Genomic DNA, 57,671 nt, shown 5'->3' with positions numbered 1-57,671 from the left:
TGTCACCTTCGGTAACCGTTACATTATCAACAGAAAGCGTCGGTATGGATGGAGACGTGCCAATGGATTCTCCATTCAGACTATAGCCAGTGGGTTCAAGACTGTCGCCACTACCGTTGAAACCGAAAGAGACAGTACCGTCAGCGGCTAGAGTGCTGTTATAGCTGAGGTTGCGAACTGTATAAAGGTTGCCTTCTTGACTAACAATTTCCGCACCCCAAATATTAGTAATTTCAAAGGGAGCTTCAAACTCCAGAGTCCAACCATTTACATTGCTGGAACTATTGTTGGCAATTTCTAGATTCGCGGTAAAGCCACTTCCCCAATCGTTGGCAATGTTAAAATCTACAGCAAAAGTCATTCTTTAACTCCTATTAGTGAGCGCATTGAGCAAGAACAAAAGCAAGGATTTGTTCTCAGAGCAGGAATTGGTAGCTACAATAATGTTTGCTCGGACATTTTTTGTGGTGCTATCCGCAGGTACCACTAATAGCTATTCTGGCAAGCAAAACATGAAATGTCATCATCTTTTAATAAAGTTATTTTAAAGATTAATAAAAGAAAAATAAAAGCAATATTTGGCTTTAAAAATAAAAATAAATATACTTTTTTCTCTGAAAAATATATTGATAATGACGAATGACGAATGACGACCTCCGCCTTTAACGTTTATTGTACCTACCTATTTATTTCCGTTCAGGATGGGTTGTTTCTGGGGATGCAGCCGCCATTTGACTAATTCGAGCGATCAGTTGATAGAGACGCCCAGAATCTTTACGATTAAAGTAAAAAATCAAGCGGGGCAAATCCGCTGTTTCATCCGGAAGTTCTTCTGGCAAAGCCTTACTTTTGTCAATTTGACCCTTGACAACAATATCGCTAAACTCAGCATTAAGCTGTGCAACCTCAGCATCAGACAACTCTGATTTAAGCCGCATTACGAACCGATCGCCGACATAACGACTAGAATGATAGACGCGGTAGAACCGATGAATCGCCTCGTAAGCCACATCCAGATTATCCGTCACCGTATACAGGCTCGTATCTTCTGGGCTAATCAACCCTCGTTGAATTAAATGCTTGCGAAGATAGGCATCCCAATCGTGCCAGTATGTACCACCAGGGCGATCAATCAAGACTAATGGCACTGGTTCAAGTCGCCCTGTCTGACATAAAGTTAAGCATTCAAACGCTTCATCTTGTGTACCAAAGCCACCAGGAAAAAGCGCGATCGCGTCACTTTCTTTAAGGAAGAATAGTTTACGAGTAAAGAAATATTTAAACCGAATCAGTTTCGGATCTCCCTGAATAAACGGATTCGTTTCCTCAAAGGGAAGCTGAATATTCAAACCAAAGGAATTTTTCGCACCAGCACCTAAATGCCCTGCCTCCATAATGCCACCCCCAGCGCCTGTCATCACCATAAAACCGTGCTGGGTTACATAGCGGGCAAACTCGGCAGCGATTTTATATTCAGGTGTTTGGGAGTCAATCCGGGCTGAACCGAATATCGTCACCTTGCGAACGTGACGATAGGGATAGAATACTTGAAAGGCAGATTCCATATCCTCTAACGTCGCCGTGAGGATTTTCCAGTCCAGGCGATCAATCTCCTCCTGAGTCAGCCGCACCAGTACGCCTAAAGCACGTTGAATCCATTTTTCATCAGTCAGATTTGGCAGTCGCTCGATAAGTGCCGCTAAATCGCCCTTAAGTAACTGCGGATCAGAGTACGAAGGAGATGGAGTCATGGCTACGTTCACTAACGGCTCTCTATTTTATCAATGATTTGTCATTGGTCATTGGTCATTGGTCATTTGTTGATTGTTCATGGTTCATGGTTCATGGTTCATTGGTAATCCTCTTCCCCAGCTTCCAGACGTAGCATGCTACGTCTCTACATTCTCCTGCACCCGGAACACTAAGACTCGACCTCTCGATAAACATAAATATCTCGCTCCCGCCCTACAGCAAATCTGAGGGAATGAGATAAGGTTTTGCTCGATTGAGTCGTGAAAATAATCACAGCTAAGACAATCAAACCCGCTGCACCCAGAAAAATGCTGGGATAGCCCAGAGGTTCAGCCATCGTACCCCAAACCGGACCTGCGATCGCAATCCCTAAATCAAACCCCGCAATACAAGCCGAGAACACGCGCCCACGTTCATGGGCACCGGAGCGATCGGAAATTAAGGCGATCATCAAGGGTAATAAAATCCCCGCCCCTGCTCCCTGAATCAGACCAATCACCAAAAAGGCTTGTGGGGTTTGCGCTTGAGAAAACAGGGTTAAGGCGAGTCCATAGCCAATCAGACTCCCGGTAATAAACACGCCTCGCCCGTACCGATCAGACGCCCGCCCCGCGATTAAACGCATCCCGAAACTCCCGATCGCCACCGCCATGAAAAACCAGCCCGGATTTAAATCGACATTTGTGGCTCGGATATACAACGCCGCAAATGTACTCACCCCACCAAACGCCAACCCAGCCAAAAGCAACACCACAGCCGGAATCCGCAACCGGGGACTCACCAATAGCTGCCAGAATCCTTTGAATGTCAGTTTAGCTGTTTTCGATTTTGCTCCCTGGATTCGCTCAGGTTCCCTCACCTGGCTAGCACAAACAAACGCGAATAAACCCAGTCCCCCAGAAAATAGAAAAAACGCGGTGTAACCCGCTTGAGCCTCCAGCAATCCCCCCAAGGCTGGACCTAATCCCATACCCAAGGGCGTCACCAGACTCATATAGCCAATTAACTCTCCTCGTTGACCGACGGGTGACAAATCGGTCACTAAGGCGATATAGCCTGTCGTAAATGCCGCTAAACCAATCCCGTGAAAGACCCGGATTGCCATTAACCAGGCAATCGAATCCGCCAACAAATACCCTAACGGTGCGATCGCCACCACAATCGTACCAATCAGGATCACCAGTTTACGGCTATGTTGATCGGCTAAATGTCCTAAACGTTGTCGAAACACCAATAACCCGATCGCAAAGCCGCCCATCACCATCCCGACTTGCTGCGTGGTTCCCCCCATGTCTTCAATGTAAGGGGGTAATGCTGGTAGCATCGAAGCTAAACTTGACCAAAACAGAAGACCCGCCGCAAAGAGAGCGAGTAGGTTCCTGCGTTGTTGCGCTTCCATGGTTATGAAGATTTTCATGCCTTGAGTTATCCTGGTTCTATTTACTATTCTTAACATTCGCCGAAACAACCTCCCTCGCCCGATAGATGGGTCTGTCTGAATCGGCAACGGTAGAATCCAATCGCCAAATGTAAAGATTAAATAAAGATTAAGTAAATCTTAAGAAAGCCAATTTCGGTTTAAATCTTTGCCATAATTTAATCATGGAAATTTAATTTAAGTTGTTACGTTCAATTCTTTTTTGTCATAAAATCAGTTACAAAATGCAGATTAAACAAGAAATACATTGTCCAAATTGTGGAAGTAAAGCGCAGCGAGAATACTGTTTTAAAACGAATTTATCTAAGACTCAATGTCCAGCCTGTGATTACTTGATGATTAATTGCTTCCGCACGGGCAAAGTGTTAGAAGCCTATGCACCAGGACTTTATGCTCATCGTTAAAACGTTATTAAGTTAGAACTTACCCATAGGTTCAGAGTAGGGACACGATATTGAGGTACACAGATAGATCCCCGACTTCTTAGAGAAGTCGGGGATCTTGCTTAAAGCTGTACCTCATCAACCACCAAATCTGCTATATCTGCTAAATTTCGGCAAATTCTCAATATCCCTCTAATTTACGCTGTCTGAGTCCTGTTGGCTGAACTTGACAGTTGTAGAAGAATCTGACTATACTGTTTATAGTACATTTGTACTAAACAAGAACTAGCCGATCGCGAGTCGAGTAAACCACCTGAGACGCCTAGATCACACCCGATTTCAATCCTGAGAGGCTAACCTAGGGAACATGCGATCGCGGATTAATGTAAGTTATCAAGAACAAGGAGACTAATTGTGGTTGCAACTAAAGACAGCAAAGACCAAATTTTTAAAGCCTTTGAGCAAATCCTGAACCAACGCAAAACCATTGACTCCAAAATCGCCACGAAGGAAGAAGAAGCTGAAAAACAGAAAAATCAACAGGTTCTAGACGTCGCCTCAACCTACACCGTTGATAGTATTGTCAAAGGATTAGCCGATTTACAATTAGACTTTGGCACAATTATTAATCAACTCTCGGAAAAATTAACCAGCGAATCGGAAAAAGGGGATCAACTCAAGTTAGCCATTCAGGTAGAAACGCAGCAATTACAATACTTGCAACAAATTCGTGTCGTCGCTGACGCTTTGCATATTCTCACCCAAGAACACCAAGAAAACCGGAAACGTCTTGAACAAACCACCACAGAACAGCGTCAATCAATTGAGAAAGATAAAGCAGATAAGCACAAATCCTGGTTAAAAGAACAGGCGGAATTTGAGCAGAAGGTTCAGGAAGAAGCTGAATCATTAGCCAAAGAGCGACAACAGCAAGAATCTGACTATACTTACCAAATAGAACGTCAGCGCAAAATTGAGGCTGATGAATACGAAACCTTAAAACGTAACCAAGAACGAGAACTGCGCGAAGCCAACCAAGAAAAAGAAAAACACTGGTCGGAACGGGAAAAGATTCTGCAAGAGCGCCAGCCCCTATTTAAAGAATATCAGCAAAAAGTTGATAACTTCCCCAAAGACTTAGAGGAATCAGTGAAGAAAGCCAGAGAAGAGGCGATTAAAGACGTTCACCAAGATGCAAAAGTTAAAGCCGAGTTACTGGATAAAGAATGGGAATCCAGCAAGCAAAGTTACGAGTTCAAAGTTCAGTCTCTGGAAGAAACAATTCAAAAGCAGACTGAACAAATCAATCAACTCTATGCTCAGTTGCAGGATAGTCTAAAGCAGTCTCAAGCGTTGGCAATGAGGGCTTTTGATAGTTCGACAAATGTTAATAATGCAGAAAAAAGCAAAGCCTAGATCCGTTCTGTAGGGGCGGGTTTTACCGATAACGTTTCGGACAAAACCGATAACGTAACTAAACCCGCCCATCTAGGGTAAGCAGGGTTGTAGGGGCGGGTTTTACCGATAACGTTTTGGACAAAACCGATAACGTAACTAAACCCGCCCTGACCCCACCGTTAACTGATCATCCATCACGACTCAAAATACCCCAGGTAAGAATTATGGCAAGCAAACCCAATAGCAAAAACACCAAAGCTGAAATCCTCGAATCTTATGAAGAATTATGGAAAGAGCGGAAAGAGTTAGAAGGTAAACTAAAACAACTTCAGAAAGAGGTCAAAAATAACGGCGCGTCCCCAAATGGTCAGCACTCTGGAATCGTGAGCAAAAAGCTGTCTACCGCTTCTGATAAAATGACAGCAACAATGGATTGTTTGGTTGAGTTACAAGTTGGATTTGGTGGTGCGGTGAGTGAGTTATCGGAAAAACTCACAACTGAAGCAGCGAGTTTACAAGAATTACGACAAGCGGTTTCCGAAGAAACACAACAGCTTGAAGCCTTATATGATTTAGACGACATTGAAGAAGATACGCTAGATGATTTAATTGAAACCTACGAAGAAAACTCGAAAACCTTTGAAGCTGAAATCAGTCAACAGCGAGAGGCATTAGAACAAGAAATTCAGGACTTGCGTCAAGCTTGGCAAAAAGAGCAGGCTGAACATCAACAGGCGATTAAGGAACGGAACGAAGACCATCAAAGAAGTCGTCAACGGGACGATCAAGAGTACAAGTATGATTTAGAACTACGTCGTAATTTAGACCAGGACACTTACGACCAGCAGCAGAAAACTCTGTACAAGGAATTGGAAGAAGCTCATCAAGCGCAACAACAGCAATGGGAGGAACGAGAAAAGGCGATCGCCCAACAGGAAAAGACCTTTGATGAGTTAAAATCTAAGGTAGACGCCTTTGACCAAGAGAAGGAAGCGGCGGTGAAGAAAGCCAAAGAACAAGGAAAGGCGATCGCGAATAGCCAAGTTAAAGTTAAGGCAGATTTACAACAGTTAGAAATCGACGGGCAAAAGCGCTTCTATAACCTACGGATTGAATCGCTGCAAGAAACCATTGAAAACCAAGAAGCCCGGATTGACAACCTCTCCAAACAACTGGATGCGGCGCTGAAACAGGTGCAGGATTTAGCAGTTAAGGCAATTGAAGGAACCTCAAATTCCAATTCTTACCAGGCGCTGAAAGAAATTGCCTTAGAACAGGCTAAAGGGCAAACCAAAACCAAGTAAACAAACGGGTAACAGCACATCTGGAATTTGTAGAGACGTTCCATGGAACGTCTCTCGCCTTGCTGAACCGACATAATTGGGCAATGGACACGAATATGGTCTAATCTGGGTTTGGCAATTTGTAAAAAATGTTGAGGAGAGAAACTTGGAGCGGACATTTTTGATGATTAAGCCAGATGGCGTTCAGCGTAATCTGGTGGGTGAAATTATCCAACGGCTGGAAACAAAAGGCTTTACCCTAGTGGGACTCAAGCTGATGAGTGTTAGCCGCGAACTAGCAGAACAACATTATGCGGTTCACAAAGACAAGGGGTTTTTTGCTGGACTGATTGAATTTATCACCTCTGGTCCTGTTGTCGCCATGGTTTGGGAAGGGGAGGGAATTATTGCTTCCGCCCGGAAAATCATTGGTGCAACCAATCCTCTCAGCGCTGAACCGGGAACAATTCGGGGTGATTTTGGCGTTACCGTTGGTCGCAACCTGATTCATGGTTCCGATGGACCAGATACGGCTAAAGAGGAAATTAAGCTTTGGTTTAAGGAAGAGGAACTGGTAAGCTGGCAACCGACTATCAATCCTTGGATTTACGAGTAAGGATTTGATCCGTTTATTGTTTGTCGGGGTACGATAGAGTTTACTCCAACAATAACAGTAATAGGATTGCAGAGTCTTATGTAGGGTGGGCAATGCCCACCCTACCCCTATAGTTTTACAGCGCTTTTCAAGTAAGTGAGGTACACAGACAGATCCCCGACTTCGTAGGAGTTGTCGGGGATCTTGCTTAAGGCTGTACTTCATCAACCACCAAATCTGCTGTAATCCTCAAATTGCGTAAATCCTAAGTGACAATAAAAAAGGGAGTGTTTCTCAAATGACAGTGAGTCCAAATTACGCCTATATCTCTCCAGAAGACTATTTAGAAGGAGAAAAAATATCCCCAATCAAGTGATGGGACTTTAAGTAGAGACGTTGCATGCAACGTCTCTACAAACCGCTATTACGCTTACCGCCGCTCTAGCGTCAGCCAATTCGGGATTATTTTGGATTTATCCTTTCTTTTGCCTTTTTGAATGCTCTCGTTTGAACAACGCTCCAAATCCCAGAGCTGTCGCTGAGCCAAGGAGAGTAAGGGGTTCGGGTACAGAAGAGATGCGGAAAGCAAAGTCCTGATTATCAAGTGAATCCCACGGACCAAAATGTGGACCTCCGTTTGGACCGACACCCGTCGATTCGACTGCGTTGAATTGTTGGGCGCCGACAGTTGGAGCAACGCCACCCGGATTCGCCCAAGTCCAGGCATTACCAGATGCATTAGCCACGCTGAACCAGTAGGTTGAACCTGCTTCGAGAAAGACGTCTTGGGGTTCCCAATCTATAAAATAGTGGTACACGTCGTCCCCGTCATTGTCCAGAGCTTGTACTGATGTAGTCCACTGGCTTATGCCACCAAAGTTCCCAGTTGCTGCTGGTTTACCGTTGTTGTCAGTATGAAAAGTGATTTCAAATTCATCCTGACTGGTGAATGGCGCACTACCCCACCACTCGACTTTGCTCACCCAGCCACTAGAAGCTGGTATAAAGTCATCAGCCAAGACTGGTCCTCCAGATCGGTGTAAAGATACAAACGGAGAATTCACTCCCTGCCCAGGTCCGCCTTCATCCCACTCGAAAGTCACATTAGCTGCCGAGGCGATAGACTGTTGTCCAGCCATACCAATGGCTACAGTAGCACTAATGATCGCCAAGCTGGAAGCGAGGCGTTTTGTCAACTTATTGTTCAACGTACAAATCATACTGACTCATCCTTGTTTCGTTACGTTTGGATCTGAGACAGGTCAGTACACATCAACAAAACTATGTCGCGAACTCTCTCAGCCTTGTTTAGGTTTGACGGCATTTTCTAACCCGGTGTAACACGGTAGGTAGATCTGGCAACGCCATGTTCTACTCTTCTTGTGATCTATGACATCGGCTCTAAAATTGCTATAGCCTTGGCTGATCATCCTAACAATACCGACCTGCTAACAAAAATGTCATGATAAACATCTATGTAAGTGATCATACTCTCTTTATTTTCTATATCAAGCGAATAAAACCTATCTTTATTGAATCTTTACATCGGTTTCTTTTCTTTGTAATTATTCATGTAAAAGCTCATGAAGCTTAAATCTAAGCTAGCTATGCAAATATCCAGACAAAACTTAAAAACATAAAAACAAGTATAAAATAATTTAAAATTTTACAAATATACATTGCACTAATGTTACACGAATCATTTAAATAATAAGGTAAATTTATAAGACTTGCTGGAAGAATAAAAATACTGACGTAAGCTTTAAAGAATTGAACGTAACTTCCATTACGCTTACTGACGATGCATCACATACTGGCGTCAAAGATGATGGCTGGATTTCTGTTCACCGATTAAGGCAAACTGCATATCTCCCTAATGGCTGAGAGATAGAATCAAGAAACGAGGCATCTTGATTGCCAATCGGCGATTCCTATCGATTATGACTCCCAACCGTTTTGTGTTCTATCTCAAAGTTCAGCGTGTCGAACAGGCTTGTCTGTTTGAGTTGTCCTGGGGGCGAGGACAACAAATTGGTGTCACCGTACCCTATCCAGAAACCCTAACCACACTGTATCAGGAGTGGAGTAAGGTTTATCTGAGTTTCTATAAGCAGGCGTTGCGAGGGCGGGTGTCTCAGATGGGGAACTTGAGCAAACCACCCATCGATTGGCACGCTAAACTGGTTCAAGCTGAGGCAAAATTACTCTACGAGTTTCATCAATGGTTGCGGCGAGGGGAGTTGTTTGAACTTCGTTCTCGTATCGTTCAGGCGGTTCGAGATCAGGGGATGAAAGATACTCAGCCGATTATCGAAATCTTTATCACCTGTAATCCCCTAGAACTCGCCCGATTACCCTGGGAAGCCTGGGAAATTGGTACCGAGTTTGCAGCACCCTCTCAAATTCATATCCTGCGGACACCTCTGACAATTCAAGGCACAACGGTGACACCGAGGCGGCGGCGACGGGCGCGGGTTTTAGTGATTTGGGGAGATGATACCGGATTAAATTTTAAGGCAGATCAAGAGGCGGTGCGATCGCTCTCTGGAATTGCTGAGGTTGTGTTTGTCGGTTGGCAACCGGGACAGGACACTGAATCATTAAAAACGGAAATTGTCAAGCAGATTACCGATGCACGGGGCTGGGATATCTTATTTTTTGCGGGTCATAGTAATGAAACCATCTTAACTGGCGGAGAGTTTGCGATCGCGCCGGGAGTGTCTCTGAATTTCAGTGAAATCGTCACCCCTCTGAAAATCGCCAAGGAACGCGGCTTACAGTTTGCCCTGTTTAACTCCTGTAATGGACTCAGTTTAGCCAATTCCCTGATTGATTTGGGCTTTCCTCAGGTGGCGGTAATGCGAGAACCGATTCACAATCAAGTCGCCCAAGAATTCCTGGTGCAGTTTCTGCAACGGTTAGCCCAGTTTCATGATGTGCAAGAATCTCTGCGGGAAGCCTGTCAGTATCTCAAATTAGAAAAGCATCTCACCTATCCTAGCGCCTATCTGGTTCCCTCCCTATTTCGCCATCCTGACGCCCCCCCGTTTCGCCTAGAACCCACAGGCTGGAAGCAACGGGTAAAGTGTTGGTTACCCACTAAACCTGAAGCGATCGCACTTTTGGTGCTTATGTTTCTTAGTTTACGCCCTGGGGTGCAAGATTTTCTACTGGAACGGCGGGTTTGGATGCAGTCGGTTTACCGGAACATTACTGAACAGCTTCCTACAGAGAAATCTCCCCCTGTTCTCTTAGTACATATTGACCGCGAGTCTCTCATCCATGCCAATATTGACGCACGACGCATTAATCCCATTGATCGCACCTATTTAGCCCGTCTTATTGATCAGCTTACCGCCTTAGATGCCAAAGTTATTGGGTTAGATTATCTCCTGGATAGTCCCACCGATGAAGATGACATTCTAGCGCAGTCTATTCAGCAATCCATTGACAAAAAACAAACCTGGTTAGTCTTTGCATCGGTAAAAACTGGGAACGAAGAACTAGGAATCATTGATAGTCTCGCTCACCCCAATTGGAGTTTAGAGGCTTATATTAATGCGCGACTGTGGTACGCTAAACTTCTCTCCGCCAATACCAATTGTGCGGATAGTTGTTCCTTTGCCTATTTATTAGCCCTCGCCCACGCCGCTAATCAAACACCTGCTCCAAATTTACCCCAACCGCAGCGATTAACCGAGACGGATTCATCGGCAAATTTCCGCACCCGATTCATTCACTATTTAGACAACAATCCCGCACCCAATCCCCTCACAGAATTTTTGCATCCGTTGCGCCTTCCGGCAATGACTAGCCTATCGCGAAATTTCCAACAACTTTGGTTATATCCAATTATTGATTTTTCCATTCCCCCCGATTATGCTTATCAAACAATTGCCGCTTGGGAGTTACTAGAAAATACTGATAACGCACCAACAGCGGCACAATTAAACCAGCAAGTTGTCCTGATTGCGGCGGGTGGATATGATCAAGCTGGGGTAACCGATGGAGGGAGTGATAACTTTCCCATTCCTATGGCTGTATCCTATTGGCGATCGCAAAATCCGCAACTGAATTATCCGCCTGTATATACAGGGGGTGAATCTCATGCCTATACTATGCACCATTTATTAAGCCAGCGATTAGTAATTCCAATACCAGATTTATGGATGGTTGGTATGGCGGCATTTCTCGGTAAAGGAATGGTGTTACTCATCAGTGAACGCCGACAAATTCGGACAGGACAATGGTTGCTACTATTAACCAGTACCACCGCTATTTATGGAATCATTAGCTTACAGGTTTATATTTCCGCCGCCCTATTGGTTCCCTTGGTTTTACCATCGGTTACAATTTGGATTTACGCACTACCTATTTTTTGGAGACGATTGAATAGTGAATCTTAGCAGAATACAGTGTTTATTTCTGACAACTTGTCTCGTTTTATCTGCGGCAAAACTAGCGCTAACTGCCCCGATTCATCCCGATGTATCCTGGAGAACAATTCGCCGTGACTTGTTAAATCGCAAAGAAGATCCACCCCTAGGTTCACGACCCGTTGACCTTTGCCTAATTACACCAGAATACCACAGAAATTCAGTCACACTTTGGCAGAATCGCCCATTATTTGTTTGGCAAGGAAAAATCGGTGGAATTGGCATTCGTCAGGCAAATAGTGAGCAGATAATCTGGCGTCAACCGATTGCTGCGAATGATAGGCAAAGGGTGAATCGTTTAAGTTATACAGGAGACCCCTTAGAACCTGGTCAAACCTATCATTGGGTCATTTTTGATCAGGCAGAAGATAGCCAACCTATACGATTTATACCCTTTACCATCCTCAATGGCAAACAGCGCGATCGCATTCGGGTGCGATTGATTATTTTAGCCGCACAATTGAAGGAAAAAGGGGCAACGACTGAAGAAATGGCATTAGAACGAGCCAATTATTTCAGTAAACAGCAACTTTGGTCAGATGCGTTGCAAGAAGTATATCGGGTAGATAATCCCTCTGCCGAACTTCGGGATATAATGGGGGAACTTTCCACTCAATTGTGTTCATAAGTTCCGTGAACAGATCAATAAGGAAACTCGTACTTAAACGCCTCTGAACCCTGATAGCCCGAAATATCTGCCAATCGTTCTAATGGTTGCACCCCGGAATAAAACTGTCCCTGAATTTCCCAGGTGGGAACCCCTTTAATATTAGCGGCTTTACAGCGTTCGGGTTGGGCATTTTCACCACGAGGATGACATTCAATGTAATCAATTTGATTAAATGCCGCTTGACCAAAAAGTTGTTTTTGTTCGTGACAATGAGGGCAAGTAAATGCACCATACATTCTTGCTCCTACGGTGTTTAAATGACGTGCCAACGTGAGTTCAGCCGCACCGGAGATATGGGTAATGGGTGGAGCGGATTCTCCTGTAGCAGCGCTAGCGCTAGGAATCTGAGTGTAGACTCCCACTATCCCCGTGAACGTCAGCAAACCAACCGCCAATCCTGTCAGCGTAACTTGCTTAATATTTTGCCAATCATGACCGATGGTAGTCCACAGAAATAGGGTTAAGGACAACAGCGCCGAGGCGATGCAATAGGGACAAATACCCTTGACAATAAACAGCATCACGACCATCAGATAGCTGCTACTCACCAGCATACAGGTGGTAATTGCCAGCATGACTAGCCAACTGGATTCCACCCACTCAGATGACAAGGATTTAATGGCAAAAGGTGCTAGAGTAACTCCTGCCAACGTGGTGTAGGCAAGAAATCCCAATAGGGGGAGAGGGAGTCCAAAAACCTGGGCATAAGGACTTTCTAGCACCGCCTGACAGCCATGAGTGGGACAAATCTCCGCTGCTTTTCCCAACCATTCAACCACGGTGAGAAATGCTGTCTCCAGCATTCCCAAAACCGCGATCGCTCCAATCCAATATCGGTTTGTTATTTGTCCTTTGTCATTCGTCATTTGTCAGGGAATGGGGAATAGGGAATGGGGAATAGGGAATAGGGAACAGGGAACAGGGAACAGGGAACAGGGAATAGGGAATTTAATCAATCAGAATATCTTCTTGTTGATTATCCTCTACTGGATGCTGCCATTCAATATTTGGCATGGATTCAAATGCCCGTCGTAACGAATCTTCCCACAATTTGCGAATCTTTGCCAGATAGGGATCACCTAAGCGCAGTTGCAGTTTCTGGCGAGCCATAAATGTGCCAGCTTCATACATGACCAAGTTAATCGGAGGTCCAACTGAAATATTCGATTTCATGGTTGAATCGATAGACAGCAGAGCGCACTTGGCAACAGCCTCTAGTGGCATATCATAAGTGAGCGTTCGGTCAAGGATGGGTTTGCCATACTTAGTTTCGCCAATTTGCAAAAACGGCGTTTCCAGCGTGGCTTGAATAAAATTCCCTTGGGTGTAAATCAGATAGAGTTGTGGTGCTTCGCCGCGAATTTGACCCCCGACTAACAAACTACAGTTAAAATCAATGCGATCGCGTTCTAACCAAGGACGGTCTTGATCTTGAATTTGTCGCAGTTTGCTGCCAATATAACGAGTCACCTCATACATATTCGGGAGGGAGTGGATATTCAGTTCTTCCTGACTTTGTAGATCCCCATGCAACCGATTGATCACCCCTTGGGTAATCGAAAGGTTTCCTGATGTACATATAACAATCGCTCGTTCTCCTGGCAGGGAAAAATCAAAAAGCTTATTGTAAGTAGAAATATAGTCTACCCCGGCATTGGTGCGAGAGTCTGCCGCTAAGACTATACCAAAACGGTTAATAATACCCAGACAGTAAGTCATTGCCAAATTACGTCCTCATGAATTCGACTGAGAACCCGATGTAAACACCAGGGTTCACCCGCATTCGCCAATTGATGGCACGGCGTAGACTGATGTTGCCTGGACTGGATTAGCGAATTGTCCCTTTGGTAAGGTTTTATACTACTCCTACGCATCTTCATTGGTATATTTACAAGTCCTCTAATTCCAGCGTAATCCTCCTGAGGGACTTCTGGGACAAAAAATTGGTCATTCGTCTTATGTCTTATGTCTTATGTAAAGTCAGGGCGGGTTTAGTTAAATCTGGGTGTAACCAAAAAGATAGTAGTGAAAACCGCCCCTACAGAATCTCCCTGATCTGACACCTATCTCCCAGACGTGCCATGGCACGTCTCTACATTGCTCCCTATCTCCTCAATTAGCAGGCTGAGAGGCTAACGCCGCTGACTGACAAGTACCTGGTACAGGGGATTGAGTATTGACCTCTACCTGTTTATATCCGGCGGTAGTCAACAACTGACTCACAACGAGTTCGGCGCGTTCGTTGGCTTTGTTTAATACCCCTTGCTCACAGGCATTGAAGACTATTTTCTTCAACGTCTCTTGTTGCGCCAACATCTGCAACTGGGGCGCTGTATCGGGTCCTAATCCCAAGAATCCGCGATTGTAGTCATACACCTGTGACCGATTCACGTCAATTTTGCTGTCTAAAATTTTGGGGGGTGGCAGTTGAAGTTGCAGCGTATCATTGACAGTTTGCACATTTTCTGGTTTTAGTTCCGCCAAATCGACACCAGCCCGCACCTCACCATAAGCAATATAAAGGAGTGTGGTTTCCGCGATCGGATACCCTGCCAACGTCCGAGCTTGACGAGTCGGAACCACCGCCTCCATCGTAAACACCGCCGTGGTTAAGTCGCTAGCCTCCCGCACTTGCTGGACAATCAAGGAGCGCACGTCAACTTCGGGTGCGGGTTGAGGGGTGCTAAACAGCGTCGTTACTTGTCCCAGAAAACGAGACCCGGTGCGCCATACCCCAATGCCAAAAATCAGGGCGACAACTACCGTAGCGCCTGTAGTCATTAGCATCAGGTTTCTCAGTATCCCGAACTTATGGGGACTAATCTGATATTTGTCAAATGGATTATTCATGGCATTACTCCTTAAACCGGGCTGTCTGGGTGTCTCTAAGTATAAGATTAGCGCTTTGGCAGAAGCAGAACTTTTTGATTAAATGTATATCAGGATACAAAAAACTGAGTCAAATCTCTCCTCCACTCCTCTAGAATACCGATGTAGCCATCCAATCATCGACTCAAATTCCTCAAACAGGTAACATAAGCCAGAGCTAATATCTTCACCTGTCGCACCAATCCAATCCTACAATTGAATCAGGGCGGGTTTTGTTGCTCCGTTATCGGTGAGCAAGGGCGGGTTTTGTTGCTCCGTTATCGGTGAGCAAGGGCGGGTTTTGTTTTTCCGTTATCGGTGAGCAAGGGCGGGTTTTGTTTTTCCGTTATCGGTGAGCAAGGGCGGGTTTTGTTTTTCCGTTGTTGGTGAGCAAGGGCGGGTTTTGTTTTTCCGTTGTTGGTGAGCAAGGGCGGGTTTTGTTGTTCCGTTATCGGTGAGCAAGGGCGGGTTTTGTTGTTCCGTTGTTGGTGAGCAAGGGCGGGTTTTGTTGTTCCGTTGTTGGTGATAAGCTAGCTTGAGTTCCTAAACCCGCCCCTACAGAGTTCCTAAACCCGCCCCTACGATTGACTTATTTAACTAAATGAGGGTTATCACCAATGGGTTTCAAATTCATCAAACCAGTTCAACGAGTCCTACTGAGTACAGCGTTACTTTCTCTGGGACTCTGGAGTTCCCCGGTATACGCTCAAGTCTCTGATGCCCAAGTCTCAGCGCTGGTGGAAGCCCTGCGACTAGCCGCACCGCAAACGGGAAGGGCAGATGATGGACTCTATAGCGACTGGCAAATTAAACCAGGTAATATTCCTCGATGGTCAAAGCAATGTATTGGACGAGAACTTTCACCTGCCGATTTTGAAGCTAGTCCGGTTACGGCGCGGACTATCTTGGTTTGCGTGATGCGGGATGTGTTGAATGAGCAGTTTCGTGCCAGTAATAATAATGAGTCCGTGGCAATACAACGGGCTGCGGCTTGGTGGATGACTGGGGATGGGAGTCAATATAATAGCATTCCTGAAAACTCTTACACCTACACTTACATTCAGAATGTGCTGAAAAATTACCAACAGCAACGCCGTAATCCCCAAACCCAACAACCTGCAACTCCCGCCCAACCCGCCACGACTCCCTCTGCGGCAAAACCAGCATCGTCCTCTCAACCGACGGAAAGTCAATCTTCAGCCGCTTCTCAGCCTCAAGCCACCGCCCGTTCCTCCGCCAATAACGCGATTTCTGATAGAAAAGTCGCTGCTTTAGTGGAAGCATTACGACGCGCCGCACCACAAACGGGAATCGAAAATGATGGACTTTACAGTGATTGGCAAATTAAACCAGAAAATATTCCCCGTTGGTCAAATCAATGTATTGGAGAGGAACTAACACCCGCCGATTTTGCAGCGAGTCCGGCGACTGCCCGTACTATTTTAGTTTGTGTGATGGGAGATGTGTTTAATGAACAGTATGAGGCGAGTGGTAACAATGAGACAGTAGCGGTACAGCGAGCGGCGGCTTGGTGGATGACGGGTGATCCCCAGCAATATAATCAGGGTTCCACGGCGGATTATACTCAACGAGTTTTAAATTTTTATCGGCAATCTTTTTTGAAGTTATTCCCCCATTTGTAAGTAATAAGTTGTTCAGCATTTAAACCGTCATGTCAATAATGACGAAATCCTTGTAATGCGTTAAGCGCTCTAGCGACCACGATGGTCGCACTACCCATAATGATTTCGCAATGCTTGACAATAAAGTTTAAATGCCGAACAGCTTAAGGCGCGATCGCCTTCCCAGCTACAATACACATGAAATGATTCGATGTTACTTGCGAACTCTAATTATTAGGTAGCGAACTCTAATTATTAGGTAGCGAACTCTAATTGTTAGGTAGCGAACTCTAATTGTTAGGTAGCGAACTCTAATTGTTAGGTAGTGAACTTTAATTATTAGGTAGCGAACTCTAATTGTTAGGTAGCGAACTCTAATTATTAGGTAGCGAACTCTAATTATTAGGTAGCGAACTCTAATTATTAGGTAGCGAACTCTAATTATTAGGTAGCGAACTCTAATTATTAGGTAGCGAACTCTAATTGTTAGGTAGCGAACTCTAATTGTTAGGTAGCGAACTCTAATTGTTAGGTAGTGAACTTTAATTATTAGGTAGCGAACTCTAATTATTAGGTAGCGAACTCTAATTATTAGGTAGCGAACTCTAATTATTAGGTAGCGAACTCTAATTGTTAGGTAGCGAGCAAGATGCTCGCACTACTTCAAAATATCTCCCAAAAGAAAGGATAATCCTCCGGAGTCTTTGACAATCCCGCCTTAACCGGATTTTGTCTAATATACTCCCATGCCTGATCGAATTCCTTTTCATCCCTCATCAGCTTATCATATCTTCCATCTTGCCAAACTTTCCCAATATGTTTCATGACTTTGGGAATTTGTTTGGCGCTATAACTTTTGATACTATGCAAAATACTGCCAATTGACCAAAACTCTGTTTCAGTTTTGAGGCAAGGTTGAATCAGTAGATGTACGTGATCTGGCATAATAACCCCAGTAAATATCTGATATCGTTGATTGTGGAAGAATTGGCAAGCCTCTAGCACAACCTGTTGAGCGTTTGGGGTTAGTTCTAGTCGTTCCCAGGTCACAAAAGTAATGAAGTATCTGCCTTTTGCTATTTCTAATCGGTGGATTGGTTTTTTGAATTTCATTGTATTTACCTGTTGTTATATTAGCCCGTAGTGCGAGCGTCTCGCTCGCTATGGGAATATAGGATTCTCGCTCGCTATGGGAATATAGGATAAATATGATTTAAAATTTTATTGTAACGGGATTAAAAGCTGTCACGCATTTAAATTGGGAATGATATCAATTTCGTTTGTATACTCATCCTAATATCACGTATTTAAATTGAAAATAAAACCTTACACTTTTACCTAAAAAGCAGCATCTCCCTCATCTCCCTCATTTCCTTCATCTCCCCCATCTTCCCCTAACCAATTATTCAGCAGACCCTACTTAGCGAGCAAGATGATCGCACTACAACAACAACGAACAATAACTGGAATTTCGTGAATTTCGCAACGGACTTTTGCCGCAAACAAGTCTACCGAAAGTACCCCTTTTTTCAAAAGGTCTCTTTATTTTTAGTCCGCACTCGCTGATACACCTGTTCCATTGCCTCAATAAACGAACTATCCTTATGCCAAAAGGGTGGAATATCTCCGGCTTTTTTAATCAAAATGGCGGGAATATTAGCAGTTGCATCCACCTCCACCCTTGAAGGTAATCGTTTTTCTCCTAACCAAAACTCCTTCTGACTCACAGATGATGGTGGTGGCATTTTTTCTGGCTGGGTATAGTAAGATTGGGCAGGTTCTATGGCGGCTTCTTGATCCTGTAAAGCTTGAGATAACACTTGACCTAATGGGGATTTAGCCAGTTCTTGCTGTAGCTTTTCTCGTGATAAACCTCTGAGTTCAAACAGTAAAAAGGGGTCAGCATCTAACGCCGTCGCGACTAAGTAATACACCCCGGCGATATGTTTACAGGGATTTGACCAGTCGGGACAAGAACAATGGGTGGTAAAGTCAGAACGGCTTTTGGGTAATAACTGAAGGTTGACATCAGCAAATGCCTCTTCAATATTATCTGGCATCTCATTCATTAACAGTTTAGAGACAAAACTTGCCTTAGATGACAAATTCGCGATCGCCTTTGACCAAGATGCTGCTGAAATGGGTTTTATTTCAATGGTTGTGGTGTACAATGGTTCTTTATAAACGCCAAAATAGGGATTAATTGAACCCCTAACTTTTGCGGTTATTTTCCCCTGAATAATTTGATACTCCTTAATCTTACCCCCACTGGCATAAGAACGCCCTCGTCCCAGTCTACCGGAGTCGGTAAAGGATTCTAAGGCATCAATAAAGCGCTTTCCCCACCATGTTCGGCTGAATCTAGACATTCTGCATAACTCCTAATTTTAATAGCACTTGTAGGGTGGGCATTGCCCACCAAAATCAACTCAAATTCCCACTCCTAACTTTATAAAATAGGACATTGCCCACCAAACTTAACTCAAAATCATCCTTCATAACTTTATAGAATAGCAGTTTTATTCAAAGCAATCAACTGTTTAAACCGTTCATTATCCAGTTCCGTTAACCACGACTCATCCGCCCCAACAATCGCCCCCGACAATTTTTTCTTCTCTTCAATCATCTTATCAATCCGTTCTTCTAACGTGCCTAATGCCACGAATTTATGCACAAAAACATTCTTCTTTTGACCAATCCGAAAGGCGCGGTCAGTGGCTTGATCTTCAACGGCGGGGTTCCACCAACGGTCAAAATGGAATACGTGATTGGCTTTGGTTAAGGTGATGCCGACTCCTCCAGCTTTCAGGGATAAAATAAACGCCGAGGGTTCAGTATCAGGGTCTTGAAACGCCGTAATCATTTGCTCTCGTTTTGCCCGACTAATGCCACCATGAATATAATAGGTGTTGTAATGCAAGGTCTGTTTCAGATAGTGTGTTAGGGCGCTACCAATGTCCGTAAATTGGGTGAAAATCAGCAAACTTTCTCCTTCTGCATTCACTTCTTCAATCATTTCTAGCAGGCGTTCTAATTTATGCGATCGCGTGGGCGAGAATTCACTGTTATCTTGGAGAAACTGGGCTGGATGATTGCAAACTTGTTTGAGTTTCATTAGGGTTGACAAAATTAACCCTTTGCGGTTTATTCCTTCAGCGTCTTCTAGTTTTGCCTCTACATCTTTGACCACGGCTTCATATAACGAGGCTTGTTCTTGAGTTAGCTGACAATACTGTTTATGTTCCAGTTTATCGGGTAAATCTTTAATAATCTGTTTGTCTGTCTTCACCCGTCGTAGAATCAACGGTTGGACTAACTGTTTTAATACTGTTGATTGTCGGCGGTTATTGTCTTTTTGAATCGGCAGTTCAAAGGCTTTACGAAACTGGGTTTGTTTGCCTAAATAGCCCGGATTGAGGAAGTTGAAGATTGACCAAAGGTCTAATAAACGGTTTTCTATTGGCGTTCCGGTTAACGCCACCCGATGATGGGCGGGTAATTTGAGAATGGCTTTGGTTTGGGCGGCTTTGGGATTTTTAATGTTTTGGGCTTCGTCGAGAACTAAACGGTGCCAGGTGACACGTTTAAGCAGTTTTTCGTCTTTGCGGGCGAGGGTGAATGAGGTAATAATGACATCAAGGGTTTGGCTAGCTGATTTAAACTCCTTTTCGGTTTTAATTCGGTTACTCCCATGATGAACTAAGGTACGCAAATGAGGGGCAAATTTTTCAATCTCTTTTTGCCAATTCCCCACCACCGAAGTTGGCGCAATTAATAGGGTGGGGGCTACCGAAGAGTCGGTTTCGCGTTCCTTGACTAACTGGGCAATAATCTGAATCGATTTACCCAAGCCCATATCATCGGCTAGACAGCCATTGAGTCCCAATTGTTCTAAATATTGTAGCCAAGATACACCGCGTTTTTGATACTCCCTTAAGGTTCCTTTTAATTGGGCGGGATTGTCAATCGGTTCCAGTCGGCTGGGGTTATTTAAGCACGCCATCATTTGACCTAAGATAGCATCATGTTCGACTTCTATCTCTGTGTCAGCTTCGCTGGTTTTCTTGAGTAACTCCAGGAGTGTCATTTCCGCTGTTTCTTCCTGGTGGGATTGCCAAAACTCCAGCATTTGCTGCATCTTAGTTTTATCCAGTTCAATCCACTGACCTCGAAACTGCACCAAGGGCGTTTTTGCCGCCACTAACTGTTGCCATTCCTGGGGGGTGACGACTTGACCGCCGATGGAGAGTTGGTAGTGATATTGAATAATTGTATCCAGGTTAAAATAACCCTTACTCGCGGCTTTTGTAGATTGAGAGGTTTTCGGGGAAGCCTTGAGGCGCAGCTTGGCACGTTGACGCCCGGAGGGAGTCCACCAGGCGGGAACAATGACTTTATATCCGGCATCTTCTAGCACCCACGCTTGTTCTTTGAGAAACGTGAATGCTTCCGCTAAGGTAAGGTTTAACCCCGTAGGTTGGTCAGTTTCCAAGCCGCGCCAAATTTGCGGGTAAATCCGGGCAGCATAACCGAGATTTAAGAGTAAGGTTTTCTCGAACTCTTGACCAAATTGTTGATAAACGGTGGCTTTCTTTTTTTTAGTTAGAGTCCAATAGTCGGCAACCGCTAGTTTCAGAGATGGGTCTTTTTTCGACGCGACGATAAACTGAATCTCCCAGGAGTTTTGCGACTCCTCCGCCGGGTTTTCTAATTGAAAACAAAGATGGAAATTTGAGGTGTCAGATCCTCCCCGAATCTGTTGTTTCCAACTTGACCATTGTTTATAGAGGTCTAAGGCAGATTCAGGGGCTTGCGCTAGGGGAGTTTGTGAGGAATAAAGGCAATCGGTAATCAGAGAATGATTAATTCTTTTATCCAAGACAGCCGGGATTGGTGTATTCGTGACAATCTCCGTCAGTAAACATTCAGAAAAATGGCGGAGTAAGGTTTCTTTGGCGTAAAATTCGATCGGATCAGGGGGACTGGCGTAACCGGATACACAAGCAAGGGGCATATAATCTTGATAATAGTCAATCGTCTCTTCATAGTGATCCGATATAATTTGCCAAGCTGGATAAAGTTCAAATAACTGAGGTTTGGCGCTGCGTTTACGTTTGCTTTTGGGTGGGGGAATTTCTCTGTATTTAAGCGATGGAATATATTGGTCTTTAAGGATAATCTGTTTAAAGGACTGGGTGTAGTGATACCAAAACAGTAAATCAGACCCCAGTTGCAGTTCGGCGGGATTGTAGAGGGCAATAAAATGCAGGTCATTTAAGCATTTAATCACGGGGGCGATTGTGCCAGATTTACGTCCAGATGTTTGGCGAACCGGGCTAATCTGATAACAATCAATTGTCCAGATATGCCACTCCACAGATTCTGGCAATTCGATTTCCAGATAGCGGCTTAATTCCAGTGACGGAAGTGGTTGTGCTTGAGTGGTGGGCAGAATAAAGTATTGGGGAGTAATCTGATCCTGAATCGCGCTAGATGAGGTTGGAGAAACGCCAAGTTCATTCACCAGAAGGTTGGCTAAATCCGCTTGGGTTAATTGAGCCGGATGCGTATTGCTGTGGGCAGTTTTCTGGGGAGAAGGAGTATCCGTTTCCACCCACAGATAAAACGCGCCAGTTTGGATGAATGCGTCAGAGGTTTGGGGAATCCAGGTGCCATGGAGAATTTTCATGACGAGATGCTGACTAGGTTAGGTTGAAGCGTAACGGTTGAGGGAATGATACCAAATTGGGAGGCGTATTATCAATCAACAGTATTCAGGATAACGGCACTGATAATAAGTATGAAGAAATTGCCTAAACCTTTAATATACCGTAGGGTGGGTTTCGACTTCGCTCAACCCACCAGCCTTATTCGCTCAACCCACCAGCTTTAAGTCGAATGTCGTTGACTTAAGCGAGTGTCGTACTAGGCACGAAGCGTGCCAGAAGTGAAGACAGCGCTGACTACAAACTCTAAAGTCAGTGCTACTAACCTTAAGGAATTAAAGTGAACGGTAGAGAGTGTCATTTGTTCTTTGTAAGGGTTTGAGGTCTATTGACAAAACTAAAGACAGTCCGATTAGTGAGTAGCGAGCAAGATGCAAAGCCTGCGGCATGGCTTCGCTAAACGCACTACCATGATTTCGCTATTCTTGATATTATTCACAGAGAGGCTCCTAGAGAGTGGCTCTGTAGACTCCCCCTAGAAGTCGAATTAATGGGAAATCAATTTTAAATTGTTTGTTGTCTTCAATATATTCAGTTAATGAAATGGATTAGTGGGATCACCCTCTTCTTAAGTATCTGGGGGTGGGGATGTGAAATGACTCAAGCGGCTGAACCCAGACTGGGCAGTCCGTTTAAACAGTGGTGTCTATGGCGTGAGAGCTTGTCAGATGAGGCTCAAAAAACAGTGGAGGTGCTGTTGGAAAAAGCAGGTACAAGTGATTGTGAACAAGCCTCAGTTAATCTGTCAAGTCGCACTGAGCTTAACCTCTACGGTAACCAAATAAAGGATGTAACTCCTCTCTCTGGACTTACCAATCTGACTGAGCTTAATCTCGGCGAAAACCAAATAAAAAATGTTAATCCTATTTCTGGACTTACCAATCTGAATAGCCTTTCCCTAAGCGAAAATCAAATAAAAGATATAAGTCCTCTCTCTGAACTTACCAATCTGAATAGCCTTTTCCTTGAAAATAATCCCATAGCACAGCAAACTTGCCCAGTCAGTCCTCCAAGTGTTTGCGATTACTGTTTGTGTTCAAGTTTATCGGGTAAATATTTAATAATCTGTTTGTCTGTCTTCACTCGTCGTAAAATCAAGGGTTGAACTAACTGCTTTAACACCGTCGATTGTCGGCGGTTATTGTCTTTTTGAATCGGAAGTTCAAAGGCTTTACGAAAGTGGGCTTGTTTGCCTAAATAGCCCGGATTGAGAAAGTTGAAGATTGACCAAAGGTCTAACTAACCGCGCTATCATATATAATCCGGTATAACCCGGGCAAAACGCAGTGATCATGAGCGGTTTCATAAACCCGCATTTTGGCATCCAGTTCATCGAATTTCATTGGTATTTCAATAGGAATCTGTCAAGACGTGCCACGGCAATGGTAGGGGCGGATTTAGGAACAATTGTATTGTAGGGGCGGGTTTAGCCACTCAAACTACTTGTCACCGATAAATGAACAACAAAACCCGCCCTATCTCACCGATAACTGCTCAACAAAACCCGCCCTGATTCATCAGCCTTCTGATTACGGTTTAATTAAATTCCGCTCAAATTTGCGATAACGGGCAATCCGTTTCGCTCGATCCAATGGTGGATATAAAATTAACGTAGCTAAAGGAAAACCTGTGCCTAAAATTGCCCCCAAAACCATCCCATTAACTACCCCTAACTTTAAAGCCATTCCTAAACTAATTCCCAAGGCGGCGGATAAGACAGAAACCCCAAACGCCAATCCTTGACTAAACCCCCGTTGCACACAACTTTGAGCCACACCTTCCCCTTCAAACGCCGCCATAAATACCACCGCATCCACCGCCGCAAATGCCGCAATTGCCATATCCGTCGCCCGGAATTGAGCGCCAAATCGTGCCACAAAGATTGCTGCGACACCCGCAAAAAAAACAGCGGCTACGGTATCTAGGGCTTTCACCTTAACCCCAAACCGCGATCGCACCTTTGCCATCCCCTGACTAATCCACCCCGACGTAATCGCCGCCACGAGTCCCAATCCCGCCACTAACATCGAAATGAAAACTGCGATCGCAACACCGACTGTGCCACTATGACGTACAATACTATCCCATGCCATTGTTTCCACCCAGGTGGCGGCGGTGGCAAAGAAAATCAATAATCCTACCGAAAAATAGGGCAATTTCTTCGCTGGAATCGGCACTGGGGCTGTCTTCACGTTTAGGGTTAAGCTTTGGGTTTCTGGATGGGAATTGCTATGAATTAATATCTCCCGTTCATACAACTTATTCGCCATCAGCTTGCGCGTATCCACGGTAATTTTGCACAGCACTTGATTGCTGACAAAATGAGTTTGTTCAAAGTAAATCCATTCATGAAAATCAGGCGTGTGGGGCGGATCACTCAAATGAGGAGCAATTTGCCAACGGCTTTCTAATACCGTATCGGGAACAGAGTTCGTCAAAATGACCTTTTTAGTTATCTTTTCCCCTAATTTCTTCGCCGTAAACTCTAAACACGGGACATTGATATTTACCTCCGGCACTCGAATCACATAAATCGGGTTCAGCGCCTCTAAAGCGGTTTCCGCATCCAGAAAACGGTCTTTGGGTTTCAGTTCAACCATCCTTTGCAGCCACTCAATCCACCGCAAACTCAACCGAGTAACCCGATGTTTAAAATTAATCCGATAGTCTTCATCAATTAACTGACTAATATCAGTTGAAGCAATACCTGTCAGCAAACAAATCAGCGTTGCGCCTAAGCCATACAGATCAGAGGCTTCACTCACTTGTTGATTAAACAGCAATTCCGGAGCGATGAACCCAATCGTCCCCTTCGCCACACTACTCATGGCAATTTCACTCCCGCCGATATGCGCCAAGCCAAAATCAACCAGATATACATTCAACTCATCATCGACTAGGATATTTTCCGGTTTAATATCCCGATGACTAATTGGCGGAATGCGATTTTGTAAATAAATGAGAATGTTGAGTAATGAAACAGCAATTTGCTTAATCTCATCGGGATCAAAACTACGCCGCACTGCTAAAGACGCGGCTTTTTTATAATCCTGGACTAAACAAAACCCCGTTTCAGTTTGAAACGAATCCAAATAACGGGGAATTCCTGGATGATTCAATCCACGTAACACTTGAATTTCCCGTTCGATGGCGTCATAATCTGACCAATGTGCCTCACTTTGGGCAAACTGAAACTGTTTAATCACAACAGGTTCTTTCAGCGTTCCCTCTGACGTCAGGGGCGGAATTGGCACCGCTAGGTAGGTGACTCTCCCACCGGCGCGATTATGACCTAATTCTCGAACAACCCTGAAACCGTGGCTGGATAAGTCTGGAAAATTACTCATGAGGTAAGTCAAACGTCAAACGTTAGCTAGAGACGTGCCATGGCACATCTGTCAAATTCAGATCTCCCTCTTCCCTTATAGATCCCCTTTCCCTTTCTCTTCAAAAGGTGAAAGCTAGAGAAGGGTTCGTTTTTGCTTAATCGGGAAGCCAGAGGAGGCTTCGCTTTTTGACACAGGGAAACCAGATATTGCTTATGCTTTTTATTCTCCGGGGACTAGGGGGGATCAGTCTTATCCAAGCAGTATTGACACCACTGTTGGTTATCGGCACGAATAAGATGTACGGTGTCTAGATGCTTACCTGGTATTGTATCGCGTCGTTATGGGAGCAGAGGGAGCAATGTAGAGACGTGCCATGGCACGTCTGGGAGCTGGGGGAGCAATGGTACATTTTTCCTGACTTCTTCAATAACCAACGCTACAGTGAAAAGAATATCGGCGAGTTTGATAGTACATCCTGCCATGACTTATACGACTTCTGCTCAGACGTGGGATTTTAACGTTCCTACACCCTATCCCAGTCAAGATACAGACTTACTCAAGCAACTGCCTTTTGTACCAGGGTTAAAAGAATTGTTAATGTTGCGTCAGGTTCACGCTCTTGAACATGCAACGGTTTGGGTTCTGGCTGATTTAGCCAATGCCAACTATACGTCACGCCCTAGTCGCAGTCGTGCGGGTACAGCTACCACCGTGCATGAGATGGATAATGATACTTTAGGTGGTTTATCTACTGAACAAGGATTTTACCTCTATGGTGAGGTGAATGTATCGGACTTGAGACGTGCGGTTCCTCTGGCGTTGAATCGTCTCACCCAAGGGGAATGGAATTTAGCGGTACATCCTCGTTGCGGTACGAATCTCTCCGTTGGCATGATGTTAACGGCTGGATTAGCCCTAGGCGCTCATCTTCTCCTACCCCGTGGTCCGATTGAGCAACTGATTGGTTTAGGTCTAGCCACCGCTACAGCCACCCAACTTACCCCTGACATTGGTATCCTGGCTCAACGCTACCTCACCACGGCGATTCCTTTTAATCTGGCTGTTGAGGATATTAGCGATACCTCCGATATCTGGGGACGACCTGCTTATTTCGTACAGGTGCGATGGCGGGATTAGGCTCAAAAGGGTAGAAGGTAGGAAGGTTAACACTAAGTCGGGGCGGGTTTAGTCAAATCTGGGTGAGATCAGAAAGGATAGTAGTGAAACCCGCCCCTACACACTCAACACTCCCCCAGTACCCCCGCCCCCCAGCATCTGCCCTATCTCTCTCTATCTCTGGAAACAAGGCGTTTCTCAACTCATCTTTGTAATAAAACTTAAAATAAAGAGTAAGCAGACACCCCTCATCCAGTAGTACGCTGTAAAACTAGATTCGTAAGGGAAAAATTGATATGGCAGAAGTAACACGCGGCGCAAAAGTTCGGATTAAGCGCAAAGAATCCTATTGGTATAACGATGTCGGAACTGTGGCAACCGTAGACAAGAGCGGCATTATCTATCCTGTCATCGTCCGTTTCGATAAAGTCAACTATGCCGGCATCAATACCAATAACTTTGCTGAAAACGAACTGGTAGTCGTGGCACCAGGGAAGAAGAAGAAGAAGTAACGGAACGGAATCACCCGAAGCCGTGCCTGAATTGCCGGAAGTGGAAACAATTCGTCTGGGTCTAAAGCAAATTACGCTGACCCAGGCTATTCAGGGTGGGGATGTGTTGCTCTCGCGCACCATTGCCTACCCTGTTTCTGTGGCGGCATTTTGGCAGGGTGTGAAGCAGACGAAAATTACCGATTGGCACCGACGGGGCAAATATCTGCTGGCTAAACTTAGCCACTCTGAAAATGGGGATGCTGGCTGGTTAGGGGTACATCTGCGGATGAGTGGTCAACTCCTATGGATTCAGCAAACGGAACCCTTACAGAAGCATACGCGAGTGCGGTTGTTTTTTCCTCAAGGACAGGAATTGCGCTTTGTGGATCAACGCACCTTTGGTCGGATGTGGTGGGTACCGCCGGGGGAAGCGTGCGATCGCATTATCACGGGATTGCAAAATTTAGGACCTGAACCTTTCTCAGAAGCTTTCTCTCCAGAGTATTTGACTCAGAAGCTGAAAACATCTCAGCGTTCGATCAAAACCGCCCTCCTCGACCAATCCCTGGTTGCAGGTGTGGGGAATATCTACGCTGATGAAGCCTTATTCGTGAGTGGGATTCATCCTCAAACGGTTTGCGCCCGATTAAGTGTAGATCAAATTGAACGTCTACACCAAGGGATTATTCAAGTGTTAAAAGCAGGGATTGAGGCGGGTGGCACAACCTTCAGCAGCTTCCTCAATGTCCAGGGCGTCAATGGCAATTACAGTGGAGTCGCTTGGGTCTATGGTCGCACAGGACAGCCTTGTCGCGTCTGTGAGACCCCGATTGAGCGGATTAAGTTGTCCGGGCGTTCGTCTCATTTTTGCCCACACTGCCAGTCACCAACGACCAAGGCGTAAGATTTCAGTTCCGGTGTGTAAGAATTGAAGGATTAAGGTATTGCTAAGGTTGTGAGACGAGGATTCAAGCTATACCAATAAAACTAACAATTTAGCACATTAAGTACGGGACTAGCCAAGACCCCTATGATACTGCTGGCGAATTTAACATTTAATAGGATGCAAATATCGGAACGCCAAATGCACCGAGTTCGATGGCTGCTGACCATTGGTTGGTTGTTGCTAATTCTTTCGTTGTTCTATGACCCTTTCTCTCCTGAATTAACCACTCCTGACAATACAATTAGTCCTTTAATAATTGACCCTACTATTTGTGTAAATGTTCAGGGAACTTGTATAGAAGAGAGTCCTTATGCCTTGGGAGCGCCTATTTTTTGGGGCATAATTGTCCCCGCCGCTATTTTCATTTTGTTGGTATTTGGACATGAATTATGGCGTCGGATATGTCCATTGTCATTCCTGTCCCAAATTCCTCGCGCTTTGGGATGGCAACGGAAACAACGACGAGTTCATCCTCGAACTGGGAAAGTACGCTATCAGGGAGTAAAAGTGACTCAAAATTCCTGGTTAGGTCGGAATCATTTGCATCTCCAATTTGGACTGTTTTATCTAGGATTATGTAGCAGAATTTTGTTCGTCAATTCCGATCGCACAGCCTTGGCATTTTTTTTAGTAACAACTATTATCGGGGCAATTGTAGTGGGCTACCTCTATGAGGGTAAATCCTGGTGTCAGTATTTCTGTCCCATGGCTCCGGTGCAAAAAATTTATGCTGAACCTAGAGGATTGTTGACGAGAACAGCTCATGAGGAAGATCGCCAAAAGATTACGCAATCGATGTGTCGCACCCTAAACAAAAAAGGCGAAGAACAGAGTGCTTGTGTGGCTTGTCAGAGTCCCTGTATTGATATTGATGCGGAGCGTTCCTACTGGGAAACGATTATGCAACCGCAACAGCAGTGGCTCTACTACGGTTATGTCGGATTGGTCTTGGGTTACTTCATTTATTATTATCTTTATGCCGGGAATTGGGACTACTATTTCTCTGGCGTTTGGGCGCATCAAGAAAATCAGCTAGCTACATTAATGAGTCCAGGATTTTATCTGGCAAATCAGGCAATTCCCCTGCCTAAGTTAGTCGCTGTTCCGCTGACATTAGCCGCATTTGCATTTGCCGGATCTAGCATAGGAAGTAGTATAGAAAAACGCTATAATGCGGTTCAGCGACGCCAGCAGCAACCCCTAAGTCAAGAACCTCAAGCAATTATCGAAACGTGAATCAAAAAGCATTGAGCAGGCTCGCCAAGATTACGGGGTTACTACAACGGAGGAAGCCGAGATTATTAAACAAACTGATCCGCATCAGTTGTGGCGGATGATGAGCCATAGCTTTGATTCATTCAAACATTTAGACGAAGACGAGCGCCTAATGGCATATTTTCGGCTTTTGGACAAGGATGAGTCAGGTTACATTAGTGGCGAAGAATTAGAAGTTTGTTTGCGAGAGATTAATTCCCAAGTTACTCACGCTGAAATTGAGGCAATGCTGAAGCTAGCCGACACCAACCGCGATCGCCAAATTAGTTATGAGGAGTTTAGGGAAGTTTTGCATCTTCTAGACTAGCTATGATAAATTACTACAAAGTAATCTCTATCCTCATCTTCACTTTTACCCCGTGTCGCTTCCAGAATTTCCAGAAGCGGCGATTTTTTTGACCTCTCCCCCAGCCCCTCTCCTGCAAGGAGAGGGGAGCAATATTCTTTCATTTCCTTTGCTGCAACAGGGAATTCTTGCTCCCCCCTTCCCTGCGAGGGAAGGGGGGCTGGGGGGGTTAGGTCAACCATTGTCGAATCATCTAACCAAAGGTCAATATAACCATCAATCCAGCCATCGCGTTCATCGTAACGACTCACGGCAATCTGACGCTGGCTAATCGGATCAATCTCTGCTTTGCTGCAAGCTAACGGTACATACTTTTTATCGATCCCTCGTTAATATATGAGGGATAATGGCTGGAAAGCGTTTACTCATATCGATATTAGGGATAAATAATGGCAGGCAAACTCAAAAAAGGATCATTAGTGCGCGTAAATCGCGAAACGTTGGATAATAGTGTGGAAGCTAAAGCCAGTGATACTCGCTTTCCTCCTTACCTGTTTGAAAGTGATGGGGAGGTGGTCGATACCCGGGGTGACTATGTCTTAGTCAAGTTTTATGTACCGACCCCGAATATTTGGTTTCGTCTAGACCAACTCGAAGTCACTAGCTAAAGTAGTAGCGTGACACGCCTAATTTGCTCGATTAGCCTGGTCAAAAATCCAGGCTTGCGCCCAAAAAAGCTGTAAAATTGCGCCATGTTAGCTGTGCCACGTTAGTTGTATCGTCGCGATCGCAGAATCGATCTATAGCCATGGCATCTTCCTCGAATTTACCTATCGCCTGCAATGATCACCGCGTCACCGTGATTGGTGCGGGTCACGTCGGTAGCACGTTGGCGCACCGGATTGCCCAACGCAATTTGGCAAATGTGGTACTTTTAGACATTGTTCCCGGTATTCCCCAAGGTATTGCCCTAGATTTAATGGAGGCACAGGGGATGGATTGTCACAATCGCGAGATTATTGGCACCAATGATTATATGGATACCACCGGGTCTGATGTGGTGATCATCACGGCGGGTTTACCCCGTAAACCGGGGATGAATCGAGATGATTTGCTCAAAATTAATGCCAAGATTGCGGTGGAGGTAGCAGAAAAAGCGATCGCGCGATCGCCGGATGCCTTGTATATTATTGTCACAAATCCCCTGGATGTGATGACCTACTTGGTCTGGCAAACATTAGGATTACCCGCGTCACGGGTGATGGGAATGGCGGGAATGCTGGATTCTGCCCGTTTCCAAACCTTCATTGCGATGGAATTAGGGGTATCGATTGCGGATGTCAGTGGGTTAGTCTTAGGGGGTCATGGGGATTTAATGGTACCTTTACCCCGCTACTCGACGGTGCGAGGAATTCCGATTACTGAACTGATGGATAAGGAAACAGTTGATCGTTTAGTCGATCGGACTCGTCATGGTGGCGCAGAAATTGTGAATCTGATGAAAACTGGCGGCGCGTATTCCGCGCCTGCGTCCTCGACTTGCGCCATGGTGGAAGCCATTTTACATAATCAGTCGCGACTTTTACCTGTGTCGTCTTATCTAGACGGGGAATATGGTTTGAAGGATATTTTCATTGGTGTCCCCATACGGTTAGGATGTCGTGGTGTCGAAAAAGTTGTAGAAATTAACTTAACGGATACTGAACTCACCGCCCTGCATACGTCAGCCGAATCAGTTCGTAAAAATATTAAGCGGGCGCAGGAAATGTTGGGTTAATTGTCAAAACACTGATTTCACGGATTTATTGTCCAGATGGGGGTGGGGGAAAGAAAGATTAGTCACACGGATTACACTGACAGGTTAGTTATCTATTAACAAAGGATAAAGATGTATACGGAATTGATATCATTTGTCCTTTGTTAGGGATGACTGAAAATACGGATGATGGATAACTATGGCATACGCGATCGCGAATTCCCAGGACTCTCAGGTTGAGTCTCCAGTTTTCTCTGTCCAAGACTATTTGCTAAATCCCCCTGACCATACAGAATGGGTAGATGGGCAATTGGTGGAGAAGCAAGGGATGACAGCCAAACATGGTCGAATTCAAGCACGATTAGCTCGATATTGGGGAAATTATAAAGAGGATCAGAGTTTGGGCGGAGATGTTTACACGGAAACCCCCTGTTGGACAGGAGAACGAGGGCGTCGTCCTGATGTATCTTATCTCACTCCTGAACGGGTAGAACAATTTGGCGAGTTTACGGTTTTATCTCAAAGTTTCCCCTTAATTGCTGAGATTATTTCGCCGACAGATGGCGCGGAAGATGTTTTTGGTAAGGTCAAAGAGTATCTGCGATCGGGGTGTCAGGAAGTTTGGTTAGTGTTTCCTGAGAGTCACTGGGTTTTGGTGATTACACAACAGCAACAAGTTTTATTTAACCAGGGTGATGTGGTCAGGACACAGCAGGTGTTAATCGGTTTTAGTGTGGCGATTGATGATTTGTTGGCGTGAGTAGCAATTACTCAAATTAGCACTAGACCTGTTCAGCAAATATAGAGAATACCTATAGGTAGTAGGTGATAACCCTAATTGAGGACTATAAACCCCTAGATATAGTCGTGTCAGCTAATTAATTGATAGAGCGGAGGCAAGATATAATAAGCTTAGATGGGTAAAAAGTTAGAGATCAAGTCGGGGAATCTGACTCATCTGTTAATGTCTCAATCAACAAATCCATTTGCTGTTGTCGCTGTTGCAGAAAGGCTTCACATTGACGCAAATACTCGACAGCCGAGGCAAATTGGTCAAATACCTCGGCTAATTCCAGTTCCCCCCGTTCGATTTGCTCAATAATCGTCTCCACCTGAGCCACTGTCGCCTCATAGTTCCAAGACGGCGGGAGAGAGGGTTCAGCAGGGTGAGTACGAGAGGATGCGATCGGATCAATCATGAGAATCTAGAGTGTCGGTCTAGTAATAAATTCAAGGATAGCCTGGAATCCGACAACAAAGGTTAAAATAATCCCGGTCAATATTTTTTCCCGAACCGGGAAAGTCAACCTGGAAAGCCGCTAAGAGGTACAATGCCTAAGACTTACACCGTCGAAATCAATCACGAAGGAACAACCTACACGATAGAAGTCCCAGAGGATAAACAAATTCTTCGGGCTGCGGAGGAACAAGGTATAGACTTACCCAATGCCTGTAATGCTGGCGTTTGTACAACCTGTGCCGCTAAAATCATTGAGGGTTCTGTTGATCAAAGCGAAGGGATGGGACTTGGACCCGAATTGCAAGAGGAAGGGTATGTCTTGCTTTGTATCGCCTTACCGCGCTCTAACCTGAAAGTTGAATCCGGTAAGGAAGACGAGGTGTATGAGCGCCAATTTGGTCAACCGTCTTGAGTCAGCATGGTGTTGGGGCGCAACCTACTTGTGTTGACATGCACCCAGCATTTGTACCCCTTGACAATTGATCATTTATTGTAATTTACCCCACTCAGAAAATGACAACTCACTTCATTACTGCCGAAATTGACCTCCAGGAGTCACCGAAACAACTCCATCAAGCGATTGAGACAGAACTGCAAAAACAGGGAGAACCCCTGCGTTGGGCGGTTACGGCTGTGGATACTCAGGAACAAAAGGCTCAGGTTGAAGCCATTGTTACAAATAACGATGCTCAACCGTCCACTCCTTAACCATTGTGCGTCCTTATACTGTTGTTTTAATCGTTCCCACAGGAATTGGCGCATCCATTGGTGGCTATGCGGGAGACGCTTTACCCGTCGCCAGAGCGATCGCGCAAGTCTGCGATCGCCTAATTACTCATCCTAATGTCCTCAATGGCGCTCAACTCTATTGGAATTTGCCCAACGCCCTCTATGTCGAAGGCTATGGGCTTGACAAATTCGCCGCTGGATGCTGGGGATTACAACCTGTGCATCAAAATCGGGTGGGGTTAATTCTCGACCAAGGGATTGAACCGGATCTGCGTTTACGCCATCTGCAAGCAGCTGATGCCACCAGAGCCACGTTAGGACTAAATCTGACTGATTACGTAATCACCGACGCGCCCTTAAATGTGGAACTGCGGACAGCACCATCGGGGGCGAGTTGGGGTACAATAGGCAATCCCGATAGTTTGTTGCGATCGGCTGAGGTGCTGATTCAACAGGCAAAGGCAGACGCGATCGCAGTAGTGGCTCGTTTTCCCGATGATCTGGGAAGCGAAGCCCTAGAAGCATACCGACAGGGACAAGGAGTTGATCCTTTGGCGGGTGCAGAAGCTGTGATCTCTCACCTAATCGTGCGAACCTTCCAAATCCCTTGCGCCCACGCCCCGGCATTAATGCCCCTTCCCCTAGAACCGAACTTGTCGCCGCGATCGGCCGCCGAGGAATTAGGCTATACGTTTTTACCCTGTGTGCTGGTGGGGTTAAGTCGCGCCCCGCAATTTCAGGTGACGCGGCGTCAACCGGGAGCAATTTGGGCAGAGGATGTGGATGCAGTAGTGATTCCTGCTAGTGCCTGTGGTGGTAGTGCCTTGTTAAGCTTAAGTCAGTTACGGACTCAAATTATTGCCGTTGAGGATAACCAAACCTCAATGCAAGTGCCTCCAGAACCTTTGGCAATCAAAGCGGTGCGAGTACACTCGTATTTAGAGGCACTGGGTAGGTTAGTGATCCATCGCGCTGGAATTAGTGCCGATGCTCTGAGTCCCTCCCTGTCGTCTATGCATAACTTATCTATATATTAGTGACTAAACAGCTTCCCGATAACCCTGACTTTGAACCCCTCACCCGCACCCAAGTGTTAGTTGCCATGGGGATAACGGCGGTTGTTTTGCTCGTCGTGGCTAAACTCTGGCTGAGATTTGGGTCGGTAACACTTTTATCCCTAGACTTTACTGTAGAAGGATTACTCATCGGATTAGGCATAGGCTTAGGAATTACCGCGATGAGTAGTGTGGTTTATCGCCTCTGGTCAGGCTACCGTAAAAGTGCTGACGTTTACCTCAACTTGGTTTTAAAGCCGTTGGTATTACCGGATCTGATTTGGTTGGGGTTACTTCCGGGTATGAGTGAAGAGTTACTGTTTCGAGGGGTAATGTTACCCGCCATTGGTTTGAATGCCGTGGGTGTGATTATTTCTAGCTTGGTATTTGGCGTTTTACATTTGAGTGGTTCCCAACAGTGGCCCTATGTGGTTTGGGCAACGATTGTGGGAGTGTTACTGGGGGTTAGTGCTGTAGGGACAGGGAATTTATTGGTTCCGATTGTGGCTCATGTAGCGACCAATTGGCTGTCTAGTTTCTTTTGGAAGTTAGGACATCGAGAGGTTGAAGCGTAGATCCTTGGATAGATCCCCGACTTTTTGAAGCCATTTTAATTTTTCGATTAGCTTTGATAAGAGAGCGCGGGAGTTGGAGGAGAGAATTGCTGAGAATGTAGCACAAATTTTGAATCTTTGAGCATTTAGTACAATAAAGTTAATGGTTTTAGGGGGTTTGAGAGGATGAATATTACATTTAAACCAGAAGAGGAGCAGTTGATTCAAGAAAGGCTCAAAAGTGGCAAGTATGGAAGCGCTTATGAGGTGATTGTTGAGGCGTTGCGATTACTTGAAGAACGTGATAATCACTATCAAAAATGGCTGAAAGAAACGCGGGGGAAAGTAGCGGTTGGTATTGCACAGCTTGATAGAGGAGAAGGAATTGATGGGGAGGTGGTGATTGCTAGGTTGCGGGAGAAGCTTCACAAAGCGGGTGAAAATCAAGAATGAGCCGTTACATTATTTCTCCAGAAGCGAGTCAGGATTTAGATGAGATTTCTGATTATTTTTTGAGTCGGAGTATAGCGGCTGGTGAACGGTTTGTAAATGGGTTTGAGCAGAAATGTAAGAACTTGGTGAAGTTTCCCAATATAGGGCGTTCTTATGCTGACATTGAACCGTTGTTACGGGGTGTTCCTCTCTTAGGTTACATCATTCTTTATCGGGTGATTGAGGATGGCGTGGAAATTGTGCGGGTGGTGAGTGGGTATCGGGATTTAGAATCGTTGTTTTAAGAGGTAATCGTTTTCCCCTTCCTCTTAGTCTAAACTCCAGTTAGCTGGTAGGGGCGGGTTTCCCGATAATCGGGTTTTGCCAATACGATGGCAATAAACCCGCTCCGATCACGGTTTATAGTCGGCGATGCTGGGATTTTTAGCGCCCAAGCGCAACGACGAGCTGGGCGATCGCTTGGGGTAAAATGCGATGTTCTTGAACTTGAATCCGGGCGTGTAGCGTCTCTGGCGTGTCGTCAGGAAACACGGGAACGGCGGCTTGGATTAAGATGGGTCCACTATCGACTTCTGGGCTAACTAAGTGTACTGTACATCCAGTAATTTTCACCCCGGCGGCTAAGGCTTCTGCTTCGGCGTGAATCCCTTTGAAACTGGGTAAGAGACTCGGATGGAGGTTGAGGATGCGATCGCGAAATGCATCAATCAAGACTGGCGTGACAATTCTCATCCAACCCGCCATAACCACGAGTTCAACGTGATACTGTCTCAATGTCTGGACAATTTGAGCATCGAGGGCTTCCCGTTTTTTGTAATCCCGGTGATTATGGAGAACGGTGGGAATACTGAATTTTTCGGCTCTGGGGAGGGCTTTGATACCGGGATTATTGTAGATCATCACTTGAATTTGGGCATGGAGTTGCCCATCTGCGATCGCTTGGGCGATGGCTTCAAAGTTGCTACCACTTCCCGATACCATAATTCCTAGTTTTACAGGAGGCGTATCTTGGGCTGGTTTAGGAGTAACCGACGGTGAAATAAGACTAGGGGTTGTGTCTGTCGCTGGGGTATTGCTGGTCATAGAACTACAGGAATTACCAAGAGTATCATAATTGTTGGGTGGCGTCTGCCCGATACAGTATTGCCTCAAAATACGATAACCTGTACTAAAATAGCCAAACCCTTACCCTTCTGCCTCAGCTAGCCATGACTCAATCGACTGACTTCCTGACGCACCTCAATCCCTCTCAACGTCGCGCCGTCGAACATTTCTGCGGTCCTTTGCTGGTTGTGGCGGGGGCGGGTTCGGGTAAGACGAGGGCGTTAACCTATCGCATTGCCAATCTGATTCTCACCCATAAAGTCGATCCCGAAAACATTTTAGCGGTTACGTTCACCAATAAAGCTGCACGGGAAATGAAATCCCGGATTGAAACTCTATTCGCCCAGCAACTCGCCACCCAAACACGAGATCAGCGTTTGGAGTTACTTCCAGAACTTGAACAAACCCAGTTGCGATCGCGAGTCTATAAAAAATATATCAAACCCTTGTGGATTGGTACGTTTCACAGCCTGTTTGCCCGGATTCTCCGCTATGACATCAATAAATATACAGATGAAAAAGGACGCCAATGGAAGCGTAATTTTTCCATCTTTGACGAATCCGACGCCCAAACGCTGGTAAAAACAATCGTCACCAAACAATTAAATCTAGACGATAAAAAATTTAATCCTCGTACCATTCGCTACGCGATTAGCAATGCCAAAAACTTAGGTTTATCACCCCAAGCCTTTGAAAAAGAACAGTCTGGTTATAAAGGGCGACTCTATGCTGAAGTTTATCACCATTATCAAGACCAGTTAGCCGCCAACAATGCCCTGGACTTCGATGATCTAATTTTAGTCCCCGTTAAACTCTTCCAACAAAACGAATCCGTTCTGGGATATTGGCACAATCAATTTCGCCATATTTTAGTGGATGAATATCAAGATACTAACCGGATTCAGTACGAACTGATACACCTATTAACCACAAACGGCGAACCAGAAAAAACGCAATGGGATTGGCGCGATCGTTCGGTGTTTGTAGTCGGTGATGCCGATCAGTGTTTTCCTCCTGGAACTAAGGTTTTAACCCCCGTCGGCGAGAAAGCCATTGAAACCTTGAACGTGGGAGATCAGGTTCTCTCACCAACCGGACAAAAACAACTTTACCCCCATCAAATCACGCATATCAAAAAAGGATACTTTTGTGGAACTCTCTGGTCAATTCGTGCGGGTGAACAGGTATTACGTGGAACGCCTCATCATATTGTTCTTGCCAGAATGACACCCATTGAAGGGCATTATTATGTGTATCTGATGTATCGAGCCGATCGCGGCTATCGCATCGGCATCACTAAAAGTTTACGTCACAACGATTATCGATGCGATGAACTCGGCTTTAAAGTTCGTATTGCCCAAGAAAATGGGGATAAGCTTTGGGTACTGAAAACTACAACGTCTTATGAAGAAGCAGCTTACTATGAAGCCTATTATGCAGCTAAATATGGGTTACCAACGCTAGTATTTCATGGTAAAGGTAGGCAAATGCGCCTGAATGATGAGTGGATTTTTCGCCTATACCAAGAAATTGATACCATCACCAATGCTCACCGATTAATGCAAGATCTCTGGCTGCATCCAGATTTTCCTCACTACCGTCCTCAAAATGGTTTGCGCCGACAGACATTAAATCTGGTTATGTTTGGTACACCTCGGTTAGACAATAAAAAATCGGCAAGTTATCACCGCATCCAATGGTGTTCTAATCGTCGTGATATTGCGACCAACTTAGAAGCGGCTGGCTTTTCCATTCGTTCGGGGAAAAATAGCCGAGGGTATCGGGTTGAAACAGCGAGAGTTTCATACAAAGAAGCGGTGAGTATGGCGCATTCTATTGCCGATGCAGGTCAACTGGAAATTCAACGCAAAGCATTAATCAGTGGCACAAGTTATTATTTTATGCCTTTATCTCATCTCCACCCCGGAATGAAAGTGCTAGTCGAGGTGGATGATACCTTAACAGAGGTGGAAATTGAGCAAGTTTGGCAAGATGAGTATGAGGGAGACGTGTATGACCTAGAAGTCGATGTGGCTCATACTTATATAGCGAATCGTATGCTAGTCCATAACTCAATTTATTCCTTTAGGATGGCAGATTTCACCATTTTATTGGGATTTCAGCAAGACTTTGGTGATGGGTTGCCTGATGAAACAACCCGCACCATGGTTAAATTAGAGGAAAACTATCGCTCGCGCGAAAATATTCTCCAAGCCGCGAACTATTTAATTGAACAGAATACCCAACGGATTGACAAAATTCTCAGACCCACACGCGGTTTTGGGGAAGTCATTTACTGTCATCACGCCGAGGATGAGTTAGAAGAGGCTCATTTTGTTGTTCAACAAATTCTGAAACTTAATCAACAGAACCCGGAACTAGATTGGGGCAGTTTTGCCATCCTTTATCGGACGAATGCCCAATCTCGCCCCTTAGAAGACGCGCTGCGCGGTCGAGTACCTTATGTGATTATCGGCGGATTGAAGTTCTACGATCGCAAAGAGGTTAAAGATGCCTTAGCGTATCTAAGAACCATTGCCAATCCCAGCGATACTGTCAGTTTATTGCGGATTATTAACACGCCACGACGGGGTATTGGTAAAGCCACAATTGATAATTTAGTGCTGGCGGCTCAAGAATTGGGAACTCCCCTCTGGGAAATTATCCAGGATGAAACCTCGGTCAATACAATTGCTGGACGTTCGGCTAAAGCGGTTAATCGGTTTGCCCAATTGATTAAGCAGTGCCAAGAGAATACGGAAAACTTAGAAGCGGTAGAAATTATTAAGTTTATCATGGAGGAATCTGGATATACTGATGACCTAAAAAATCAAGGCACAGACGAAGCGGAAAACCGATTGGCAAATATCCATGAACTTTATAATGCTGTCGTTCAATTTCAGGAAGAAAATGAAGATAGCAGCTTAGAAGGGTTTCTGGCAAATGCGTCTCTGGCGTCTGACTTAGATAATTTGGAAGATGGGCAACAAGCGGTATCGTTAATGACGTTGCACTCGGCTAAAGGATTAGAGTTTCCGGTTGTGTTTCTAGTTGGTTTAGAACAAGGACTTTTTCCCCATAACCGGACGATAGATGACCCAATTGCTTTAGAAGAAGAACGCCGTCTCTGTTATGTAGGAATTACTCGCGCCCAAGAACAACTCTTTCTTGCCCACGCCCGGGAACGTCGTCTTTATGGGTATCGTGAACCAGCGGTTCGGTCTCAGTTTTTGGATGAGTTACCTGAAGAATTAATTAGCAGTACCTTGGTGAAAGTGAAACAGCAAACGCCTTCTGCCTCAACGGAAAAGTCATCAAAATCCTCTAGTTCAACGGCAAAATCGAAAGAGTGGAAAAAAGGCGATTTACTGCGTCATGACACCTTCGGTATCGGAGAAGTAACCCATGTGTTTGGTTCAGGCAAGAAAGTTAGTATTGCGGTTAAGTTTCCCAGTTTGGGACAAAAAATTCTTGACCCTAAGCGAACCAATATACAACGAGTAAATTAGTTGGGAAATAGATAAAAGTCAATTGTAGGGGCGGGTTTAGTCACTAAAACTACTTGTCACCGATAAATGAACAACAAAACCCGCCCTTATTCAAAAGGCAATAGGCAAGAGGAAAATAAATCACCCCTAAGCCAAATTTTTGACAATGATTATTTTTATCATTAGCGCGGCTTACCTAATTCGTAGGCGGCGGATGCCAATGTGTCAGCAGCCGCGTAGTTACCCTGCTGATGGAGTAGTTTAGACCAAGCATCGAGAATCTCCCAATCGTGGATTCCTTGAGACTTGAGAGACGTGATCGCCTGGTTAACCTGTTGCTGTATCTGTTGGGTACGGGTTGAATCTGTATTCAAAACTTTTGGGCAATCCAGTTATGGCAAGTGGGAAAATAGTTCAATTAATAAGGGGGCGGTGCAAAGCAAAGCCACATCAATGACGGTAATGGTTGCGGTGCGAATCCAAGAGGTGTTCATAATGCCCCTTCCTTTAAACCACGATAGGTTTGAGATGAACTATTGCATCCTACGCGATGACGCCTGTAATGATCCAGAGATTTCCGTCACAGGATAATTGTGATCTTCAGCATAGGATAGTGCGATCGCGTCTTAGGAAAATTGCCTGGTAAATCCAGTCCTGGCTTAGGATTAAGCCGTTAATGAGCCTGATTTATCGCAGAAGAGTTATTGTCATGAAACTTAAAAATTGACTTATAACTTATGACTGGATCGACGCCCTAACGCGATCGCAATCGAACCCGACACCACTAACATCGCCCCCAATAACCCTAAACCTGTCCACTGTTCTGGTGCAACCCATCTGGGGATAAAGCGCGAAGCCATCCAAACTGAACTTAATGTCACCAACGGTGTAAGTGCCAATACCGCACTCACTCGCGAGGCTTGCCAATGTTCCAAAGCTTCTGCAAACGCCCCATACGCAATCAGGGTATTTAATCCACAAAAGAGGAGTAAACTCAGGTGTAACGGACTCAAACTGAGCAGGGATTGCGGTGTCGTTAGCGGCGTGAATAATACAGCACAGCCGCCATAAATCACCAGCATTATCGTAGTAGACGGTAACTTATGCAAAAGTTGTTTCTGCGCCAAAGCATAAATTGCCCAAGTTACAGCAGCTAAGACGATAATCATATTACCCAATAGATAGGTAGAGCGTGAGGTAATTACGACTTGGAATCGATCATGGAAAAATAGAGTAAATCCCAACACCAGAATACCCACACCAATCCATTGACGCAGAGTATAACGTTCTTTAAACACAACCAAAGCGCCCAAACCCAAAAACATGGGGGCTAACTGAATCAGCACTTGGGCATTTGTGGGAGACGTTTGCCCTAACCCTTGCAAAAATAGCAGGTAATTACCTCCTAAAAAAAGAGTCGCGATCGCGAGGAGTCCCAGAGAGGCTGAACGCAGTTGCTGTAATGACGGAAACTGTTGTCTTGTGGTTAAATAAAGCGCCAGCAATCCAAAAGCCATGAGAAAACGAAACCAGGTGATTGTATAAACATCCAACACCTGAAGAGTTATGGTTAGCGCTAGGGGGAGAATCCCCCACATAAATACAGTAATTAAAGATAGCGCTAATCCCAAGCGCCAGCGTCCCGAAGTTTGATGAAGTGCCATGAATAACGTAAAAAAAGTAAAAAGTCATTTAGAGACGTGCTTTTGAAGCGTCTGCCAATTGTAGGGGCGGGTTTAGCCACTAAACTTGAATATCACCAATAACATTTAGAACAAAACCCGCCCTTTCCTAAATTGAAGATATAGGCTGTAGCTTAACTTAACACGAATAGCACGGAAATAAGCATTTTGGGAGCGCCAAAACCCTTTATCTATCGTAGGGTGGGCATTGCCCACCAGCCTTAAGGAGCGTGACATTCAACTTAAAACTAATGCCAACCCCAATTCCCAATCCCGATTAAAAGAAATCCGGCATCCAAGGTAAGGAACCTGAAAATAGCAAACTTGCCTTTGACAACGCTGCCGCTGTACTATCCAAATAACCCATCCGTTGCAGTTGCTCAGGCGTAAATAAACTGGTGAACAGAGAAGCCAACGCCCTTACATGCAAGCGGAATTCACCAGTCCCTCCCGGCGTGACTTTCCCCTGTCCCTGGGAAACACTCAAGATAAAGTTACCGTTATTTCTGGCAAATAATTCATCCTGAACCTGTAAATTTAATTCGGTTTCAATCTCTAAAGGATATCCTCGTTTTTCCAACGCTTTAGGGACATCAAGAATCCGCAGCATCCAACGTTCTTGCTGGCGAATTTGAGCCGTTTGCTCCACTAAGGGTAATGTTAAACTATCCATCAAAGAACTGTACCACCGTACTCGCCTCACCTGAGAACGATGATCCGCGCAGAATGTCCAAAAACGTCGTGCGGCGGCTGGGGTCAGGAATGCCCAATCTTTAATATTCAGCAATAAGCCCTCAGCGTTTGAAGATTGGGTACAGATAACATAGCCTTCCGGTTGAGATTCGACACCGATAAGATAAGCATAAATCGACTGATTAGTTGGTGCTTCCAGCAGATTTTGCCAAATCGCTGGATTTCGATTTAAATTACCATTGGTTGTTTGCGCCTGTTGAGAATATAAGTCCTGAAAAACCTCATAGTTTACGGGTTTTATCCTAGACATCGGTAAAGTGCGATCGCGTAGTTGAATTGTCTGGGTTGGTATCTGCCAACTACAGCGAATCCCGGCTTGTTCATAGCCGACTTTGCGATAGAGAACCTGGGTAGCGGCGTAGAGAGTGGAAATGGGTACACCTTGCTGATGAAGTTCTTGGAGTGTGCATTGCATCAGTGTGTAAGCTGCACCTGTACCCCGATACTCTGGCGCAATGCCAACAGCGGCAATTCCTGCCATAGGTATTGATTGACCGCCATACCATTGACCCATAGAGTAAATCGCTAAACCGCCAACAATCTGTTTTCCTTGACGAATCAGCCGTAAATTATCTTGACCAATACGATTTAGGTAAACTTGCCAATCGTTAAGGGCACTGCCGAAACATTGCGTCAGTAGTTCCCCAAGTTGTTCAGCTTCGTCTGGGTTGGAGATGCATCCATAATCAAGTTGAGCGCTGGTAAGCATTTTGCACTCTAATAATACTATTTGTATTTAAGTATTTAATTGTAATACATTCATTGAGAATTTCCTTCTTGCGCCAGAAACCTCAGTCGGGGCGGGTTTAGTCACATCTGGATGTCCTTGGTTGCGCCACATACCGTGAAAACTAAGAACCTGCCAAGGTAGCGGCTATTGAAAAGACCAACTTAAAAAAGGTTGGAACGGCAAGGCGATGATCACAGGACTAGAATAACTCTTGATCAATTTTCCGGGTTCAACGATACCAGATGCAGTCGGCGGCGTTGGGTTAAGCGACTTGTTGACTACAAGCAGGATGCGCCGTCAAAAACTTTGGGTTGTAGTATTTCACCCCTAGTTGATCCAATGTTGCGATCGCGCTATCCATGGCTTCCTTAATCCAATCGTTTGGATCAGGGGACTTCCCACTGATTTGGTAATCCGTTACATACGGTTCGCACTCATCGGGATCATAGGTTCCGGAAGCTCGGCAAATAGACACATAGATGGTGTTATCAACATCTGGATTTGGCATTTCAATTCTGATGTAGTGATTCAGATAGAGCAAGGTTGACATGAACATGAGGCTAATCTCTCCGTCTTTGCTAAAGGGATTTACATCTCTTGATTAATATTACTTTTATTTTTATTCGATTCCTATATTTTCGCTTCCGCCAAATTTTCGGATTATTTTGTGTACTTTGGCGGATTGACAAATGTTGCACATTTATGTAAAAATAATTAATTTTATGTTTTTTGATATTACTAAAAAAAAATCAATATTTTTTCGGTAAACTAATAATTATATAACAAAACTCAATCAAATGCTGTACAGTATACCCACGTTAGCAGATAAGCCAACGATGAACCATGAACCATGAACAAGTATTGAATTATTTACGATCAATAAATATATAAGTCGTCATTTCTCCCTTACCTTTAACCGGAATTGGACCCCGCTGCTCAAATAAAAACTTGTCTTTGCAGAGCTTGTATGTCGTTTCTGTCACCTGAATCTTGTCAGGAATGCCATGAGATTCCATGCGGCTAGCGGTATTGACTGCATCTCCCCACAAATCATAAATAAATTTCTTAGTGCCAATTACCCCAGCAATCACAGGACCACTATTGATCCCAATCCGCAGACAGAAATTTTCATCCTGAAACTGATTAAAGCGAGCCATGGCGATTTGCATATCTAATGCCATTTCGATCATGGCTTCAGCGTGATCCTTGCGAGGAGTGGGAATACCACTGGCGATCATATAAGCATCGCCAATTGTTTTTATCTTCTCTAACCCATGTTTTTCCGTTAATTGATCAAATCGGGAGAATATCTGATTTAATAAGAAAACCAATTGCGCGGGTGGCATCCGAGCCGAAATATCGGTAAAACCCACAATATCGGCAAATAAAATGGTTACATCGGCAAAGCGATCGGCAATCAGACAGGTTTCCTGTTTTAATCGCTCGGCAATGGGTTTGGGTAAAATATTCAACAATAAACGATCAGATTTCTCCTGTTCCCAACGCAATGCCTTCTCAGCTTGCTTGCGTTGGGTAATATCACGGACAAAGGCACAGTTGTATTCCTTGCCGTTAAATTCTAAATAACTAATTCGCACTTCTACGGGGATACGTTTACCCGTTTTACTGCGATGATGAGATTCAAGACAGAGGGAACCACATTCTTGAAGAATATGCCAATGATCTGACCAACTCTGAGCTGTAAAATTAGCATCAATTTCATGAATTTTCATCGACAGCAAATCATTCAGAGGATACCCCAACAACCGACAAGCGGCATAATTGACATACAATATCTTTCCATCTTGCCCAATCCAGAAAATTGCATCAGCCGCTCGATCAATTGAAAACTGCGTAAATCGTAATGCATCATTAACGGTTTCCAGTTGTTCATTCGCCGTTTCCAGTTGGGTTGTACGTTCAGCTAATGCTTGTTGTGCCAAATATTTCTCAGTGATATCATTAAACAACCAGAGGCGACCTTGAATATCTTGACCGTAAGTCGGCAAACTTGAGATACTCAATACCACTGATTTGGGATGACTAAATGTCCAGATCCAGTCGTGAATTTCGACGTCCGGTTGGGAAAAAAGCTGTGCCGCCTGTTTAGCAATCTCCTCCTGATTATCCGCGCTGCTGCGTAAGGTTGCCATCGCCTGGGCGATCGCACTCGGTTCCGCTTCTCCTTGTTTTAATCCCAAAATCTTTGCCCCGGCTGGATTTAGCCAACCTTGTCCGCCACTGATATCGACAAAGACGACGCCCTGAGGGATTTCTAAAATGGCATTGTAGCGGGCTTGGAGTTGTTCGAGGCGAAACGCTGTGGTTTGCAGACGTAGGAGGGTATGAAGTTCTCCCAGCAGTAAATCCAGGAAATGACGCTGATAGGAGGGCAGGTAAGTTTGGCGATACCAGAGTAATAAGATAGCACCTTGCTCCTGTGTGGTTTGTTCCTTTCGCAAGGGGAGTACCGCTAGAGACTTGGTACCTTTGGCGACAAGCACAGGGGCGGCTTTGGGCGTCGCCGGATAATTCTCATAGAATAGGGTGCGGTTATGGGTTAGGGCTTCAGCAAAGAGTTTCGGCGTTGTCAGTTTATTCGGTAGGGCTGTAGGCGGGAAACTGACGAGTGATTGAGCCGTTACCTGATCGAGTTGACGCAGTGCGATCGCGGCGTCGGCTTGGGATAACTCATACAACAAGCCTGTAACCTGCTCAATTAGCTGATCAGGAGTATTGGTATCTGATTGGGCGATCGCGGCGAGTACAGAACCCGCTGCTAATTTCCATTCAATCTCTAACAGGAAACGACGCACTAGCAAACCCGATGCGATCGCCAAACTCACTCCTGTGAGCCAAGGGCATAAGTAGGCATACCGACTCACAAGCAGCCAGCCAACGATCAAAATCAACCCGATTACAGACAGCGATCGGGGATTGGCACCATCTCCCTTGTCTCCTCTGCTTCTCGGCTCCTCTACTCCCTTATCTACTCCCGTTCTTATGGCGGTGAACAGACTCAGAACCCAAGCAGGTAGAGGGAACAAAACGATGACAGTAAAGACAATCGATACTAGACTCAGTGTCGAGATTCTGCTGGGATTAAGCGTATCTAGTCCAACCAGCATCAGCAATAGTCCGATTAAAAATCGCCTAAATGTAGGAAGCTGATTGGGATGAGCCAAGGATAACAATGAGCATTAATAATACGTTAAGTGAAGAAGAATGTTGTTGACATAGAGTGTTTGTCATCAGAGCCAAAGCACTTCTAGCACAAAGGATGCCGACTACGAACTACTGTTATATCAACACCTTTTAAGTTAAGAACTAAAGACAAGCCGCGATCGCTTGTGTTACGGTATCTGGCGCACTCAAGTGAGGTAAATGACCCCATGCTTTTATATTGATTAGCTGACTCTCAGGGATGTTATCTGACATATACTGACCCACTTCTGGAGGTACAGCAACATCATCACTCGATTGTAGAATCAGAGTCGGTACATTCAGGCACGATAACTCTTTCCGGTGATCCGACTGGAATATAACTCGAGCAACAGCTTGAGCAATATCTGGACGAATAGCCGTCAGAGTATTCGCAAATTCTGTTGCTAGTTCCGGACGTTCAGGGTTTCCCATCACCATGGAGGCAAAACCACTCACCCAAGCATAGTAGTTCGCTGACATCGCCCCATAGAGTGCATCTAGGTCAGACTGATCAAACCCACCCACATATCCCACATCGTTGAGATACCGAGGAGATGCACCGACAAAAACAAGCTGACTGAAGCATGAAGGATTGGTCAGCGCGGCTAGCAAGCTAATCATACCACTGACTGAGTGACCCACCAAAATGGAGTTTGTAAGTTCTAACTCGTGACAGATTTCCAGTAAATCCTCAGCATAGCTATAGAGACTACTGTAGCGATGAGGACTATAGGCAGAAAAATCGGATTTTCCGGCACCAACATGATCAAAAAGGACAATCCGATAGTCAGAGGCGAAGGCGGCGACTTGATGACGCCAAGCGGTTTGATCTGAACCAAAGCCATGGGCAAAGATGATCGTCTGAGTCCCTTCACCGAGAATATTGATATGATTGCGTTCTAATACACTTGTGGTCATTGGTCATTGGTCATTGGTCATTGGTCAAGGTATGAGTTCTATTTCCATAACGTACTCAATTGTGGAGAAAAAAGGACTCCTGAGATCGGCAAATACCATGAGAGACGCGACTAATCGCGTCTCTCCCCTGAAAATCCTGCATATAAAATTTGTCTTTCAAGAGACAGCATGGAATGCGGCTAATATTTGTTTAGGTCTCAACGGAAACTTAAACCCTGAATGATTGGTAGATGCAACGGGTTGCGAGTCGGAAGCCTTCGCTTGGTTCTCCTCTAAACCATCCCCGTCTAACTCAGAAACCGGAACTAACATGGAATCGTGAGAACGCACCGCCATTTCCCCTTGTGCTAATGCCTCTCGCCACTGACGCCCAGTTTTCCAAGCCTTAAACTTGGCAGCATTCCAACGAGGATTTACTGGATATCCCGCAAATCCACAACGCAACGCGGCATGGTTAGCACTGGGAATCAGGGTATTAACCCAAACATTATCGGTTAGATCGATTCGCATGAAGTTTGGCTCCTTGTAAACTGTAGACATAAACTTCACCTCCCTATTGTTGTCAACCGAACAATTTTGTTGAGTATTATCAACTATTGTATTACGGATTGTTAAATAGCTACATCGCTTACTTGCGATTGACTTGTATTCACCTTCAACCGCAACATAGCCATTTCCGGAGAAACGTGCGATCGCGCCGTTCGTAGTGAGCGCTTTAGCGCTTCCGTTCGTAGTGAGCGCTTTAGCGCTTCCGTTCGTAGTGAGCGCTTTAGCGCTTCCACAGTCAGAGATTGACTAGAGATCTTACCAGCAACCTTTCTCACAGGCGCTGAAGTCTAAAGGGCTGGGGATTTTTCCCACCCACGCCATTACCCTTTAGCAATGTAAAGAAACCTTAAAGATTTGTCAAACGCCTTATTTATACAAGCGTCCCCTAATCTGGAGTGACATTCAATCCTAAATTTTCTCTGCACCCAGACGCAGGCGATCGCACATCTTTTCCCCGGCTACCCTACTGGGACGGACAAAGTTGGGACGGACAAACAATGCGAGTCGCTTCCCGATGCCCTCATACACCAGGGAGTGCGGATGGCGAGACTCGAACTCGCAAGGCTTACGCCACACGCCCCTCAAGCGTGCGTGTCTACCGATTCCACCACATCCGCATGGCTAACCCATTATATCAGCTCTTTTGAGAAATTACGACTTCCCGACAATTTTGTTGAAATCCCACGCCGAGAACGTCACCCACGCTTCCCAAAGGATGCCACCAAAGGGGACAATCCCCCTTATCCTACAGAATACGGATATAGCAACGCTGTTTTATGGACTTTGCCAAAATCTTAATTGCCAATCGTGGGGAAATTGCCCTGCGGATTCTCCGAACCTGTGAAGAAATGGGAATTGCCACCGTTGCCGTTCACTCGACCATCGATCAACAAGCCCTCCATGTTCAACTAGCGGATGAAGCTATATGCATCGGTGAAGCGCCTAGTAGCAAAAGTTACCTGAATATTCCCAACATTATTGCCGCCGCCCTGACGCGCAATGCCACCGCCATTCATCCTGGCTATGGTTTTTTGGCAGAAAATGCCCGATTCGCCGAAATTTGCGCCGATCATCAAATCTCTTTTATCGGTCCGTCACCTGAAGCGATGCGGGCGATGGGGGATAAATCCACCGCTAAGGAAACCATGCAACGGGCAGGAGTACCCACCGTACCCGGAAGTGAGGGATTGTTGAGTAGTGAACGAGAAGCCATCACACTTGCCAAAGACATCGGTTATCCGGTGATGATTAAAGCCACAGCCGGAGGTGGTGGACGAGGGATGCGCTTGGTTCCCGATGAGAGTGCGATGAGTCGCCTGTTTCAAGCCGCCCAAGGGGAAGCCGAAGCCGCTTTTGGCAATCCAGGACTTTATCTGGAAAAATTTATCGTCCGTCCCCGCCACATTGAGTTTCAAATTCTTGCCGATAGTCAGGGTAACGTGATTCATCTGGGAGAACGTGACTGTTCCATTCAGCGACGCCATCAGAAACTCTTAGAAGAAGCCCCCAGTCCCGCCTTGACCCCAGAACTGCGAGAAAAAATGGGAACAGCTGCTGTCATGGCTGCCAAGTCGATTAATTATGTTGGGGCGGGTACGGTTGAGTTTCTGCTGGATGCCATGGGTCATTTTTATTTTATGGAAATGAATACCCGCATTCAAGTTGAGCATCCTGTCACCGAGATGATCTCAGGATTGGACTTAATTGCCGAACAGATTCGGATTGCCCAAGGCGAACCCTTGAAACTGACTCAAGACCAAGTAACGCTTAAGGGACATGCGATTGAATGTCGGATTAATGCCGAAGATCCCGATCGCAATTTCCGTCCTCAACCGGGGCGGATTAGTGGGTATCTGCCACCTGGAGGACCCGGCGTGCGGATGGATTCCCATGTGTACACCGATTATGAAATTCCCCCCTATTACGACTCATTAATCGGCAAGTTAATCGTATGGGCACCCAACCGCGATGCCGCAATTCGCCGCATGAAACGCGCCCTGCGCGAATGTGCGATTACGGGTGTTGCCACCACGCTGAGTTTCCACCAAAAAATCTTAGAAACCCCAGCGTTTCTCAGTGGTGATGTTTATACGAATTTTGTTGAGCAAATGATGGCAACCGCCCAATCTTAAAGGGTTAGGGTAAGTCAGTGGATCAGGGTCAGTAATCCTTGCTGACCGACAAGAATCTCCCGCAGTAAGCTAACAATCCCAACCCAAATAATCGGCGTAATATCCACACCCCCAATGGGCGGCACCAGTTTGCGGGTTGGGACTAAAAAAGGTTCGGTGGGCAAAGCGACCAGATTAAAGGGGAAGCGGTTGAGATCGATCTGAGGATACCAGGTCAGGACAATCCGGAAAATGAAGAGTAAGATAGCTAGTCCCAGTAAAGGGCTGAGAATCCATGTTGCCAGTGTCGCAGTATTCATGAGATAAGTCCTAATTTCACAGAAAAGTATGGAAATCAGTTAGCCAGTCTAACGCAAGACTGGGATGAACTACTATCATACTATCAGGGATAGGGTAGGATATCCGTATTCAGATAAGAGCTAGGATGACAATTCAGTTTCAAACACCTGAGTTGTTAACTCTCGAATAACGGGTAAGTCTCTGCTAATGAAATCCTCCCAAGCGGCTTGCACTTTCTGTTTTAATTCATCACTATCAACGATAAAATTTTCGAGTAAATCTTGTTCTGCTTGAGTCATTAAGTAGTCGAAAACAAGAAAACGGCAAGGTGTTAAGTCTCGTAAAGAAGCCTCAAACCCTTACAAATACTGTACTACACCGCGTTATAAAGTGCTATAATCATGTCCACCTCCTTACACGTCTTACTTTAATTGAGTGTAGAAGAATGTCACGTTGAAACCACTACTTTATGTCACCGGAGTCTGAGATCTAAAGTCAATCCAATTCCGTCCCACTCGTTCAGCGACATCAGCCGAATCATAGGGGAGTTGCATCCCAAATACGTCTCCTGTTAAGGTAGTTACCCGGAACTGCCAACAGTGAAGCTTGGAAAAGAAAACAGTGAGTAGGTAACCCCTATACGCTGTAAAAATATGGATATGAGTAATAGCAAGGGTAGATTGAGAAATTGGAATATTCGATCCAACTTGCTGTCACGACAAGCGCGGTTTTTTAGCTGCTTGAAAAACAGGGGTTTGACGGCGTATCCCGATAATAGTGCGCTTGCCAGTCAATCCCTGGATACACACCGACACCCAACAGGGTTAGCGATCGCACTCGTTGCCGATAGTGACGAGTATAGAGCCAGCCTAGTGCATCAGGCATGAAAATACTTGAGCAGCTTCGTAGATACGATGAAGCTGAGGGAGCTGGGGGAGCTGAGGGAGCTGGGGGAGATATTAGCTGCTGGCGTTATTTCTGCCTTCTTGCACTAGCAATCCTGCCGTACTGTGACCAATCAGATTTTTGCCCATCTCCTGAAGGGGTGACAAGCCGTCTAAAACCTTTAAAAATCAGGCTTTGAGTAGACATTAGTATCTCCAAAGATGAAGCCTTATTGACACCCTTATTGACAGATGAAGACCACAGCCATGAGATATGGGATTAGCGAAGCGTTGCGCAGGGGGTATGGGGGAGGCGCTCGTCCCCCATCGGGGGGTCTGGGGGGCTGGTCCCCCAGAAACAACCGCTATCTTTGACCCTATCTGTGACAATAAGAAATGGGCTAAAAGCAGGATGGCTCAACACAACAGAAAAGCTTGTCACCCCGTGAAGCCCATCTCCCTCAATGGCTGAGACGCTGAGAAATATTTACAAAATGAAATATTTCTTAATTATTTTGCAGTAATACTTAATCAAGTTAAAATCTCCCAGCTTGTAAAAACTAATACAGCTTATTATTTAGATTATTTTAAGGTAGGGAGTTGCCAAAATCTTAAATAAATTAAAAAAAAGTTAGACTACCTAAATTACTAAAATTTTGTTAGATAATAGAAGAGTATCCGGAAGCAGACAGGAAGGTTAAAAGACCATTAACGAATTCCGGAAACGACCGTCAGCCATATAGCATGGGGGTTGAATGTCGATTTATGTCCCCTAGACAAAACAACATTGACGTTGTTCAAGGAAGGACTCAATTGGAAAATTTATGCTAATTCGATCGCCAATATAATTGACGTTTTGTAGTGGAAGAGACGAAATTGATAGGGGATTTGCAATAGACAAGGAATTAAGTTGAAGTTTAGCGCCCCAAACAAAAAAGATTACCTAGCAACCCAAAAAGGTTTGTAACTATGACGAAACGAACGATTGCAACTCTAGACGGAAACGAAGCGGTAGCTCGCGTTGCCTACCCACTTAATGAAGTGATCGCCATTTATCCGATCACCCCCGCTTCTCCCATGGGAGAATGGGCAGATGCTTGGTCTTCAGAAGGTCGTAAGAACCTCTGGGGAACCGTTCCCTCAATCATTGAAATGCAGAGTGAAGCAGGGGCGGCAGGTACAGTCCATGGCGCGTTGCAGGCAGGGTCATTAACCAGTACATTCACAGCATCTCAAGGCTTGCTGTTAATGCTGCCCAACCTCTACAAAATCGCCGGGGAAATGACCTCAGCCGTGATCCATGTCGCCGCGCGATCGCTAGCCGCCCAAGCCCTGTCAATTTTTGGGGATCACCAAGATGTGATGGCGTGTCGTGCCACCGGCTTTGGTCTGTTGGCGTCGGGATCAGTCCAAGAGGCACATGACCTAGCGTTAATTACCCACGCCGCTAGCCTCGAATCCCGCATTCCTTTTATCCATTTCTTTGACGGCTTCCGCACTTCCCACGAAGTTCAGAAAATTGAACTTCTGGCAGACGAAGATCTGCGGGAAATGATCAACGATGAACGGGTGATGGAACATCGGGCGCGGGGTCTAACCCCGGATCGCCCCGTTCTGCGAGGCACCGCCCAAAACCCGGATGTCTATTTCCAAGCACGGGAGACCGTTAATCCTTACTACAACGCCTGTCCGGGAATTGTCCAGAAATCCATGGACAAATTTGCCGAACTCACCGGGCGCAAGTATGAACTGTTCCAATATTACGGTGCCCCCGATGCCGAACGAGTAATCATCCTCATGGGATCGGGCACAGAAACCGCCCATGAAACCGTGGATTACCTGAACAAACAGGGTGAAAAAGTGGGGATGATCAAAGTGCGGCTGTATCGCCCCTTTGATATGAAACAGTTGGTCAAAGCGCTGCCTGCTACCACCAAGAGTATTGCTGCCCTAGACCGCACCAAAGAACCGGGTGCTGGTGGCGAACCCCTTTATCTGGATATAGTTACAGCGGTTCAGGAAGCCTGGGAAGCGGATAGTCCCAAACCCAAGGTTGTCGGTGGACGCTATGGCTTATCCTCTAAGAAATTTAGCCCCGCCATGGTTAAGGGTATTTTCGATAACCTGGCGGCTGATCAACCGAAAAACCATTTTACGATTGGCATCAACGATGACTTGACCAATACCAGCCTCTCCTTTGATCCCAACTTCTCCACGGAACCCGAAAGCGTGGTGCGCTGTGTGTTCTATGGCTTAGGGTCAGATGGTACTGTTGGCGCGAATAAGAACTCGATCAAGATTATTGGTGAAGAAACCGAGAACTACGCCCAAGGTTACTTTGTTTACGACTCCAAGAAATCCGGTGCCGTTACTGTTTCTCACCTGCGCTTTGGTCCAGAACCGATTCGTTCAACTTACCAGATTAGCCAAGCCAACTTTGTTGCTTGTCACCAGTGGCTGTTCCTGGAAAAATTGAACGTTCTTAGTAGTGCTGCCCCTGGTGCCACCTTCTTGCTGAATAGTCCCTTTGGACCCGATGAAGTCTGGGGTCTGCTGCCCCGTCCGGTACAAGAAGAAATTGTCAACAAGAACTTGAAGTTCTATGTTATTGACGCCAATCAAGTGTCCATTAACAGTGGGATGGGACGACGGATTAACACTGTGATGCAAGTCTGCTTCTTTGAACTGGCGAATATCTTACCCAAAGAAGAAGCGATCGCGAAAATTAAGCAGTACATCGAAAAGACTTACGGCAAGAAGGGTGCAGAAGTTGTCCGCATGAATATTGAGGCGGTGGACAATGCCTTGGCGCATCTGTATGAAGTGCAAGTACCAGACACCCTGGACAGCACCGTGGATATGCGTCCCCCGGTTCCCGACACCGCCCCAGCCTTTGTTCGGGATGTATTAGGTAAGATGATGGCGCGGGGTGGCGATGACCTGCCCGTGAGTGCCATGCCCGTGGATGGGACATTCCCTACCGGTACGACCAAATGGGAAAAACGCAATGTAGCATTAGAAGTTCCCGTTTGGGACCCCGATGTCTGCGTCCAGTGTGGTAAGTGTGTCATGGTTTGCCCCCATGCGGTGATCCGAGGCAAGTCTTATGACCCACAGGTGTTAGAAAATGCCCCAGATTCCTTTAAGTCCACGGATACGCGGGATAAAGAGTATGGGGGACAGAAATTTACGATTCAGGTGGCGGTAGAAGACTGCACTGGTTGCGGAATTTGTGTCGATGTTTGTCCGGCGAAGAATAAGTCTCAGCCGAAGCTGAAGGCGATTAACATGGAATCCCAGTTACCGTTGCGGGATCAAGAACAGGAAAATTGGGACTTCTTCTTAGATATTCCTAATCCCGATCGCCGTTCCTTAAACTTAGACCGAATTCGTCAGCAGCAATGGCAAGAACCTCTATTTGAGTTCTCCGGGGCTTGTGCCGGTTGTGGCGAAACGCCTTATCTGAAACTGGCGACTCAACTATTTGGCGATCGCATGGTGGTGGCAAATGCCACAGGCTGTTCCTCGATTTACGGTGGAAACCTACCGACTACGCCTTGGTCACAGAATGCTGAAGGGCGTGGACCGGCTTGGTCAAATAGCTTGTTTGAAGATAACGCCGAATTTGGCATTGGCTTCCGCGTCTCCATTGACAAACACACCCAATTTGCCGCCGAGTTAGTGCAAACTTTAGCGGGTGAGATTGGCGATAACTTAGTCGGTGGCATTCTCAACGCGGAACAGAAATCTGAAGCCGATATTTGGGAACAACGGGAACGAGTAGCGCAACTCAAGCAGAAACTGCCAGAGATGAACTCTCCCGAAGCCAAGCAGTTGTTAAGTTTAGCCGATTACCTAGTCAAGAAGAGTGTCTGGATTATCGGTGGTGATGGCTGGGCTTATGATATTGGTTACGGTGGTTTAGACCATGTGATGGCAAGTGGTCGTAATGTGAATATCTTGGTTTTGGATACCGAGGTTTATTCCAATACCGGGGGTCAGGCGTCCAAAGCTACCCCACGGGGGGCGGTGGCGAAATTCGCGGCAGCGGGTAAACCGTCAGCTAAGAAAGACCTAGGTTTGATTGCGATGACCTACGGGAATGTCTATGTTGCTAGTGTGGCAATGGGGGCGCGGGATGAACATACCTTGAAGGCGTTCTTAGAAGCGGAGGCGTATGATGGTCCATCCCTAATCTTGGCGTATTCGCACTGTATTGCCCACGGGATTAATATGACCACATCGATGTCGCATCACAAGGCGTTGGTTGAGTCCGGGCGTTGGTTGCTGTATCGCTTCAATCCAGATTTAGTCCAAGAAGCGAAGAATCCCCTGCAACTGGATATGCGGAGTCCGAAATTCCCGGTGGAACAATCCATGTATCAAGAAAACCGCTTCAAGATGCTGACCAAGAGTAAGCCAGAAGATGCTAAACGTCTTCTAGGAGAAGCCCAGCAGGATGTGCAGACTCGGTGGCATATGTACCAATATCTGGCAGCCCGTCAGTTGGACACCCAAAACGGTCATGGAAATGGTCAGACAACCCAAACTGGTGAGGAAGTTAAGGAACCGACGAGTACCTAGTTAATAGTGTAGAGACGTAGCATGCTACGTCTCTACACCCGCCACAGGATTACCCATAAATAATTGAGAGGTTTAAACGGATGGATCTGACAACAACATATCTAGGGTTAGAATTGCGATCGCCACTCGTGGTTGGTGCGGCGGCACCTTTGACCGAAGATGTTGACAATATCAAGCGTATGGAGGATGCAGGGGCGGCGGCTGTGGTGCTGCATTCCTTATTTGAAGAACAACTGCGCCAAGAAAAGTTGGAGTTACACCATCACTTAGAGTATGGTACCGAAAGTTTTGCCGAAGCCCTGACCTATTTCCCGGAAGCAGAAGTCTTTCATGTGGGTTCAGAGCAATATTTAGAGCATATCCGCAAGGCAAAAGAGACGGTGAATATGCCGATCATTGCTAGTCTTAATGGTGCCACCGTGGGCGGTTGGACGCACTACGCCAAGGAAATTGAGCAGGCGGGGGCGAATGCGTTGGAGTTGAATATCTATAGCATCCCCACGGATATGGATCAGACAGGGGCTCAAATCGAGCAGAATTATATTGATATTCTGCAAGCGGTGAAATCGGAGGTAAATATTCCGGTTGCGATTAAACTCAGTCCCTTCTTCAGCAATATGGCAAATATGGCGAAGCGGTTGACGGAGGCGGGTGCTGATGGTTTGGTTTTGTTCAACCGATTTTACCAGCCAGATATTGATATTGAGGAATTGGAAGTTTCACCCAATGTATTGCTGAGTACACCGCAAGCGATGCGCTTACCCATGCGCTGGATTGCGATTTTATATGGTCGTCTGTCGGTGGACTTTGCTGCTACCAGTGGGGTACATAAAGGGCAGGATGTGATCAAAATGATGATGGCAGGTGCGAAAGTGACGGAAATCGTCAGTGTACTGCTGCGTCATGGGATTGGCAATCTACAAGAGATTGAGCAAGAGGTACGCCATTGGATGGAAGAACATGAATATGAGTCGATCAAGCAGATGCAGGGTAGCATGAGTCAGATTAACTGTCCTGATGAAAGTAGCTTTGAACGGGCGCAGTACATGAAGGCGATTCAGACATACAAGCCTCAATTGGTGGGGTTTGCGCCGTAGGGTGAACGCCAATTCATTAATTAGATCCCCGACTTCTGGAATAAGTTGGGGATCTGATCGGGACAAATCATCCAGGAAACCGGAGGGGCGCAAAGATTTGCGCCCGATTTGACTGGATTATTTACCGTCAGTTATCCGATCAAGGGTTAGTTTTTCGGTGTGGTTCAAGGATTCTTCGGATTTTTTAGCTTTTTCGGCTTTTTTAGCCATCGAGTCTAATTTACGGCTTGCCTTTTTCCGTCCATGTTCAATCGCCTGTTTTCTTTTCTCGGTTTTGCCAATCAATTCCTTGGTTGTCTCTAAGCCCTCAAATGCCTTTTCTGATGCCTTTTTCGCTTGTTCACTCCCTTTGTCTAAATCGACAGATTTCTCAGATTGGGGATGAGATGGGGTTAATTGTGCTGTAGGCGTTAGAGGGGTGGCTAAGGCGTCGCTACTATTGTCTGCGATCGCGAAACCAAAAATCAAGAAAATTGGAATTAAAAACAAGGCGAGAATTTGACGCAGTTTGCTGAGGTGTAATTTCATTTTTAATAGCGGCATAATATGTCTTTAAAGGGAACAGGGAACACCTCGGCTTCGCTCGGTGTGTCACAGGGAACTAGGAAATGGGCGATACCCGATACTTGCACCTTTGTCAATAAGCCTCGACACTCGCCAAGAACTCAAGTTCTTGGCTAAAAGCGCAAGTCGTCTCAAGACGACTAAAACTCTTATTCAGTTTGACGACTCCCCGCGCATAGAATGCGGGGGATTCTGAAGAGTAATTACTCACTCTCCCCTCCACTCGAATAGGCTGAGTTGAACCCATTCCATCCGAGGGTTCTCAGGCTCATCTGGCAACCCAGATGATTTCCCCTGTC

49 protein-coding genes, 1 tRNA gene and 3 pseudogenes (1 of these 53 running past the window's edge) are annotated in these 57,671 nt (G+C 45.6%); 27 read left to right on the top strand and 26 right to left on the bottom strand.

The genetic code is table 11. The annotated features are described in order from the left end of the window. The 3 genes from RIB93_RS02345 to RIB93_RS02335 form a co-directional block, all read right to left on the bottom strand. Positions 1–361: the 5' portion of a glycoside hydrolase family 9 protein gene (locus tag RIB93_RS02345; RefSeq protein ID WP_446369922.1), read on the bottom strand. 2,846 nt of this gene lie to the left of the window's left edge; only the first 361 of its 3,207 coding nucleotides appear in the window; its start codon is at positions 359–361; its stop codon lies beyond the left edge, outside the window. A gap of 325 nt (positions 362–686) precedes the next feature. Next, positions 687–1,751: an LOG family protein gene (locus tag RIB93_RS02340; RefSeq protein WP_446369920.1), complete on the bottom strand. Its 1,065-nt coding sequence runs from the start codon at positions 1,749–1,751 to the stop codon at positions 687–689. A 170-nt stretch (positions 1,752–1,921) separates the two neighbouring features. Further along, positions 1,922–3,169: an MFS transporter gene (locus RIB93_RS02335; protein WP_446369918.1), complete on the bottom strand. Its 1,248-nt coding sequence runs from the start codon at positions 3,167–3,169 to the stop codon at positions 1,922–1,924. A 245-nt stretch (positions 3,170–3,414) separates the two neighbouring features. Between RIB93_RS02335 and RIB93_RS02330 the strand changes: the two genes are divergently transcribed. The 4 genes from RIB93_RS02330 (at position 3,415) to ndk (ending at position 6,870) form a co-directional block, all read left to right on the top strand. After that, a complete protein-coding gene (locus RIB93_RS02330) occupies positions 3,415–3,594 on the top strand; it encodes a replication restart DNA helicase PriA (RefSeq protein ID WP_446369916.1) in 180 nt (59 codons plus the stop codon). Positions 3,595–3,987: 393 nt separating this feature from the next. Beyond that, a complete protein-coding gene (locus RIB93_RS02325) occupies positions 3,988–4,989 on the top strand; it encodes a hypothetical protein (RefSeq protein WP_446369914.1) in 1,002 nt (333 codons plus the stop codon). A 203-nt stretch (positions 4,990–5,192) separates the two neighbouring features. After that, the gene (locus RIB93_RS02320) at positions 5,193–6,275 is read left to right on the top strand and encodes a hypothetical protein (RefSeq protein ID WP_446369945.1); all 1,083 of its coding nucleotides are present in this window, start codon (positions 5,193–5,195) and stop codon (positions 6,273–6,275) included. A 145-nt stretch (positions 6,276–6,420) separates the two neighbouring features. After that, the gene (gene ndk, locus RIB93_RS02315) at positions 6,421–6,870 is read left to right on the top strand and encodes a nucleoside-diphosphate kinase (protein WP_446369912.1); all 450 of its coding nucleotides are present in this window, start codon (positions 6,421–6,423) and stop codon (positions 6,868–6,870) included. Positions 6,871–7,322: 452 nt separating this feature from the next. On the opposite strand, the gene RIB93_RS02310 is transcribed toward ndk, so the two are convergent. Then, complete coding sequence (locus RIB93_RS02310) at positions 7,323–7,868, bottom strand: PEP-CTERM sorting domain-containing protein (protein ID WP_446369910.1); 546 nt, start codon at positions 7,866–7,868, stop codon at positions 7,323–7,325. 891 nt (positions 7,869–8,759) lie between these two features. Between RIB93_RS02310 and RIB93_RS02305 the strand changes: the two genes are divergently transcribed. Further along, complete coding sequence (locus RIB93_RS02305) at positions 8,760–11,255, top strand: CHASE2 domain-containing protein (protein WP_446369908.1); 2,496 nt, start codon at positions 8,760–8,762, stop codon at positions 11,253–11,255. After that, positions 11,245–11,913: a hypothetical protein gene (locus RIB93_RS02300; RefSeq protein WP_446369906.1), complete on the top strand. Its 669-nt coding sequence runs from the start codon at positions 11,245–11,247 to the stop codon at positions 11,911–11,913. Before RIB93_RS02305 ends, RIB93_RS02300 begins: the two co-directional genes overlap by 11 nt. 14 nt (positions 11,914–11,927) lie before the next feature. Here RIB93_RS02300 and RIB93_RS02295 read toward each other — a convergent pair whose 3' ends face one another. The 3 genes from RIB93_RS02295 to RIB93_RS02285 all read right to left on the bottom strand — a co-directional run bounded on the left by RIB93_RS02295 (position 11,928) and on the right by RIB93_RS02285 (position 14,805). Next, the gene (locus RIB93_RS02295; RefSeq protein ID WP_446369904.1) at positions 11,928–12,821 is read right to left on the bottom strand and encodes a vitamin K epoxide reductase family protein; all 894 of its coding nucleotides are present in this window, start codon (positions 12,819–12,821) and stop codon (positions 11,928–11,930) included. A gap of 82 nt (positions 12,822–12,903) precedes the next feature. Further along, positions 12,904–13,674 (bottom strand): peptidase, encoded by a 771-nt coding sequence (locus RIB93_RS02290; protein ID WP_446369902.1) that lies wholly within the window; start codon positions 13,672–13,674, stop codon positions 12,904–12,906. Between the two features lie 393 nt (positions 13,675–14,067). After that, positions 14,068–14,805, bottom strand: a complete 738-nt coding sequence (locus RIB93_RS02285) for a DUF4230 domain-containing protein (RefSeq protein ID WP_446369900.1) — start codon at positions 14,803–14,805, stop codon at positions 14,068–14,070. Positions 14,806–15,440: 635 nt separating this feature from the next. On the opposite strand from RIB93_RS02285, the gene RIB93_RS02280 reads away from it, so the two are divergent. Then, the gene (locus tag RIB93_RS02280) at positions 15,441–16,466 is read left to right on the top strand and encodes a hypothetical protein (protein WP_446369898.1); all 1,026 of its coding nucleotides are present in this window, start codon (positions 15,441–15,443) and stop codon (positions 16,464–16,466) included. Positions 16,467–17,108: 642 nt separating this feature from the next. On the opposite strand, the gene RIB93_RS02275 is transcribed toward RIB93_RS02280, so the two are convergent. From RIB93_RS02275 to RIB93_RS02265, 3 genes are all read right to left on the bottom strand, one after another. Next, positions 17,109–17,558, bottom strand: coding sequence for an REP-associated tyrosine transposase (locus RIB93_RS02275; RefSeq protein WP_446369896.1), 450 nt, complete (start codon positions 17,556–17,558; stop codon positions 17,109–17,111). A 416-nt stretch (positions 17,559–17,974) separates the two neighbouring features. Continuing rightward, complete coding sequence (locus RIB93_RS02270) at positions 17,975–18,814, bottom strand: SWIM zinc finger family protein (RefSeq protein WP_446369894.1); 840 nt, start codon at positions 18,812–18,814, stop codon at positions 17,975–17,977. A gap of 134 nt (positions 18,815–18,948) precedes the next feature. Then, positions 18,949–22,134, bottom strand: coding sequence for a DEAD/DEAH box helicase (locus RIB93_RS02265; protein WP_446369892.1), 3,186 nt, complete (start codon positions 22,132–22,134; stop codon positions 18,949–18,951). A gap of 575 nt (positions 22,135–22,709) precedes the next feature. Between RIB93_RS02265 and RIB93_RS02260 the strand changes: the two genes are divergently transcribed. After that, entirely contained in the window at positions 22,710–23,276 is a 567-nt protein-coding gene (locus RIB93_RS02260) for a leucine-rich repeat domain-containing protein (protein WP_446369890.1), read from the top strand. Here the strand turns inward: RIB93_RS02260 and RIB93_RS02255 are convergent. The 3 genes and pseudogenes from RIB93_RS02255 to RIB93_RS02245 form a co-directional block, all read right to left on the bottom strand. Beyond that, positions 23,198–23,410 (bottom strand): annotated as a pseudogene (locus tag RIB93_RS02255) (SNF2-related protein); the annotation flags it as partial. The gene RIB93_RS02260 and the pseudogene RIB93_RS02255 overlap by 79 nt on opposite strands. Positions 23,411–23,436: 26 nt before the next feature. Next, positions 23,437–23,514, bottom strand: a pseudogene (locus tag RIB93_RS02250) (tRNA(His) guanylyltransferase Thg1 family protein); the annotation flags it as partial. Between the two features lie 186 nt (positions 23,515–23,700). Beyond that, entirely contained in the window at positions 23,701–25,518 is a 1,818-nt protein-coding gene (locus RIB93_RS02245; protein ID WP_446369888.1) for a serine/threonine protein kinase, read from the bottom strand. 462 nt (positions 25,519–25,980) lie between these two features. On the opposite strand from RIB93_RS02245, the gene RIB93_RS02240 reads away from it, so the two are divergent. From RIB93_RS02240 to RIB93_RS02205, 8 genes and pseudogenes are all read left to right on the top strand, one after another. Beyond that, entirely contained in the window at positions 25,981–26,637 is a 657-nt protein-coding gene (locus RIB93_RS02240) for a DUF6391 domain-containing protein (protein ID WP_006101013.1), read from the top strand. Between the two features lie 275 nt (positions 26,638–26,912). Then, on the top strand, positions 26,913–27,128 hold the full coding sequence (locus RIB93_RS02235; protein ID WP_446369886.1) for a photosystem I reaction center subunit IV: 216 nt from the start codon (positions 26,913–26,915) through the stop codon (positions 27,126–27,128). Positions 27,129–27,150: 22 nt separating this feature from the next. After that, entirely contained in the window at positions 27,151–28,014 is an 864-nt protein-coding gene (locus RIB93_RS02230; RefSeq protein ID WP_446369884.1) for a DNA-formamidopyrimidine glycosylase, read from the top strand. Between the two features lie 159 nt (positions 28,015–28,173). Then, positions 28,174–29,268: pseudogene (locus tag RIB93_RS02225) on the top strand (calcium-binding protein); the annotation flags it as partial. A gap of 175 nt (positions 29,269–29,443) precedes the next feature. Then, complete coding sequence (locus RIB93_RS02220) at positions 29,444–29,638, top strand: EF-hand domain-containing protein (RefSeq protein WP_446369882.1); 195 nt, start codon at positions 29,444–29,446, stop codon at positions 29,636–29,638. 428 nt (positions 29,639–30,066) lie between these two features. Further along, positions 30,067–30,285 carry an NAD(P)H-quinone oxidoreductase subunit O gene (gene ndhO, locus RIB93_RS02215; RefSeq protein ID WP_446369880.1) on the top strand — a complete coding sequence of 73 codons (219 nt, stop codon included), beginning with the start codon at positions 30,067–30,069 and terminating at the stop codon, positions 30,283–30,285. 140 nt (positions 30,286–30,425) lie between these two features. After that, positions 30,426–31,394 carry a malate dehydrogenase gene (mdh, locus tag RIB93_RS02210; protein ID WP_446369879.1) on the top strand — a complete coding sequence of 323 codons (969 nt, stop codon included), beginning with the start codon at positions 30,426–30,428 and terminating at the stop codon, positions 31,392–31,394. Positions 31,395–31,572: 178 nt separating this feature from the next. After that, entirely contained in the window at positions 31,573–32,133 is a 561-nt protein-coding gene (locus RIB93_RS02205) for a Uma2 family endonuclease (protein WP_446369878.1), read from the top strand. 175 nt (positions 32,134–32,308) lie between these two features. On the opposite strand, the gene xseB is transcribed toward RIB93_RS02205, so the two are convergent. After that, the gene (xseB, locus tag RIB93_RS02200; protein WP_446369877.1) at positions 32,309–32,572 is read right to left on the bottom strand and encodes an exodeoxyribonuclease VII small subunit; all 264 of its coding nucleotides are present in this window, start codon (positions 32,570–32,572) and stop codon (positions 32,309–32,311) included. A 132-nt stretch (positions 32,573–32,704) separates the two neighbouring features. Here xseB and RIB93_RS02195 point away from each other — a divergent pair, with 132 nt between their 5' ends. The 6 genes from RIB93_RS02195 to RIB93_RS02170 all read left to right on the top strand — a co-directional run bounded on the left by RIB93_RS02195 (position 32,705) and on the right by RIB93_RS02170 (position 35,688). Then, positions 32,705–33,025, top strand: coding sequence for a 2Fe-2S iron-sulfur cluster-binding protein (locus RIB93_RS02195; RefSeq protein ID WP_446369875.1), 321 nt, complete (start codon positions 32,705–32,707; stop codon positions 33,023–33,025). Between the two features lie 101 nt (positions 33,026–33,126). After that, the gene (locus tag RIB93_RS02190) at positions 33,127–33,321 is read left to right on the top strand and encodes a hypothetical protein (RefSeq protein ID WP_446369873.1); all 195 of its coding nucleotides are present in this window, start codon (positions 33,127–33,129) and stop codon (positions 33,319–33,321) included. A gap of 2 nt (positions 33,322–33,323) precedes the next feature. Further along, the gene (locus RIB93_RS02185) at positions 33,324–34,379 is read left to right on the top strand and encodes a DUF3326 domain-containing protein (protein ID WP_446369943.1); all 1,056 of its coding nucleotides are present in this window, start codon (positions 33,324–33,326) and stop codon (positions 34,377–34,379) included. Further along, positions 34,379–34,972, top strand: coding sequence for a CPBP family intramembrane glutamic endopeptidase (locus RIB93_RS02180; protein ID WP_446369871.1), 594 nt, complete (start codon positions 34,379–34,381; stop codon positions 34,970–34,972). The genes RIB93_RS02185 and RIB93_RS02180 overlap by 1 nt, the downstream gene beginning before the upstream one ends. Before the next feature lie 165 nt (positions 34,973–35,137). Then, on the top strand, positions 35,138–35,404 hold the full coding sequence (locus RIB93_RS02175; RefSeq protein ID WP_446369869.1) for a ribbon-helix-helix domain-containing protein: 267 nt from the start codon (positions 35,138–35,140) through the stop codon (positions 35,402–35,404). Then, entirely contained in the window at positions 35,401–35,688 is a 288-nt protein-coding gene (locus tag RIB93_RS02170; RefSeq protein ID WP_446369867.1) for a type II toxin-antitoxin system RelE/ParE family toxin, read from the top strand. Before RIB93_RS02175 ends, RIB93_RS02170 begins: the two co-directional genes overlap by 4 nt. Positions 35,689–35,827: 139 nt before the next feature. On the opposite strand, the gene purN is transcribed toward RIB93_RS02170, so the two are convergent. Beyond that, positions 35,828–36,487 carry a phosphoribosylglycinamide formyltransferase gene (gene purN, locus RIB93_RS02165; protein ID WP_446369865.1) on the bottom strand — a complete coding sequence of 220 codons (660 nt, stop codon included), beginning with the start codon at positions 36,485–36,487 and terminating at the stop codon, positions 35,828–35,830. Between the two features lie 125 nt (positions 36,488–36,612). Here purN and RIB93_RS02160 point away from each other — a divergent pair, with 125 nt between their 5' ends. After that, on the top strand, positions 36,613–40,017 hold the full coding sequence (locus RIB93_RS02160; protein ID WP_446369863.1) for a UvrD-helicase domain-containing protein: 3,405 nt from the start codon (positions 36,613–36,615) through the stop codon (positions 40,015–40,017). A 145-nt stretch (positions 40,018–40,162) separates the two neighbouring features. Further along, a complete protein-coding gene (locus tag RIB93_RS02155) occupies positions 40,163–40,261 on the top strand; it encodes a sortase B protein-sorting domain-containing protein (protein ID WP_446369861.1) in 99 nt (32 codons plus the stop codon). Positions 40,262–40,724: 463 nt separating this feature from the next. Here the strand turns inward: RIB93_RS02155 and RIB93_RS02150 are convergent, their stop codons facing one another. The 7 genes from RIB93_RS02150 to RIB93_RS02120 all read right to left on the bottom strand — a co-directional run bounded on the left by RIB93_RS02150 (position 40,725) and on the right by RIB93_RS02120 (position 48,449). Beyond that, complete coding sequence (locus RIB93_RS02150) at positions 40,725–41,660, bottom strand: DMT family transporter (protein WP_446369859.1); 936 nt, start codon at positions 41,658–41,660, stop codon at positions 40,725–40,727. 295 nt (positions 41,661–41,955) lie between these two features. Beyond that, complete coding sequence (locus RIB93_RS02145) at positions 41,956–43,140, bottom strand: GNAT family N-acetyltransferase (RefSeq protein ID WP_446369857.1); 1,185 nt, start codon at positions 43,138–43,140, stop codon at positions 41,956–41,958. Between the two features lie 283 nt (positions 43,141–43,423). Beyond that, the gene (locus RIB93_RS02140; RefSeq protein ID WP_446369855.1) at positions 43,424–43,717 is read right to left on the bottom strand and encodes a hypothetical protein; all 294 of its coding nucleotides are present in this window, start codon (positions 43,715–43,717) and stop codon (positions 43,424–43,426) included. A 310-nt stretch (positions 43,718–44,027) separates the two neighbouring features. Then, a complete protein-coding gene (locus tag RIB93_RS02135; RefSeq protein WP_446369853.1) occupies positions 44,028–46,289 on the bottom strand; it encodes an adenylate/guanylate cyclase domain-containing protein in 2,262 nt (753 codons plus the stop codon). A 199-nt stretch (positions 46,290–46,488) separates the two neighbouring features. Then, on the bottom strand, positions 46,489–47,283 hold the full coding sequence (locus RIB93_RS02130) for an alpha/beta fold hydrolase (protein WP_446369851.1): 795 nt from the start codon (positions 47,281–47,283) through the stop codon (positions 46,489–46,491). 156 nt (positions 47,284–47,439) lie between these two features. Next, positions 47,440–47,793 carry a hypothetical protein gene (locus tag RIB93_RS02125; protein ID WP_446369849.1) on the bottom strand — a complete coding sequence of 118 codons (354 nt, stop codon included), beginning with the start codon at positions 47,791–47,793 and terminating at the stop codon, positions 47,440–47,442. A gap of 574 nt (positions 47,794–48,367) precedes the next feature. Then, a tRNA-Leu gene (locus tag RIB93_RS02120) sits at positions 48,368–48,449 on the bottom strand. Between the two features lie 159 nt (positions 48,450–48,608). Here RIB93_RS02120 and accC point away from each other — a divergent pair. Beyond that, positions 48,609–49,964 carry an acetyl-CoA carboxylase biotin carboxylase subunit gene (gene accC / locus RIB93_RS02115; RefSeq protein ID WP_446369847.1) on the top strand — a complete coding sequence of 452 codons (1,356 nt, stop codon included), beginning with the start codon at positions 48,609–48,611 and terminating at the stop codon, positions 49,962–49,964. Between the two features lie 14 nt (positions 49,965–49,978). Here accC and RIB93_RS02110 read toward each other — a convergent pair whose 3' ends face one another. The 3 genes from RIB93_RS02110 to RIB93_RS02100 all read right to left on the bottom strand — a co-directional run bounded on the left by RIB93_RS02110 (position 49,979) and on the right by RIB93_RS02100 (position 51,128). After that, positions 49,979–50,263 (bottom strand): YggT family protein, encoded by a 285-nt coding sequence (locus RIB93_RS02110; RefSeq protein WP_446369845.1) that lies wholly within the window; start codon positions 50,261–50,263, stop codon positions 49,979–49,981. 120 nt (positions 50,264–50,383) lie between these two features. Continuing rightward, on the bottom strand, positions 50,384–50,542 hold the full coding sequence (locus RIB93_RS02105) for a hypothetical protein (RefSeq protein WP_446369843.1): 159 nt from the start codon (positions 50,540–50,542) through the stop codon (positions 50,384–50,386). Positions 50,543–50,975: 433 nt separating this feature from the next. Next, complete coding sequence (locus RIB93_RS02100) at positions 50,976–51,128, bottom strand: hypothetical protein (RefSeq protein ID WP_446369841.1); 153 nt, start codon at positions 51,126–51,128, stop codon at positions 50,976–50,978. Positions 51,129–52,096: 968 nt separating this feature from the next. Between RIB93_RS02100 and nifJ the strand changes: the two genes are divergently transcribed. Together nifJ and RIB93_RS02090 are read left to right on the top strand one after the other, a co-directional pair. After that, positions 52,097–55,711, top strand: coding sequence for a pyruvate:ferredoxin (flavodoxin) oxidoreductase (nifJ, locus tag RIB93_RS02095; protein ID WP_446369839.1), 3,615 nt, complete (start codon positions 52,097–52,099; stop codon positions 55,709–55,711). A gap of 80 nt (positions 55,712–55,791) precedes the next feature. Next, positions 55,792–56,808, top strand: a complete 1,017-nt coding sequence (locus RIB93_RS02090) for a dihydroorotate dehydrogenase-like protein (RefSeq protein WP_446369837.1) — start codon at positions 55,792–55,794, stop codon at positions 56,806–56,808. A 117-nt stretch (positions 56,809–56,925) separates the two neighbouring features. Here RIB93_RS02090 and RIB93_RS02085 read toward each other — a convergent pair whose 3' ends face one another. After that, on the bottom strand, positions 56,926–57,351 hold the full coding sequence (locus RIB93_RS02085; protein ID WP_446369835.1) for a hypothetical protein: 426 nt from the start codon (positions 57,349–57,351) through the stop codon (positions 56,926–56,928). Between the last annotated feature and the right edge of the window lie 320 nt (positions 57,352–57,671).

Source organism: Coleofasciculus sp. D1-CHI-01 (assembly GCF_040218875.1).
Classification (GTDB): domain Bacteria; phylum Cyanobacteriota; class Cyanobacteriia; order Cyanobacteriales; family Coleofasciculaceae; genus Coleofasciculus.
This window is presented reverse-complemented; position numbering and strand designations above follow the sequence as displayed.

Excerpts from the sequence above, each read along its gene's own strand:
- RIB93_RS02220 (WP_446369882.1), top strand. The coding sequence starts at position 29,444 with ATGGCATATTTTCGGCTTTTGGACAAGGATGAGTCAGGTTACATTAGT.
- RIB93_RS02330 (WP_446369916.1), top strand. The coding sequence starts at position 3,415 with ATGCAGATTAAACAAGAAATACATTGTCCAAATTGTGGAAGTAAAGCG.
- RIB93_RS02130 (WP_446369851.1), bottom strand. The coding sequence starts at position 47,283 with ATGACCACAAGTGTATTAGAACGCAATCATATCAATATTCTCGGTGAA.
- RIB93_RS02140 (WP_446369855.1), bottom strand. The coding sequence starts at position 43,717 with ATGTTCATGTCAACCTTGCTCTATCTGAATCACTACATCAGAATTGAA.
- RIB93_RS02260 (WP_446369890.1), top strand. The coding sequence starts at position 22,710 with ATGAAATGGATTAGTGGGATCACCCTCTTCTTAAGTATCTGGGGGTGG.
- RIB93_RS02110 (WP_446369845.1), bottom strand. The coding sequence starts at position 50,263 with ATGAATACTGCGACACTGGCAACATGGATTCTCAGCCCTTTACTGGGA.
- RIB93_RS02340 (WP_446369920.1), bottom strand. The coding sequence starts at position 1,751 with ATGACTCCATCTCCTTCGTACTCTGATCCGCAGTTACTTAAGGGCGAT.
- mdh (WP_446369879.1), top strand. The coding sequence starts at position 30,426 with ATGGCATCTTCCTCGAATTTACCTATCGCCTGCAATGATCACCGCGTC.
- RIB93_RS02335 (WP_446369918.1), bottom strand. The coding sequence starts at position 3,169 with ATGAAAATCTTCATAACCATGGAAGCGCAACAACGCAGGAACCTACTC.
- xseB (WP_446369877.1), bottom strand. The coding sequence starts at position 32,572 with ATGATTGATCCGATCGCATCCTCTCGTACTCACCCTGCTGAACCCTCT.
- RIB93_RS02285 (WP_446369900.1), bottom strand. The coding sequence starts at position 14,805 with ATGAATAATCCATTTGACAAATATCAGATTAGTCCCCATAAGTTCGGG.
- RIB93_RS02270 (WP_446369894.1), bottom strand. The coding sequence starts at position 18,814 with ATGTCTAGATTCAGCCGAACATGGTGGGGAAAGCGCTTTATTGATGCC.
- RIB93_RS02240 (WP_006101013.1), top strand. The coding sequence starts at position 25,981 with ATGACTTATACGACTTCTGCTCAGACGTGGGATTTTAACGTTCCTACA.
- RIB93_RS02280 (WP_446369898.1), top strand. The coding sequence starts at position 15,441 with ATGGGTTTCAAATTCATCAAACCAGTTCAACGAGTCCTACTGAGTACA.
- RIB93_RS02175 (WP_446369869.1), top strand. The coding sequence starts at position 35,138 with ATGAATATTACATTTAAACCAGAAGAGGAGCAGTTGATTCAAGAAAGG.
- RIB93_RS02085 (WP_446369835.1), bottom strand. The coding sequence starts at position 57,351 with ATGCCGCTATTAAAAATGAAATTACACCTCAGCAAACTGCGTCAAATT.
- accC (WP_446369847.1), top strand. The coding sequence starts at position 48,609 with ATGGACTTTGCCAAAATCTTAATTGCCAATCGTGGGGAAATTGCCCTG.
- RIB93_RS02245 (WP_446369888.1), bottom strand. The coding sequence starts at position 25,518 with ATGAGTAATTTTCCAGACTTATCCAGCCACGGTTTCAGGGTTGTTCGA.
- ndhO (WP_446369880.1), top strand. The coding sequence starts at position 30,067 with ATGGCAGGCAAACTCAAAAAAGGATCATTAGTGCGCGTAAATCGCGAA.
- RIB93_RS02170 (WP_446369867.1), top strand. The coding sequence starts at position 35,401 with ATGAGCCGTTACATTATTTCTCCAGAAGCGAGTCAGGATTTAGATGAG.
- RIB93_RS02190 (WP_446369873.1), top strand. The coding sequence starts at position 33,127 with ATGACAACTCACTTCATTACTGCCGAAATTGACCTCCAGGAGTCACCG.
- RIB93_RS02265 (WP_446369892.1), bottom strand. The coding sequence starts at position 22,134 with ATGAAAATTCTCCATGGCACCTGGATTCCCCAAACCTCTGACGCATTC.
- RIB93_RS02145 (WP_446369857.1), bottom strand. The coding sequence starts at position 43,140 with ATGCTTACCAGCGCTCAACTTGATTATGGATGCATCTCCAACCCAGAC.
- RIB93_RS02150 (WP_446369859.1), bottom strand. The coding sequence starts at position 41,660 with ATGGCACTTCATCAAACTTCGGGACGCTGGCGCTTGGGATTAGCGCTA.
- RIB93_RS02155 (WP_446369861.1), top strand. The coding sequence starts at position 40,163 with ATGATTATTTTTATCATTAGCGCGGCTTACCTAATTCGTAGGCGGCGG.
- RIB93_RS02205 (WP_446369878.1), top strand. The coding sequence starts at position 31,573 with ATGGCATACGCGATCGCGAATTCCCAGGACTCTCAGGTTGAGTCTCCA.
- RIB93_RS02090 (WP_446369837.1), top strand. The coding sequence starts at position 55,792 with ATGGATCTGACAACAACATATCTAGGGTTAGAATTGCGATCGCCACTC.
- RIB93_RS02195 (WP_446369875.1), top strand. The coding sequence starts at position 32,705 with ATGCCTAAGACTTACACCGTCGAAATCAATCACGAAGGAACAACCTAC.
- RIB93_RS02100 (WP_446369841.1), bottom strand. The coding sequence starts at position 51,128 with ATGCCTGATGCACTAGGCTGGCTCTATACTCGTCACTATCGGCAACGA.
- purN (WP_446369865.1), bottom strand. The coding sequence starts at position 36,487 with ATGACCAGCAATACCCCAGCGACAGACACAACCCCTAGTCTTATTTCA.
- RIB93_RS02160 (WP_446369863.1), top strand. The coding sequence starts at position 36,613 with ATGACTCAATCGACTGACTTCCTGACGCACCTCAATCCCTCTCAACGT.
- RIB93_RS02125 (WP_446369849.1), bottom strand. The coding sequence starts at position 47,793 with ATGCGAATCGATCTAACCGATAATGTTTGGGTTAATACCCTGATTCCC.
- nifJ (WP_446369839.1), top strand. The coding sequence starts at position 52,097 with ATGACGAAACGAACGATTGCAACTCTAGACGGAAACGAAGCGGTAGCT.
- RIB93_RS02290 (WP_446369902.1), bottom strand. The coding sequence starts at position 13,674 with ATGACTTACTGTCTGGGTATTATTAACCGTTTTGGTATAGTCTTAGCG.
- RIB93_RS02135 (WP_446369853.1), bottom strand. The coding sequence starts at position 46,289 with ATGCTGGTTGGACTAGATACGCTTAATCCCAGCAGAATCTCGACACTG.
- RIB93_RS02105 (WP_446369843.1), bottom strand. The coding sequence starts at position 50,542 with ATGACTCAAGCAGAACAAGATTTACTCGAAAATTTTATCGTTGATAGT.
- RIB93_RS02275 (WP_446369896.1), bottom strand. The coding sequence starts at position 17,558 with ATGAAATTCAAAAAACCAATCCACCGATTAGAAATAGCAAAAGGCAGA.
- RIB93_RS02295 (WP_446369904.1), bottom strand. The coding sequence starts at position 12,821 with ATGACGAATGACAAAGGACAAATAACAAACCGATATTGGATTGGAGCG.
- RIB93_RS02235 (WP_446369886.1), top strand. The coding sequence starts at position 26,913 with ATGGCAGAAGTAACACGCGGCGCAAAAGTTCGGATTAAGCGCAAAGAA.